This window comes from Streptomyces sp. A012304, assembly GCF_026008495.1.
Taxonomy (GTDB): Bacteria; Actinomycetota; Actinomycetes; order Streptomycetales; family Streptomycetaceae; genus Streptomyces.
Genome location: NZ_BQUN01000015.1, coordinates 1 through 53129 on the forward strand (window position 1 = coordinate 1; position 53129 = coordinate 53129).

Here is a 53129-nt window from a genome sequence, read left to right on the forward strand (position 1 = left end):
GTCTCCCCCCGCCCCCCGCCGGAGGCCACCGCCCCCTGGATCCCCATCGGAGCCGACCCGGTCCGGAACTCCACCATCCAGTCCGCCGTCTCCACCCGCACCAGCTCCGTCACGTCCTCCGAGAACCGCCGCAGCACCCCGAGACACCGCTCCGCGGCCTCGCTCGCCGTGCCCTCCGCCGGACCCAGCACCTCCCGCACACTCTCCGACGCCCAGTCGAACTGGAGCACCTGCAACCGCCGCTGCACCGCCTGCGCGGTCGCCACGTCCCTTATCCAGCCGGACGTCACCCCGAAGAACCGGTCCACCGCCACACACGCCACCGCCAGCAGCAGCGCCAGATACCCCCATGGGGCGACCCCGCCCACCACACCGGTCAGGTCCAGCAGCGGCAGCGAGGCCCCGGCCGCCGCCCCCGCCGCCGCCCCGCCCCGCAGCACCCGCGCGCCGCGCCGCTTCCACACCCGGTCGGCGAGGTACCAGGCCGCCGTCTCCAGCGCCCCGCGCTCCACCCACCGGTACAGCTCGTCCAGCCGTTCCGCCGGTTCGCCCCAGTCCCCGAGCGGGAACGCCCGCCCGGTCAGATCGCCCGGCCGCAGCCCGGCCGCGCCCTCGCCCCGCCCGTCCTGGGGCGGACCCTCGGGCTGCATCTCCGGCTGCTGACCCACCCGGCACTCCCTACTGGTCCCGACAGAACCGATCCCGACGCGTGACGTCGCCGCGGGTGCTGACGCGCCGGACCTTTCCTACCTCCCAATGGGTGGCGAAGAGGAAGGTTTCGTCTCTTTTACGCCCGGAAGTGGGCCTTGATCAGGTATAGGCCTCACGCCAGACTCACTCGAAAGAGTGCCGGGGCGACACCCGCACAGACCACGTAGGCTCGTGCCGAGCGGGAAAATCCCGTACGGACGTCAGGCCCGGAAGGCCCTGCGAGGCCCGAGGGCCCAGAAGAGGAGCTGATCGTGATTCCCGGTGGTGGCCAGCCCAACATGCAGCAGCTGCTCCAGCAGGCCCAGAAGATGCAGCAGGACCTGGCCCGCGCCCAGGAGGAGCTGGCGAACACGGAGGTCGACGGGCAGGCGGGCGGCGGTCTGGTGAAGGCCACCGTCACCGGCTCCGGCGAGCTGCGCGCGCTGCGGATCGACCCGAAGGCGGTGGACCCGGAGGACACCGAGACCCTCGCCGACCTGATCGTCGCGGCCGTCCACGCGGCCAACGAGAACGCGCAGGGCCTCCAGCAGCAGAAGCTCGGCCCGCTGGCGCAGGGTCTGGGCGGTGGCAGCGGCATCCCCGGCCTGCCCTTCTAGGACCGCCCTTCCCGGACCGCCCTTCTAGGACGGAGCGCGGCCCACTACCGTACGTACCAAGGAACCTCAGGAAGGACGGCAGTCCGTTGTACGAAGGCGTGGTCCAGGACCTCATCGACGAGCTCGGGCGGCTGCCCGGCGTCGGTCCCAAGAGCGCGCAGCGGATCGCCTTCCACATCCTGCAGGCGGAGCCGACGGACGTACGGCGTCTCGCGCAGGCCCTGATGGAGGTCAAGGCGAAGGTCCGCTTCTGCGCGATCTGCGGGAACGTCGCGCAGGAGGAGCACTGCGGCATCTGCCGCGACGCCCGCCGCGACCCCTCCGTCATCTGTGTGGTGGAGGAACCCAAGGACGTCGTCGCCATCGAGCGCACCCGCGAGTTCCGCGGCCGTTACCACGTCCTCGGCGGCGCCATCAGCCCCATCGAGGGCGTCGGTCCCGACGACCTGCGTATACGAGAACTTCTCGCGCGGTTGGCCGACGGGACGGTCACGGAACTGATCCTGGCCACGGATCCGAACCTGGAAGGCGAGGCCACGGCGACGTACCTCGCCCGCATGATCAAGCCCATGGGCCTGAAGGTCACCCGCCTGGCCAGCGGCCTCCCGGTGGGTGGTGACCTGGAATACGCGGACGAGGTGACCCTCGGCCGCGCCTTCGAGGGGAGACGACTCCTAGATGTCTGACGCCACGCTGCACGCGAGCGACCAGAACCCTGACGACTTCGCGGTCCAGATCGCGGACCAGATCGAGAGTTTCCTGGTCGCCGTCACCGAGGTCGCCAAGGGGGACGAGCCGGACTCGGCGGTGCCCTTCCTGCTGCTGGAGGTCTCCCAGCTGATGCTGGCCGGCGGCCGTCTCGGCGCCCATGAGGACATCGTCCCCGACGAGCGCTACGAGCCCGACACGGGTCCGGACGCGGACGTCGACGAGCTGCGGGAGAACCTCGCCCGCCTGCTCGACCCGGTGGACGTCTACTCGGAGGTCTTCGACCCCTACGAGCCCCGCAAGGCGCCCGTCCCGGCCCGGATCTCCGACGACCTCACCGACGTCATCACCGACCTGCGCCACGGCATGGCCCACTACCGGGCCGGCCGCACCTCGGAGGCCCTGTGGTGGTGGCAGTTCTCCTACTTCTCCAACTGGGGTTCCACCGCCTCCGCCACCCTGCGCGCCCTCCACTCGATCCTCGCCCACGTCCGCCTCAACCAGCCCCTGGAAGAGCTCGACGGCCTGGACACCGACCAGGGCATGGGCGACGACACCCTGGAGTTCGAGGCGGGCCGCGTCATGGCGGAGGAGATGAGCGACACACTCCGCCTGGGCTCCGCCCAGCAGTAGCGCGCGGGACCCGATCGAGACGGCACGGCTCCGGCCGCGCGCCTTCCGGTCCGACGACACCGACGACACCGACGAGCGCGGCGCCCCGCTCTGCCTGTCCATGCCCGCCTGATCACCACCCCCTTCCCCGCCCCGGCGGCGCGTTCGCGCCCGCGGCGGCGGGGAATTGGACGGATCTTGGACGTGCGCTGTACGGCGGTTGCACGGGGGCTAACCGGGCGAAGGCGAATCTTGAGTCATCCAACAGGCACCGCCCGCACAGGAGTTGCGATGACCCGCAAGACCCGCATACGCGCCGCTCTCGTCACCGCCACCGCCCTCGCCACCGCCGTCACGGTCACGGCAGGGGTCAGTGCGGCCGGCCCCGAGAAGACCTCGAAGCCCACCAAGAAGCAGATCACGTCCCTCTTCGACACCTGGAACGCCGCGCTCCAGACGGGCGACCCGGAGAAGGTCGCCGACCTGTACGCCAAGGACGCGGTGCTGCTGCCGACCGTCTCCAACAAGGTCCGCACCGACCGCGCCGGCATCGTCGACTACTTCCACCACTTCCTGGAGAACAAGCCGGTCGGCAAGAAGATCCAGACGACCGTCAACGTCCTCGACGGCAACTCCGCGCTCGACAGCGGCGTCTACGAGTTCACCCTCACCGACCCCAAGACCGGCCAGAAGCGCGTCGTCGAGGCCCGCTACACCTACGAGTACGAGAAGCGCGGCGGCGAGTGGAAGATCGTCAACCACCACTCGTCCGCGATGCCCGAGGGCTGAGCCTCAGCCGGTCCCGCGCTGTGCGGCACGCAGCGCGATCCGCACGCACAGCCCGCCCCGGGGAGCGTCCGCCAGCGTCACCGTCCCGCCGTCGTCCGTCACCAGCTGCTTGACGACGGCGAGACCGAGACCGGAACCGGAGCGCCCGGTGAGGCCCTGACCGCGCCAGAAGCGGTCGAAGGCGCGGGACTTCTCCGCGTCCGACATGCCCGGACCCTCGTCGAGGACCTCCAGCACCACCTGGCCGGCACGGCTCTCGACCCGGACGGTGATCGTCGCGCCGTCCGGTGACACCTCCAGGGCATTGGAGAGCACGTTGTCCAGCACCTGGTCCAGATGACCGGGGCTGGCCAGCACAAGCGGCCGGTCGCCGACTTCCCCACGCAGCGCGATGGTGACTCCGCGCTCGTCGGCGGCCGGTCTCCACACCCCGAGGCGTTCGACGACGATGTCCGGCAGGGACAGCGGCTCCGCCGCCGTCACCTTCGCCTCGGCCCGGGCCAGCACCAGCAGCCCGTTGACCAGCCGGCTCATCCGCACCACCTCGGCGGTCGCCTGCTCCACGTCCTCCCGCACGAAGTCGTCGTCGACGCCGTCCGCGATGTTGTCCAGCGACAGTCGCAGCGCCGTCAGCGGCGTACGCAGCTGGTGGGAGGCGTCCGCGACGAAGATGCGCTGCGAGGCGATCAGTGTGTCGAGGCGTTCGCCGGCCTGGTTCAGGGTGCGGGCGAGGGTCTGCGTCTCCTGGGGGCCGGTGACGGGTGCGCGGGCCGTCAGGTCGCCGTCGCTGAGCTTGCTCGCCATGTCGTTGAGCTGGCGCAGCGGCGCGGTGAGCCGCCGGGCCACCGCCGCGCCGATCACCGCGGCCACGCCGAGCACGGCCACCGCGAGGCCCGCCCGGAAGCCCCAGATCGTCCACAGCCGTTGGGTGAGGCCCGACGTCGAGTACACGATCCGCACGGCGCCCACGACCTGGCCGTCGTCGCGCGCCGGGACGGTGATGACCAGGTCGCGGCCCCAGATGAAGTCCGAGCCCCAGTCGGTCGTCGCCTTCCCCTGGTCGAGGGCCTTGGCCAGGGCCGCGTCCCGCCGCGGCCGGGGCAGGTCCGTCGCGCACTGCTCGGTGGCCGTGACCTGCACCTCGTCCTCGGTCTCCCGCGCGTAGGCGTCGGCCATCTGCTCCAGGGCCTGGCAGGACGCGGTGTCGCCGTTGCCGAGCAGCAGCGCCATGGTGGTGGCCTCCCGCTCGATGGACACCTCGGTGTCGCCGCGGAGCTGGGCGGTGAGCGTGAACGCCACCGGCACGGTGAACAGACCGATGGCCACCGCGACCAGTACCACGTAACTGCGGATGAGCTGGCGGATCACGACGGGTCGCCGCCCGCGCCGCCCACGATCTCCAGGCGGAAGCCGACGCCCCGCACCGCCTCGATGGTGATCACCCCGGCGAACTTGCGCCGCAGCGCCGCCACGTGCACGTCGAGCGTCTTGGTCGGGCCGAACCAGTTCGCGTCCCAGACGGCTTCCATGATCTGCTCGCGCGACATCAGCGCGCCCGGCTCCTCGGTGAGGAACGCCAGCAGGTCGTACTCCTTCGGCGCGAGGGCGACCTCCTCGCCGTCCACGTGCACCCGGGCCGCCTTGCGGTCGATGGTCAGGCGGGCGCCGTACCGGTCGGGGCCGACCGGGCCGCCCTCCCCGGGCGTACGGGGCTGGGCGCGGCGCATGACGGCCCGGATACGGGCGATCACCTCGCGGACGCCGAACGGCTTGGACACGTAGTCGTCGGCACCCAGCTCCAGGCCCACGACCCGGTCCGTCTCGTCGCTGCGGGCGCTGATCACGATGATCGGGACGTCGCCGCGTTCGCGCAGCGCCTTGCAGACGTCCAGACCGTCGGTGTCGGGCAGGCCGAGGTCGAGCAGGACGACCTCGTAGGGGTCGGTGTGGGCGAGGGCCGCGGCGCCCGTGGTCACCCAGTCGACCTCGAAGCCGTAGCGTTTCAGTCCGCGCCGCAGCGACTCGGCGACCGGTTCGTCGTCTTCCACCAGGAGTACGTGCACAGCCGCACGATAGTGCTTGAAACTTAATTCACAGCTATCACTTCGGCGTGAGTGGGCAGGGAAGTGCTGGGACGGGTGTCCGGGACATCTCACCATGCGATATCGCAGGGGTGGATTTCGGGCGCTCGTTACACTGAGCCGACCCGCAGTACAAGGGCGTATGTGCGGAAAGAGACAAACTGAGCGAGGAGCGCACGTGGGCCTTGTCGTGCAGAAGTACGGAGGCTCCTCCGTAGCCGATGCCGAGGGCATCAAGCGCGTCGCCAAGCGGATCGTGGAAGCCAAGAAGAACGGCCATCAGGTGGTGGCCGTGGTTTCCGCGATGGGCGACACGACGGACGAGCTGATCGATCTCGCCGAGCAGGTTTCCCCGATTCCTGCCGGGCGCGAGCTCGACATGCTGCTGACCGCCGGAGAGCGGATCTCCATGGCTTTGCTGGCGATGGCGATCAAAAACCTGGGCCACAGCGCCCAGTCGTTCACCGGCAGCCAGGCAGGTGTCATCACCGACTCGGTCCACAACAAAGCCCGGATCATCGACGTGACGCCGGGCCGGATCCGTGACTCGCTCGACGAGGGCAACATCGCCATCGTCGCCGGGTTCCAGGGCGTCAGCCAGGACACCAAGGACATCACCACGCTCGGCCGCGGCGGCTCCGACACCACCGCCGTCGCGCTGGCGGCCGCGCTCGACGCCGAGGTGTGCGAGATCTACACCGACGTCGACGGCGTGTTCACCGCCGACCCGCGGGTGGTGAAGAAGGCCCGGAAGATCGACTGGATCTCCTTCGAGGACATGCTGGAGCTGGCCTCGTCCGGGTCGAAGGTGCTGCTCCACCGGTGTGTGGAGTACGCCCGTCGCTACAACATCCCGATCCACGTCCGGTCCAGCTTCAGCGGACTGCGGGGCACGTGGGTCAGCAGCGAGCCGATTCAGCAAGGGGACAAGCAGGTGGAGCAGGCCATCATCTCCGGTGTCGCGCACGACACCTCCGAGGCCAAGGTCACGGTCGTCGGTGTGCCGGACAAGCCGGGCGAGGCCGCCGCGATCTTCCGCACGATCTCCGACGCCGAGATCAACATCGACATGATCGTGCAGAACGTGTCCGCCGCCTCCACCGGCCTGACGGACATCTCCTTCACGCTGCCCAAGGCCGAGGGCCGCAAGGCCATCGACGCCCTGGAGAAGAACAAGGGCGGCATCGGCTTCGACTCGCTGCGCTACGACGACCAGATCGGCAAGATCTCCCTGGTCGGCGCCGGTATGAAGACCAACCCGGGCGTCACGGCCGACTTCTTCAAGGCCCTGTCCGACGCGGGTGTCAACATCGAGCTGATCTCGACCTCCGAGATCCGCATCTCGGTCGTCACCCGCGCCGACGACGTGCCGGAGGCCGTGCGCGCCGTGCACACCGCCTTCGGTCTCGACTCCGACAGCGACGAGGCCGTCGTCTACGGAGGCACCGGGCGTTGATCTCGGGTACTCGCCGACCGACGCTCGCGGTCGTGGGGGCGACCGGAGCCGTCGGCACGGTGATGCTCCGGATCCTGTCCCAGCGTGCCGACATCTGGGGCGAGATCCGGCTGGTCGCCTCGCCGCGCTCGGCCGGCCGCAGGCTGACCGTGCGCGGTGAGGAGGTCGAGGTGGTGGCCCTGTCGGAGGACGCCTTCGACGGGGTCGACATCGCGATGTTCGACGTGCCGGACGAGATCGCCGCGAAGTGGGCGCCCGTCGCCGCCGCCCGGGGCGTGGTGGTCGTGGACAACTCCGGGGCCTTCCGGATGGACCCGGACGTGCCGCTGGTCGTGCCGGAGGTCAACGCGCACGCGGTGCGCAGGCGTCCGCGCGGGATCGTCGCCAACCCGAACTGCACGACCCTGTCGATGATCGTCGCGCTGGGCGCGCTGCACGCCGAGTTCGGGCTGCGCGAGCTGGTGGTGTCGTCGTACCAGGCCGTCAGCGGGGCCGGGCGGGCCGGGGTGGAGACGCTGCGGCAGCAGTTGTCGCTGGTCGCCGGTACGGAGCTGGGGACCGCCCCCGGTGACGTACGGCGGGCCGTGGGCGACAGCACCGGGCCGTTCCCCGAGCCGGTCGCGCTGAACGTCGTGCCGTGGGCCGGATCGCTGCGCGAGGACGGCTGGTCGTCGGAGGAGATGAAGGTGCGGGACGAGTCCCGCAAGATCCTCGGGCTGCCGAAGCTGCCGGTGGCGGTGACCTGTGTGCGGGTGCCGGTGATCACCGTGCACTCCCTCACCGTCCACGCCCGCTTCCAGGACGAGGTCACCGTGGGCAAGGCCCGCGAGATCCTCGCCACCGCCCCGGGCGTCGTGCTGTACGACGACCCGGCCGCGGGCGAGTTCCCCACGCCCGCCGACGTCGTCGGCACCGATCCGACCTGGGTCGGCCGGGTGCGACGGGCGCTGGACGACCCCACGGCGCTCGAACTCTTCGTGTGCGGGGACAATCTGCGCAAGGGTGCCGCGCTGAACACCGCGCAGATCGCGGAGCTGGTGGCTGCGGAGTTCGTGTGACAGGCGGGTCACCGCCGGAAAATCGCTGGCCAGAGCTTGGCGGCTAAGTAGGATCTGTGGAAAAAGATGTGAGCCGGTCGACGGTCCGAACCACTTGTATCGGACACCTTTGACATTCGAAGATGCATCCGAAGATTCCTCCCCGCCCTCCGCAACCGTGCGGAGAGCGGGGAGCGTCTTTGCGGTCACCCTTCGGGGTGCGCAGCGTGTGACGATCCCGGCGCACAGGGGACGCCGTGATCCGGGCGCGGGGACGCCCGTTCATATGGGATATAAGGGAAGAGCGGGACGCATGAGGGCATGTGAGGCGCCGTCCGTGCTGCTGCCGACCGGCGCGAGACGGGCGCCCGGGGCAGCGACGGACGCGCGTGTTTCGACGTCCGACACACATGTGAAGGCCGACACGTACAACCCCGACGGGGTCAGGCGTGTCCAACAGGCGTGGCAGAGGTACTCGACTTCCCGGTGGCGGCCCGCGCCGCGGCCCTACGGCCGCCCCGCGTCGCCCTACGACCGCGCATGCCCGGTACGCCCGGCGGCATGCCGGTGATCGCGCCCGTGCCCGCAGCGCGGCCCGCCCGCATCCCCAGTCAGCGCGACGGCGCCGAGTTCGCCGAGGAGACCGTCGCGGCCGGCACCACCGTCGACCACCTCACCGAGACCTACCGAGCGCACTACCGCTCGCTGCTCGGTCTCGCCGCCCTCCTCCTCGACGACACCGCCTCCTGCGAGGACGTCGTCCAGGAGGCCTTCATCCGGGTCCACTCCGCGCGCAAGCGCGTCCGCGACCCCGAGAAGACCCTCGCCTACCTGCGGCAGACGGTCGTCAACCTCTCCCGCTCCGCGCTGCGCCGCCGCATCCTCGGCCTGAAGCTGCTGTCCAAGCCGATGCCGGACATGGCCAGCGCGGAGGAGGGCGCCTACGACCAGCTGGAGCGCGACTCCCTCATCAAGGCGATGAAGGGCCTCCAGCGCCGCCAGCGCGAGGTCCTCGTGCTGCGCTACTTCGCCGACATGACCGAGGCCCAGGTCGCCGAGACCCTCGGCATCTCCCTCGGCTCGGTCAAGGCGTACGGCTCGCGCGGCATCGCCGCCCTGCGCGTCGCGATGGAGGCGCGGGCGTGAGCGCGAAGGGCGGGGGCGGGGACTCCGGGGAGCGGGAGCGGCGCGAGCCGTTCACTCCGCCGCACGAGCAAGAGCTGAAGCAATCGCACGCTGGGAACGGAACCGTGAACCACCACCTCGACGACCAGGGCCCCGACGGGCTCGACTCGGACGAGCTGGCACTGCGCCGAATGCTCCACCAGGCCGTCCACGACATGGAGCCGCGCGACGGCACGCTGGACCACCTCCGGCGGGCCGTGCCCGCCCGGCGGGCCCGCAAGCGGCAGGCCGCCGTCGGCATGGCGGCCGCGGCGCTCTTCGTCGGCACCGCCGTCCCGGCCCTGCTGCACGTCTCCGGCTCCGGCGGATCCGGCACCGGCCCCTCCGCCATGGCCGGCCAGGCCTCGCAGGCACAGGGCGGCGCCGGGGAGGGCAAGGTCCCCGACGGCGGCTCCTCCGGCAAGGTCGGCTCCTCCGGCGGACAGAGCGGCCAACCCGGCACCAGCACCCCCAAGGGCCCCGCCCAGGGCAACGGGACCGGCGGCAGCACCGGCGCGTCCGTCGGCGCCGACCCGTCCGCCTCGCTCGCGGCGGACACCTCCGCCTGCACCGCGGACCAGCTCGGCGAGTCCACCGCGAACGTCGAGGTGGCCGACGCGGGCGGCATCGTCTACGGCACCTTCCGCGTCGTCAACGTCTCCTCCGGCACCTGCACCGTCGGCGGGAGCGTCTCCGTGTCGCCCACCGCCCAGGGCGCCGCCGACCCCACGAAGATCACCGTGGTGGAGCACACCTCCGGGGACGAGGCGGCCGGCCTGCCCGACCCCTCCCTCTACGTCTCCCGGCTCTCCCTCGCCCCGGGCTCCGCGTACGACGTGAAGTTCGCCTGGGTGCCCTCCGAGACCTGCCCCACGACCGGCGGCGGGGACAGCACCGACGGAGGCGGCGACGGCGGCGGCACGGCGTCCCCGGACCCGTCGCCGTCCGAGCAGTCCGGCACCACGGGCGGCACGACCACCGGCACGGACGGCGCCACCACGCAGCTGTTCACCGAGGACGGCACGGCCGACGGCAGCGTCGTCGTGACGTACACCGCGGAGGCGGGTGCCCCGAGCGTGTCGGCGACCGTGGCCAACGCCTGCGCCGGGAAGATCTACCGGACCGGCGTGCTCGCGTCCTCCTGAACGACGGCGTCCGACGCGGGGCCGGCGGTCGCCGGCTCCCCGGTCGCCGGGTTCCCGTCCGTCGGCTCCCCGTCCGGGGCGATGCCGAGGGCGGCGTCGCGGGCGAACTCCAATTCGCGGCGCAGCAGCCGGAACCACATGAACACCACGAACCCGGCGAAGACGAACCACTCACCGGTGTAGCCGAGGTTCTGGAACGCCTTCAGGTCCAGGCCCGTGCCGGTCGGAGCGCTCGCGGGCACCGCCGTCATCCCCGAGTCGGCGGTGTCGAGCGTGATCCAGGCGTCGTACAGGTCGTAGGACACCAGGTTCACCAGCGAGGCCGCGCTGATCGCGGCCGTCTGCCCGGCCGGCAGGCCGCCCTGCGCGCTCACGCCGTTGTCGCCGGGCGTCTCGGACGCCTGGAGGGCACCGATGACGGTGACCTCGCCGGCGGGCGGGGCCGGGGCCTTCGCGGCGTCGGCCGTACCCGGCAGCCAGCCGCGGACCACGGGCAGGGCCTTGCCGCCGTCCGTCCTGAGCAGGGTCAGGACGTAGAAGCCCCGCTTGCCGTCGAGCTTGCGGTCCGGGACCAGCAACTGCTCGTCGTAGCGCCCGGTGGCGGTGACCCGCTCGCCGGAGGTCGCCTTGTCCACCGGCAGCAGCTCGGCCAGCGGCCGCGCCGGCTCCGTCCGCTCCCGCGAGACCTGCTCCTGCGCGGTGCGGTGGTCGTCCACCCGCGCCTCGAACCGGCTCAGCTGCCAGGACCCCATGAAGACGCAGAAGGGGATGGCCAGCAGCACGAAGACGTTGATCCCCCACCATCGGGGCGTCAGCAGAAACCGGTACACGCCCTCAACGGTACGGGGCGTATCCGGCGGACCGGGCCTCGGGGTCGGCGGCGGGGCCGGGTGGTGCCGGGCGGTGGCGGGCCGGTGAGGGGGCGGAATCGGTGGCGGTCCGGTGTCGGTGGCGGCTGAAACGTAAGGAATTCGGAAGCGGACCGGAAAGGGCTTGCTCGAAGTTATCCACAGGCTGGGGGCCGTGGCAGCGAAGTGTCTCCCCGTACGGGCACTATGGGGGCCATGACTGAGAGCAACGGGTCCGCCGCACCGGAGCGGAACAAGGAGATGCCGGACTGGGAGAAGCGCTTCCGGGCGCCCCGCGTGTCGCTGCCCGACTGGGCGCTGGACGCGCCGGACCGCTCCCTGTTCGTGTCCAACGCGACGGGGACGTACGAGCTGTACGCCTGGGACCGGTCCACCGGTGAGCAGCGCCAGGTGACCAACCGGGCGAACGGCACGACGGACGGCGTGCTCTCCCCCGACGGCGCCCACATCTGGTGGTTCGACGACAAGGACGGCGACGAGTTCGGCGTCTGGCGCCGCCAGCCCTTCGAGGGCGGCGAGGACGAACTGGCCACCCCGGGACTGGACCCCTCCTACCCCGCCGGCCTGGCCCTGGGCCGCGACGGCCGTACGGCGGTGGTGGGCCGCTCCACGGACGAGGACGGCACCACCATCCACGTCGCCCGGCTCGGCGAACCCCCGTCCGAGCTGTACCGCCACCGTGAGTCGGCGGGTGTCGGCGACCTCTCCCACGACGGCTCGCTGATCGCCATCGAGCACACCGAGCACGGCGACGCGATGCACTCCGCGCTGCGCGTCCTGCGCCCCGACGGCACGACGGTCGCGGATCTCGACGACACCAAGGGCGGCACCGAGGAACTCGGCCTGGAGGTGCTGGGCTTCGCCCCGGTCGACGGCGACACCCGGCTGCTCATCGGCCACCAGCGCCGCGGCCGCTGGGAACCCCTGGTGTGGGACGTGGTGACCGGCGCGCAGACGGACCTGGCGCTGGACCTGCCGGGCGACGTCAGCGCCGAGTGGTATCCCGACGGCTCCGCCCTGCTCATCGCCCACAGCTTCGAGGCCCGCAGCGAACTCCTGCGCTACGACCTCACCACCGGCGCGCTGGAGCGCATCCCCACCCCGCCGGGCACGGTGTCGGGGGCGACGGCCCGCCCCGACGGCACCGTGGAGTACCTGTGGTCCTCCGCGGCCGAGCCGCCGACGGTCCGCTCGACCAGCGGCCGGGTGGTGCTGGACCCGCCCGGCATGAGGTCGCCGGGCTCGGTCCCGGTGGAGGACGTGTGGGTGGAGGGCCCCGGCGGCCGTATCCACGCCCTGGTGCAGAAGCCGGCGGGCGCCACCGGCCCCCTCCCCACCGTGTTCGACATCCACGGCGGGCCCACCTGGCACGACAGCGACTCCTTCGCGGCGGGCCCGGCCGCCTGGGTCGACCACGGGTACGCGGTGATCCGGGTGAACTACCGAGGCTCCACCGGCTACGGCCGCGCGTGGACCGACGCCCTCAAGCACCGGGTGGGCCTGATCGAGCTGGAGGACATCGCGGCGGTCCGGGAGTGGGCGGTGACCTCGGGCCTGGCCGACCCCTCCCGGCTGGTCCTCACCGGCGGCTCCTGGGGCGGCTACCTGACCCTCCTCGGCCTCGGTACCCAGCCCGAGGCGTGGGCGGTGGGCATCGCGGCGGTGCCCGTCGCCGACTACGTCACGGCCTACGAGGACGAGATGGAGGCCCTGAAGGCCATGGACCGCACCCTCATGGGCGGCACACCCGAGGAGGTGCCGGACCGCTTCGAGGCGTCGTCCCCGCTGACCTACGTCGACCAGGTCAAGGCCCCGGTCTACATCTCGGCGGGCGTCAACGACCCGCGCTGTCCCATCCGCCAGGTGGAGAACTACGTCGAGCGCCTGGAGGCCAGAGGCGCGGTCCACGAGGTGTACCGCTACGACGCGGGGCACGGCTCGCTGGTCGTCGACGAGCGGATCAAGCAGGTGCGGCTGGAGCTGGAGTTCGCACAGCGGCACCTGGGCTAGGAGGCGCGGGGCCCGGGTTACCTCACCCCCCGGGCCCCTCCGCGTCCGGGCAGGAGGTCCTCAGATCTCCGGGCCCCTCCGGCTCTGGCAGGAGATCCTCACATCTCCGGGCCCTCCGGCTCTGGGCAGGAGGTCCTCACATCCCCGGGCCCCCTCTGCGTCTGCGTCCCAGCAGCTCCGCCAGTCCCCTGCGCGTCGCCGCCAGGATCACCCGGTCCTCGTCGCGCAGGACGTAGGTGTCGGGCAGGTCCCACACCAACCCCGAGCCGCCTGCCTCGTCCGCCGGCGCCTCGGCGCCGCGGTGGGCCGTGTCCAGCGCCAGCACCCGCCGGCAGCCGGGCTCGAAGGCCTCGCCGACCGTCTTGCCGGCCAGCTGCGGATGACCGCGCACCTCCAGCGCGGCGAACAGCAGCACCCGCCGCTCGACCGGGATCGCCCCCAGGATCTGCCGGCCCATCATCGCCCCGGCGAAGGAGGGCGCCGACAGATGCGACACGCTGCGGCTGCGGGTGAGCGCCTGGGGGTGCGCGGCCCGCAGGGTGCGGTACACGGCGGTCGCGAAGTCGTCGTCGTACAGCCGCAGCACGACCCGCAGGTCGGGGCGGAGGGAGCGGGCGTAGAGGGCGGCCTCGAGGTTGGTGGTGTCGGAGCTGGTCACCGCGAGCAGCGCGTGCGCGCGGTGGATCTTGGCGGCCTCCAGGACGCCCTCCTGGGTGACGTCGCCGAGCACCACCGGCACCCGCAGCCGCCGCGCCACCGCGATCCCGCGCGCCTCGGGTCCCGCCTCGACGCACACCACGGGGATGTTCAGCTCGCGCAGCCTGGTCAGCACACGGGTGCCGATCTTCCCCAGCCCGAGCAGGACGACGTGCCCGCCCAGTCCGCGCGGCGGCTTCCGCAGGGATCCGGCGCCGCGGAAGGTGCCCAGCGCCTCCAGGACGGCCGCGAGCAGCACCGGCAGCAGCAGCAACCCGACCAGACCGGAGAGGAGTTGCAGGACCTGGCGTTCGGTGGACGCGCCGAGCGCCGGGTCGTTGATGGCGAACAGGTCCAGCAGCGTCAGATACAGCGCGCCGAGCGGGTGCACGCCGGTCACCAGCCACAGCGTCACCGCCAGCGCGATCACGCAGCCCACCAGGCCGGCCAGCGACCAGCGCAGCCGCCGCGAGAACAGCGAGGCGAACGGCGCGACGACCCCGACGCCCCGGCCGGCCGGCAGCCCGGGCCCGGCCGCGTACGACACCTGCTCCAGGCAGACGCTGCCCCGGCCCGTAGCGGCCCGGACCGTCGCCGCGTCGGGCAGCAGCAGCGGTCCCTGCTCGCCGCTGGTCTCGGAACCGTCCGCGAACGCCGGGTCGTTGCCCGGCGCGGACAGCAGCGCGAGTGTGGCCAGGCCCGGGTCGGCGGTCCGTCCGGGGCCGGCCGGGGGCCGTTCCACGGCGCGCAGCAGCAGCCCGTCCGTGTGGACGACCTTGGTGGTGCCGGCGACGGCGGTCGCGGCGAGCGCGGGCGCGGCCGTGTCGGCGTCGGAGAGCACGGTCGTGGAGGCGTCCCCCACCGAGGGCCGGGCATCCCCGACGGCCAACACGGCGGCCTGGTCGAGGAGTTCCTCTATGTGCTGGCCCAGCCGGCGGTTGTACAGCCGCAGCACCAGCCGCAGCCGGGGGTTGAGCCGGCGGGCGGTGAGGGCGGCGCGGATGTTCGTCTCGTCGTCGTCGTACACGAGCGCCAGCGCGGCGGCCCGCTCCACGCCGGCCTCGGCGAGCACGGCCTCGGTGGGGTCGGCGGCCTCCAACACCCGCCCGCCGCCGTTCTGTTCGCCGCCGCCACCGCTGCCGCCGCTCGTGGCGCTGCCGCTTCCGCCGGCGGCCCGGCTGACGGCCGCGCTCACCACCCGGTCCAGCAGCGCCGCCGACACCGCGCGGGCCCGCCCCACGACCGGCGGCCGCACGGCGCGTTCGGCCGGCGGGACGACGAGCGTGACCTGCTCCTCGTACACCCCGCGCAGTTCGGCGGCCAGCCGGTGCGCGAGTCCGTCGTCGCCGCACACCACCATGTGCTCGCCGGCGCCGCCCGGCGGCGGACCCTGATTCGGAACGCTCCCCACGAGGGAGAAGACTGCCCCAGTGAGACGGGTGGTTCCAGCGGTGGGCTGAACACCGGCCGTCGTCCGGCCGTATGGGAGGGGAGGGAGGGGGAGCCGATGGACTCAACAGGTGTCGTGCCCGTGGCCGTCGCCGAAGCGGACCGGCACGAGGGGGGAGCACCGGGCCGGGAGAGCGGGCCCGCGCGGCCCCCCGAACCCCGCCGTCTCACCTCGCCCCTCGTCCTGACCCTCGTCCTGGTCCTCATGGTGCTGGCGCAGGGGCTGCTGCGCCGCGCCCTGTCCGCGCCGGTGATGCAGAGCTGGACGACGGTGTTCGTGGCGGTGGTCGTGCAGGCGCTGCCGTTCCTGGTGCTGGGTGTCCTGCTGTCGGCGGCGATCGCCGTCTACGTCCCCCCGTCGTTCTTCGCCCGCGCCCTGCCCGCCCGGCCCGCGCTGGCCGTGCCGGTGGCGGGGGCGGCGGGCGCGGTGCTGCCGGGCTGCGAGTGCGCGTCCGTGCCGGTGGCCGGCGCGCTGGTCCGCCGGGGCGTCACCCCCGCCGCCGCGCTCGCCTTCCTGCTCTCCGCCCCGGCGATCAACCCGATCGTGCTGACGGCGACGGCGGTCGCCTTCCCCGGCGACCCCGAGATGGTGCTGGCCCGGTTCGTCGCGAGCCTGCTGGTGGCCTGTGCGATGGGCTGGCTCTGGCAACGCCTGGGCCGCACGGACTGGCTGCGCCTTCCCGCGCACACACCGCACGAGGGGCGCGGCAAGGGCGCGGCGTTCTGGAACTCGGTGCGGCACGACGTGATGCACGCGGGCGGCTTCCTGGTGGTGGGCGCGATGGCCGCGGCGACCCTGAAGGCCGTCGCCCCGGAGAGCTGGCTGCGCACGGCGGCCGACAACCCGGTGCTGGCGGTCCTGGCGCTGGCCGTCCTGGCCGTGGTGCTGTCGATCTGCTCGGAGGCGGACGCGTTCGTCGCGGCCTCGCTGACCCAGTTCTCGCTGACGGCCCGGCTCACCTTCCTGGTGGTCGGCCCGATGATCGACCTGAAGCTGTTCGCGATGCAGGCCGGCACCTTCGGCCGTGCCTTCGCGCTGCGCTTCGCCCCCGCCACCTTCGTCCTCGCCGTCACGGTGTCGGTGCTGACCGGGGCGGTGCTGCTGTGAACCGCCAGGCACAGGCGGCGGTCCTGTTCCTGCTCGGCGCGGCCCTCCTGCACGCCGGCGCCACCGACCTCTACCTGCGCTACGTCAAGTCCGGCCTGCAACCGCTGGTACTGGCGGCGGGCGCGGTACTGATCGTGACAGCGGCGGCAACGGCCTGGTACGAGCGCGGCACGACGTCCTCGAGCGGGCGGGAGGAGCGCGGCGCGGCGGGCCCGAGCGGGCGGCACGAGCACGGCGCCGACGCCCGGGCCGAGCGGGACGAGCCCGACGCCCTCGCTCCGGCCGGGGGAGACGAGCCCGGTGTGAGCGCACCCGCCGGCCACTCCCACCGTGAGCCCCGCGTCGCCTGGCTGTTGCTGCTGCCCTTGCTCGCGCTGATCCTCGTCGCGCCGCCCGCGCTCGGTTCCTACAGCGCGACCCGTACCGGTACGGCGCTCCAGGAGCCGCCCGCCTTCGCGGCGCTGCCGCCCGCCGGCCCGCTGCGGCTGAGCGTGGCCGACTACGCGGGCCGCGCGGTCTACGACCAGGGACGCGGCCTCGCCGGCCGCCGGATCGAGCTCACCGGGTTCCTCGCCGTGGACCGGGAGGGCACCCCCTACCTGGTCCGCATGGCCCTCAGCTGCTGCGCGGCCGACGCCCAGCCGGTCAAGGTCGGCCTGACCGGCCGAGTCCCCCCGGTGCTCCAGCCGGACACCTGGCTGCGGATCACCGGCACCTACACGGCCCGGCGCGCCGGTGACCCGGTCAACGGCGGTCCGATCCCGTTCATCGAGGTCGGCACGGCGACCCCGGTGGAGGCGCCCAGGGATCCGTACGACGAGACGTGGAACTCCTGAGGGTCCCGGAAGGCTCCACAGCCCGCCGATCCGGGCCACTCTGCGGCCGGCCTCGAGGTGGACGCGGTCCGGGACGGCGGTGAGGCCCGCCGAGGCGAGGGCGCCGGTCACGGCCTCGTGCAGCGACCGGATGAGATCGGACTCCGCCAGGGTGGCCGTCCGCCGGCCCTCGTGACAGGTCGAGCCGCCGTCTCGCGCTGGTCCCGGCCGGCGGAGCCGCTACGGCCTTGTCCGAGGACCGGTCCTGACGGAGGATTTGGAGGGCGCGCGCCACGGACTCGCTGAGGCGTGTCATGGGGTTCCTGTGGTGATCGGGGCTCGCTCCGGTAACGGACGACGCTGTCCAGCGGGCGCTTCCCCGGCCTCCGATTTACCGTCGCCCACCGCCTCTGGCCAGGGAGAACGGCCCACCGGTCGGCGCGTGCCCGCCGTTCGGCGGGCCGGAGAAGAGGCACGCGGGAACCCCCGGGCCCCCATACGGTGTCGGTGTCCTTGGTGTCTATACGCTGAGCGGACACTCTCGGTATAGTACTTGTGTCTATACATGTGGCCTGGTGTCAGCGGAAGGGGGAGCCGTGGCAGTGCCGCCTCAGGGCGATGCTCCGCAGTATGGCGGAGCCGCCGGGCAGCAGCCCGGCGGGCAGCCGCAGGGCCGGCAGCAGGTGCCGGCGCTGACGGAGGAGATGCTGATCCGCAACGGCGGAGACAGCGGCGGGCGTTCCCGCAATCCGTTCCGCCGCAAGAAGCCCGCCGACCCGCCCGCCCCGCCCAACCCGTGGCTGGACGCGGCCGGTTCGGCGCCGGGTGGTGCCGCAGCCTCGGCCAACGGGCACGGGGCCCCTCGGCAACAGGTCTCCGGCCAAGCAGTTCTGACGGGGCAGCGACTCGACGAGCAGCGCTCCCCGGAGCCCGCCGAGCCCACCGGCAAGAAGGGCAAGAAGGGCAAGCAGACCGAGGCCCCGACGGGCAACGGCTGGTTCCACAACCCCTTCGCCAAGCCCAAGACGTCCTCGTCGGCCGGCGACCGCTCGAACGTCTCCTCGGCGCAGATGTGGGCCGGCCCGCGCCGCGGCATCCTGGTGCGCCGCCTGCTGGGCCTGTTCGCCGTCTTCCTGCTGCTGTTCCTGTTCGCCAAGATCAACGGCAAGGCGAGCAAGGCGCAGGTGGACGCGGCCGTGGACGCCCGGGTGAAGGCCTCCGCGCAGAACTTCCCCCACGGGGCCGCCGTCATGTGGTCGGCGCCGCTGGTGAAGATCTTCGCCACGTACGACACCGAGCACGCCGACGAACGTTCCCGCGCGCTGGAGCCGTACGCCATCAACGGGCTGGACCAGCAGCTCGGTTGGAACGGGCAGGGCAAGCAGACCGTCATCGACCTGGTGATGAGCGACGAGGTCGAGGTCACCGACGCCAACCGGGGCGTCGTACGGGGCACCGTGCAGGTGCAGGACGGCTCCTGGCGGTGTGTCGCCGTGCCGCTGTTCATGGTCAAGCGTGGTGGGGCGACCGCCTTCGGACTGACGGCCGCGCCCGTCTACGTGCCGTGCGCGGGACTGACGTCGCCGCCGCAGAGCACCTCGAGCGGCAAGTCCAACGACGCCGCGCTGTCCGAGACCCTCCGCACCGACCTGCTGCCGCCGTTCCTCGCCGCCTGGGTGCAGAGCGACACCGTGAACCTGAACCGCTACCTGCTGCCCGGCACCGTCTCCTTCGGCCTCGGCGGCGCCTACACCGGCTCCGGAGAGGGCGGACGCCCGACGGTGGAGACCGTGTACGTCCCGGTCGCGGACAAGGGACAGGACCCCAACCGCCGTACGGTCACCTTCACCACGACGCTGCTGGGCACCGACGGCAAGGCGGCCCAGCTGTCGACGTACCAGGTGGCCATCGTGAAGAAGAACGGCCAGTGGTACTTCGCCTCCGACCCCACGCCGGCCGTCGGCACCGTGGGCGGTGACCAGCTGCCCAACGTCCAGCCGTCACAGGGGACGGGCGGAATGTACTCGCAGAGTCCCGCTCCTTACCCCAGTGCAACAACATCGACAGACGTGCAACAGCCGTCGCCCAGCGCATCCGCTACTCCATGAGAACCGTCTATACATAGTGAGAGATCGCGGGACGGGCGGCCCCAACGGGGGGAACTCGGATGCCGCATCCAGGTTGTGTATATACGATCAGCTCGCGCGAGTACGTAGCTCCATGCGCGTCACGCAGAAGAGGAACAGGAAACCCATCATGCTGAGCCAGCAGCTCCTGGCCAACGCGGCCGACATGCACGTCTACCTCGCGGACTCCAACCAGATCACCACGAAGACCAGCAGCATCGGCAAGGCCATCCTGGCCGCCACGGTGGTGTTCGCCGTCGTCGCCGCGTTCTTCACGCAGGCGCAGCGCAAGTGGATGGTCGTCGTCACCATCCTGCTGATCGGCAGCTTCACCTTCATGATCGTCGACGACCCGAAGACGCTGCTCGACGAGGGCGGCGACTTCATCAAGACCAACCTCTGGGACCCGATCCTGAGTTCCTGATCCGACAACCCGGCCGGGCGGTCCTCGCGACCGCCCGGCACCGGTCGTTTGCGCCGTGACCACTGGGAGGGGTGAGGTGCGATGAGCGACGAGTCCGTGACCCTGCGGGACTACACCGAGGCGTTCAAGGTCAAGAAGGCGCTGCGCAAGGTCGGCAAGGCGAACATTCCGCTCAAGGAAGGCCTGTTCGTCGACGACATCAAGATCTTCGCCCTCACCTTCTTCGTGTGGGTCCTGGCGTACAACATGATCTTCGCGCCGCCGATCAAGGTCGTGGCGCATCTGTTCGGCATGAGCGCTCCGAAGGGCGTCCCCTATCTCTTCGTGCTCTTCGTGCCGCCCGTCTTCGCGGTGGCCGCCTCCCGCCGTCCGATCCGCCACAACCTCGGCATCTTCGGGCTGGTGCGGGCGCAGTTCCGCGACTGGATGGACGACCCCGTGCACCGCAAGGGCGTGCCGGTGCGCAAGGGTCACGGCCCCCGGGCCTACCGGATCACGCTGTGGCGGGCCAAGCCCGACCTGCTGCCGGGCCTCGCCCCCCGCACGCCCCTGCCCAACGGGTGGCACTCCGTCACCCCGTCCCCGGAAGCGCTGGAACAGCGGCAGCCGACCAGCACACGGAAGGCCTGACAGGTGAAGAACGTCGTCTCCCGTCTCATCCCGGACGGTTACCAGGCGCCGTCCCGCATCGGCTACCGGTACCTGGACGATTCGATCCTGCTGGACGCCGACGGGGCGTACACCCTGGTCAGCGTCCCCACCCGCAGCTGGGAGCTGATGAGCCCGCTGGACAAGCGGGCCGGCCTCGCCCAGGTGTACGCGGGTCTGTCCGGCCTGCCCCGCGGGGCGGCCCACCAGACGCGTCTGATCACCACCGAGTTCCCGTTCAACGCCGACATGTGGGCGCAGCGGCTGGACGAGCGCACCCAGCGCCAGGGCATCCCGGCCCCGGGCTGGCCCGGCCTGCTCGCCGACACCCGCGACCGCATCAACGACGCGGTCTGGCCCATCAAGCGGGTCTATCTCGTCGTACGGCTCGGCGACCGCGCCTCCTACAACGGCGCCTGGGGACGGCTCCAGCGCGCCTTCGAGCAGATGCGCAAGCCGCTGGAGCTGGACGACGAGATGCCGCCCCTCGACGAGATCGAGGTGTGGCACGACCAGGCCGGCGACGTCCGCAACACCCTGGCCGGCTCCCCGCTGCGCTGCCAGCCCGTGGGCCGGCAGGAGGCGGAGATGCTGCTGCTGCACCTCACGCATCCCGGGCTGCACGCCCCCGACCCCTCGGCGGTGGCCCCGCAGCGCTACGGGCCGGGCGAGCTCCAGGCCCTGTGCGGCGGCGAGGTGACCCGCGAGCCCCTCGGGCGGATCGGCAAGTACGACTACAAGTGCCTGCGCCACGAGACGGTCACCGGCACCTCGTACCAGATCTGGTTCGCCTTCTCGCTGGGCCCGGAGGAGATCAGCTTCCCCGGCACGCTGTGGCTGCACCGCACCGACGCGCTGCCGTTCCCGATCGTGCAGTCGATCGGCTTCGAGATCCAGGAGCTGAACGACACCCGCAAGGACGCCGACAAGGCGCTGCGCAACGTCGAGGAGCAGTTCTTCAACGACAAGGAGGCGGGCGTCTCCACCGACCTGACGTACCACCAGAAGCGTGAGCTGGCCACGCAGATGAAGTACATGGTCGACCACCACCGCACGCCGTTCATCCGGATGCGCGCCCTGTTCGGCGTCTCCGACACCGACAAGGACCGGCTGCGGGAGAACGCCCGTGACTTCGTGCGCGCGATGCGCGAGGCCGGCTACACGGTGGACGCGCCGCCCACGCACCAGAAGTTCTTCTTCTACGAGTCGCTGCCCGGCGGCCGCCCCCTGGACACCGACTACATCCGGCGCGTCCCGCTGGACTACCTCGCCTCCGGCATGCCGCACATCTCGCCCTCGGTGGGCGACGGCGAGGGCCTCTACCAGGGCTACACCATCGGCGCCGGCGGCCAGCCCGCCGAGCCGGTCTTCGTCGACCACATGCTGTACGCGACGCAGTCGCAGCTCGCCCCGACCGAGGGCGTGCCCGGCGACCCCGGCGGCGGCAAGACCGTCAGCCGCGGCCTGAAGCCGGTCTGGGAGGACGCGCTGCGCGGCATCACCCAGGTGGTGTGGGACCCCAAGGGCGACTACCTGGTGCTGAAGAAGTACGCCGCCGACCTGGGCCTCAACCCCGACAAGATCATCTGTGTCAACGTCTACGACGCCGAGGCGGGCATGCTCGACCCGGCCGCCCAGGCGGAGACCCCGGAGGACGCGGCGCAGCTGATGCGCGAGACGCTGCTGCGGCTCGTGCCCGACCTGCTGGCCGGCCAGAACGGCAGCGACTTCGGCGACGTGATCCGCCAGGCCGTCGGCGCGGCCATCAACGAGGGCGACGGCTCCACCTACCTGATGCGGGTCGTGGAGATCCTGGAGGCCTGGGAGAAGCTGCCGCCCTCGCCGACCAACATCAACCAGGAGCGCTGCCGGCAGTTCTCCGGTCCGCCCGCGCGCCGCTACCGCGAGGTGTCCCGCACCAAGCTGGGCCAGCTGGTCTTCGGCCGCTCCCCGCGGCCGTTCCGCATCCCCGTCGGCTACACCGTGATCTTCTGCACGCTCGGCCTCCAGATGCCGGACCCGGGCAAGCCGCCGGAGATGATGTCGGAGCGCGAGCTGTTGTCCGACGTGATCTCGGGTCTGATGGCGGACAACACCTGGAACATCATGGCCACCCTCGACCCGGCGATCCCCAAGGCGATCACCTGGGACGAGTGGCACACCAGCAAGGACAACCCGCGCGCCCGGACCCTGGTGGACCGCATCAAGCGTCTGGGCCGTTCCCGCAACACCTTCCTGCGGCTGATCTCGCAGTCCGCGGGCGACTTCGACTCCAGCTTCGTCACCGGTGTGTGGGCCTTCGGCACGACGTCGAAGGAGGAGGCGATCAAGACCTGCGAGTTCCTCGGCGCCGAGGTCAACGACGCCAACGTGGGCACGATCCTGTCGCTGAGCTCCAGCGGCAAGGGTGTCTGCGTCTTCAAGGACCGCACGGGCAAACTCGCCCGGGTCAAGGTCGAGTTCATCCACGACTTCGTGCTGGACATCTTCGACACGAACCCGGAGAAGGACCCGGACAAGATGGCCCGCATCATCGCCGAGATCTTCGGCGAGGAGGCGGCCGGCGCGCGCCGGGAGATGGAGGCGAAGAAGGGCGGACCGGGCGGCAACGGTTCGAACGAGGACGACGATCCCGTGCCGCCGGAGGCGCTGCTCGGGGTGTGAGCGGGGCGGCTCCGCCCCCACCGCGAGCGGGTCCGCCCGCCCGCACCGGGAGCGGGCCCGTCCGCCCACCCTGGGCGGATCCGTCCCCGCCGGGTCGCCGGCGGGGACGGACCGGGGACTACGACTGGTTCAGGTCGTAGCTGAGGCGGGTGATGTGTCCGTTGTCCGCCGAGGTGCCCGGGCTGCCGATGGCCATGCCCGTGAGCCACTTGCCGTCACTGGTTTTGACCTTGAAGGTGAACTTGAATTGGTTGTCGCCCGCGACCGTCTCGTCCCCCGCGTCGACGACCGTCAGGGTGGATGCCTCGACCGTGTTGTTGCGGGTGATCGCGCTGAAGAAGGCCTTCTTCTCGGCGGGGTCCATCTTCGCCGGGTAGACGACCGAGGCCCCGTCGTTGCTGCGGTTGGACCAGCCGGGGTCGCCCTCCTCGCGGGGCGTGTAGGTGAAGTAGTCGGTCCACTGCTTGGGATCGTCCGACATCCACGAGCGGTACTTGCCGTCCTGCGGGGTGCGCAGCGCGGTCAGGAGGTTGACGACCTGGAGGCGCCAGGGCGCCTTCTGGAACGGGTCGGCCTGCGCGGTCGCGGAGGCCGACGGCGTGTCCTTGCCGTCGCCGCCCCCTCCGCCACTGTCGCCGCCTCCGCAGCCGGCCAGTGCCAGTGCCGTCACGGCGACGAGCACCGCACCCTTGGTTCGCCTTGCCTTCAGCACGCTGTCTCCGTTTCGCGTCCGGGGAGTTGTCTTCGGGGCCGGGGGTCAGCCCTGGGGGTCGGTCTGATTCTTCGGGTAGACCAGGCGGATGATCACCGGTGCCCCGGACGGCGTGGTGTAGCCCTCCGCCTCGCCGGTGAGCGGGGCGCCGGTGGCTGCGCGCACCCTGACGGTGAAGCGGACCGTCCAGCCCTGCTCGGTGTCGGTGGACGCGGTGACCGTGAGACCGGCGGGGTCCACGGCGCCGCCGCGGGACACCGCGGTGAGCACCTTGTCCGTGTCGGCCGTCGGCAGGCCGTGGTACGGGACCCGGGCCAGTCCGTCGGGCCGGTCCGCCCCGGGATCGCCGGGCGACAGCGGGGTGTAGGTGAGGCCGTCGGTCTCGGCGGAGGCGCCGGGGAACCAGCGCGTGCCGTTCTTCCGTACGGCGTCGGTCAGGAAGGCGACGAGCACGGCCCGCCGGGCCTGGACGGCCGCGGAGGCCGTCGGCTGGGGGCCGGCGGACGCGGTTCCCGCGCCGGCTCCGGCCGTGGCGCCCGCGCCGGCTCCGGCCGCGGATCCCGAGTCGGCGGGCGGCGCGGGCATGGTCTGCTGCGTGATGATCAGGCCCCCGCCCACGAAGAGCGCCATCAGGCCGAACACCGCGCCGAGGAAGACGAGTACGGGTTTGGTGCCGCGGCGCAGGTTCTCGAGCGCGCTCTGGTGGATCGACGGCACGTCGCCCCGTCCGCGGGGGTCGTACCCCATCGTCTGCCCCCTGTCACTACGTCGACCTCATACGACCCTGAAAGCACGACAGCTCTGTCGGAGCCGCGTGCTAACGTCTTTAGCGTATATACACATCGGGTGAAAGTCCTAGGAGCCACGGGGGATCCGCATGGCCATCGCCTCGACCGCTGAGGCCCGTACCCGGTTGACGTCCTTCCGTGACGTCCCGGCCTCGAAGAGTCCCCGGCCGAGCAAGCGTGAGCGTCGCGCGCGGATACGCGTGCTCAGGCGCCGTGTGTCGGGAGTGCTGCTGACCCTGCTGGCGGCGTTCACCCTGTGGTTCACCATGGCGACACCGTCGTTCGCGATCGCCGACGACCTCGCCGCCATCTGCGGCCCGATGGACGTGCCGACCCCGCAGAGCCGTACGTCCGGCCTGGAGTCCTTCCTCGGCACCGACCAGATCGACCGGAGCGTTCCCGCGTCCGAGCTGGCGACCTACATCCCGAAGCCCGACGAGCCCTACGACGGACCGAAGCCGTCGTTCCACCGGTACGGCATGTCGGGCCTGACGTGGGAGGCGTTCGGCTGGACGCCCAGCTGCTTCTCCGTGAACCGCTGGGGCCTGTTCCTGCCGAACGGCATCTTCAACATGTCGAAGCTGTTCGCCCTGTTCACCATGGCGCTGATCAGCTGGTCCTTCGGCAAGGACCCGTTCAGCTTCCTCCAGACGCCCATCGCCAACGTCGCCGGTGCCATGTCCGACGTGGCCGCGCCCTTCCTCGGGCTGGTCGGCGCGCTCGGCGGCATCTATCTGGGCATGAAGAACCTGGGGCCGAACGGGCGGGTCACCGCGGTGCTCAAAGGCTTCGGCTGGATGCTGCTGATCACCGGTCTGTTCTTCTGGTTCGACGCGAATCCGACCGCCGCGGGCTCGAAGATCAACAGCGTCGTCGGCGAAGTGACGGCGACGGGATACCAGTCGCTGACGGAACTCCCGGCCACCGGCGGCGCCGACAACACAACCCTGTGCAACCAGAAGAAGGAGGCCAGCGCCGCCTCCTGCATCCAGGACGCGCTATGGGTGCCCCTGGTGTACACACCATGGCTCTACGGCCAGGTGGGCAACGACGCCGAGGCCGCCACCAAGTGGGGCCCGTCGATGCTCAACGCCCAGTTCGTCGGGACGACCGCGGAAGGCAAGATCGACGAGGACGGCGTGAAGGTCCTCAACGCCGTCGTCGCCTGGAACGGCAACAGCGACCAGGTCGGCGGCGGCTCCAAGAGCGGCAGCATGGCCTGGGACAAGGACTACGTCGACAGGGTGCCGTTCCTCAAGCTGTGGGCCAACGACCTCTGCCGCGAGAACGAGCAGCAAAACTTCCGTATGTGCTACGGCGGTGAGGACAGCTCCAACTGGTCCTGGATCGCCGGTGAGGACAAGCGGCAGGTCGACCCCAAGGACCTGAACGTCATCAACATCGCCAGCGGCAACGACTTCACCGCCCGGCTCTCCGCCGCCGCGATGAGCGTCATGGGCGGCATCATCATCAACTCGTCCGTCTACTTCATCTGCGCGATGCTGCTGGCCGCCAAGCTCGGTGTGTTCACACTGATGATCTTCGCGCCGTTCTACCTGCTGCTGGGCATCTTCCCCGGTCCCTCCCGGGTCGCGGCGATCAAGCTGGGCGAGCTGTTCCTGACCAACGTCTTCCGCCAGTGCGGCTGGGGCCTCGGCCTGGTGATCGTCACCTACATGGACACCCTGATCCTCGCCCCCGGCGGCGACCAGGGCTGGCTGCTGAAGATCCTCACCTGCGCCCTGATGACCGTCCTGCTCGGCGTCTACGCCAAACCCGCGATGCGCGCCCTGTCCGGCATGGCGATGGGCGACAAGAACGCCGGCGACGCCATCGTCGGCGTCGGCTCCAACCTCGCCAAGCAGACCGCGCAGCTCGCCGGCACCGCCGGCCTCGCGGTCGCCACCGGCGGCGCCAGTATGGTCGCGGGCGCCAAGGGCGCCGCCGCCGCGGCCGCCATGAACGGCACCAAGCTCACCGCGGGCGAACGCTTCAAGGCGGCCGGCCAGGGCCTGATGAAGAACGCGCCCAACCTCGGCCGGCGCACCCGTTCCGCCATGGACAAGCTCGGTGGCGCCAAGGAAGCCGGCAAGTCCGGCTACGAGGCCGACCAGCAGCGCGCGGAGGAGCGCGGCAGGGACAGCGTCGTCCGCAACAGCGAGGCGGCCCAGGCGGGCCTGCGGATGCAGCGCCACCGGGCCGTCCACGACCCCGTCCACAAGGCGGCGACGGACGCCATCGCCTGGCGCCGCAACAACGGCGACGCGGCGGGCGCGGCGGCCATGGAACGCGAGTACTTCGACCAGCTGCACGACCCGCGCACCGGCTACCGTCACCCCGACGACCCGCTGCACGCCAACAACCTGCGTCAGAGCCCCAACGGCGGCGTCGACGCCGAGCGCCGGGTCCGCCCGGTGTCCAGCGGCACCGACCTGATGCGGGAGAGCGGCATGAACCACCAGACCGCGGCGGCCAACCTGGACCGCGTCCTGGACCTGTACCACGGTGCGCAGAACATCGACCAGCACCACGCGGCCGGTGTCGCCCTGCGCGCCCTCCAGGTGCAGATCGACTCGGGCGGACCGCACACCGAGGCGGCCCGGATGACGGCGGCGAACCTGGTCCAGCAGCACGGCCTGCCGGACCGTATCGACGCCGTCGGCCTGCCCGCCAACGCGCCGATCCGGGTCGAGGTCGTCTCGCGGGTGGCCAGTGAGATCGGCACCGTCTCGCAGGACCTGAGCGCGCCGCGCGACCGCATGGACTTCCTCCAGCGCGTCGAGTCGCTGGCCCAGGAGATCCCGGTCGCCACCACGATGTCCACGGCGCTCAACGAGCTGCGGGGCGTGCTGGCCAACATGCAGGCGCCCGCCTCGCAGGTCGAACAGGCCCTGCAGAACGTGCGGCTGGCGGCCGGCATCGACACCGGCACCCCGAACAACAGCGGTAGCGGCGGAGGTTCCTCATGAGTCACCGGGGCAGGAAGCTCGCCGCGCTCTTCATCACGCTGTTCGTCCTCGGACTCGTGCTGAACAACATCGCCGGCCGGACCCGCGCGAGCGAGGAAGCGGCCGCCGAGGCGGCCAAGGCCGCCGCCCCGGCGGCCCGCCCGCTGGCCCCGCTCTACGTGCCGCGGCCCGCCTCGATGATCGGCGGGTACGGCGGAGCGCTCACCCCCCAGTCCTCGCCGCAGGAGGTGGCGCAGGCCTTCGCGGGGGTGTACATCAAGTACGACCCCGACTCGAACTCGCCCGACTCCTTCGTCCCCGGGCTGCCGCGGCTCGCCTCCGACGCCTCGGACAAGGTGAGCGCGCAGCTGTCCGCTGACTGGGACAAGCACCTGTCGAAGATCGGTGACAGCGTCACCGTGACGTCGGTCAGCGACCCCGGCGCGGCGGACGTGGAGGCGGGCAAGGTCAAGGTGTCCGTGGTGATGAACACCGGCGAGGACAGCGAGGCCCTGCGGCTCGACCTGGAGCTGGAGCAGGAAGAGGTCGGCTGGGTCGTCACGTCGGTGACCCTGGACGGGGCGTGAGAGGGCGGTGACCGTGGCGGCGAGGACGAGACCCAAGGGCACGGGCAAGGGCGGCGACAAGCGCGGGAGCCGGGGAACGGGCCAGGGCAAGGGCACGGGCCAAGGCAAGAAGAAGGCTCAGGCGGCGTCGGCCGGTTCCCGGTGGAGCCGGCTGCTGCCCTCCGGCTCGTCCCGGGTCATGGAGCACGTCAAGGTCGTCTTCGCGCTCCTGATCTGGGTGACGCTCCTGCGCCAGCAGGCGTCGCTGATCGTCGCCTGGCAGCTGTACTACGCGCAGGCCCTGGTGGCCACCTGCGCGCTCGCGCTCGGCAGCGTGGTGGCCGTCTACACCTACCCGCCGCGCACGGCCCGCTGGCGCACCGTCGCCTGGACCTTCCTCGCCTCCTCGGCCGGCGGCGCCCTCGCCTACGCCGCCCTGGGCGGCCGGGCCGGCCTGCTCGGCGCCCTGCTCAGCGGGGCGCTGGTGCTGTGGGCACGGGGTGAGGAGCGCGGCCGGCGCGCCGTCCGCCGGATACGGCAGGCGCGCCGGTCCTGACGCCCTGAACCTCCGTCAGGAGGGGTAGCGGGCGGCGATGTCCTTGCCCCGGGGGGTGTCCGGGTCGGGCAGCTGCTGGGCCAGGTCGATCAGCTGGTCGAGGTTGAGCACCAGCCCCCGCTCGTCGACCCGCACCCGCTCACGCAGCGAGAGCAGGCACGAGGTGCGGTACTCCTTCGGCCACGAGCGGTCGATGTTCCGCCAGACCTTGACCGAGCCCTCCTCCCAGGTGACCGCCCCCGCCTGCGGCGGGGCGGGCGCCTCGGCCACGATCTCGGGGGCCGGCTCGGGCGCCGGGGCCGGCGCGACCGGCTGCGCGACGGGCCGCTGATGCTCCGCCGAGGCCCCCACGCCCCGCCCCGCCTCGACGACGGGCTCACGGACCACGGGCTCATGCGCCTGGTGCGCGGCCGGTTCGTGAACGGAAGGCTGGTGCGCGGCCGGTTCGGGTGCGGAGGGCTGGTGCACGGCGGGCTGTGGGGCCGCCGTCGCCCCCTCCGGCCGGGCCGGCCGCGCGGGGGAGGCCCCACCGCCCTGCTCGCCCCAGACCCCGCCGCCGCGCTCGCGCTCACCCGTGTCGCTGACGTGCAGCACGCGCTGCTCGCCGGAGCCGCCCGTGGACAGCAGCAGACGCACGCCCTTGCCGATGAGCGCCTGCGCTCGCTCCAGCACCTCGCGCGCCCTGCGGTGGGCCAGCTCCTCGGTGAAGAAGGTGTGCTCCCGGCTGTCGCCGCCCTCCCCGTCGGGCACCCGCAGCACGAGCCGGGCCCGCGCCTGTCCGCCGTCCACGTGCGCCTGCGTCAGGACCCCCGCGACCGGCAGACAGGAGGACAGCGCCTCCGCCTGGAGCGCGGTCGAGCCACCCGGAGCCGACATCAGCCAGAGGTCGACGGCGGTCCGCTCGACCTCCGCCAGCCAGTCGTCGTACGGGCGGTCACCCGTCGGGCCGACGGCCTGGACGGCCAGCCCCACCCACGCGGTCATCCCCGCGGCGCTTGCGTTGCTCATCTGTCCCCCTCGCCAGTGTCAATACACAGTGTACTGTCGCGAGGTCGCTCTACCATGGCGGGAACCGTCTTTCACGAACCGATTCCCACCGCCCATGCCGGTACACCTTGCCTGGCGGGACGAGTCACGAGAGGGGCTCTCGATGAGCGACCCGGCCGTGCGGCCCGGCGCCGCCGATCCGGCACCGCCACAGCTGGCGATCGTGGTGTACGCGGACGGCCGGGCGAGCGTCGGCGGGGTGCCCGTGGTGGTGCCCGACGCCGCCGGTGACCTCGCCGCCGTACGGGCCGCCGTGATGCGGACCGCCATCGGCATGGCGGCCCGACAGGGCCGGCCGCTGCGCGCCCTGGCGTTCGAACCGGACGGCGAGACCTGGCCGTTGGTCATCCACCCGGACGGGACGGTCGAGGAGGACGCCGAGGCGGAGGCGTCGGCCGGGGGCGCCGACGGGACGTCGTCGACGGCGCCGTCCACCCTCTCCCTGCTGGCCAGCCCCGCCCCGCCGCGCGGCCCGCGCACCGAGACCATCGTGCTCAACCCGCAGTGGTCGGACGTCGTGCAGACCCCGCAGCCGCCCGAGCGGTTCCGGGAACGGCTGGCGCGGATCTCCGAGGCGGGGGAGAGCGGGCGGATCGAGGCCGCCATGACGCTCGCCGCCGACCTGGAGCGCGAGGCCGGCCTGCTGTTCGGCGCCACGCACCCGCACGTCCTCCAGGCCCGCGCGGTCCGCGCGCACATCAGCACCCTCGCCCACGACTGGGGCCGCGCGGCCGAGCTGTACCTGGACATCACGGCGGCCTGGCTGGAGGTCTCCGGCGACCGCAGCGCCCAGGTCCGCGAGAACGCCGGCAACGCGCACTACTGCTGGGCCCGGGTCGCTGATCCCCAGGAGGGGGAGCGGATCGGCGAAGCGGTGGTGCGGACCTGGCTGAAGGTGCCCGGCGCGCGGCGCGAACTGGAGGCGGCGCGGCGCCGCCGGGACGATCTGGGACGGCGTTCCTCGCTCGGTCTGTGAACTCCGCGGAGGCCTTTTCTTGTTGATGCACAGTCAGGATCGGGCTGTGTCGGAACGGTGACTCAGTGAGTCCGTCCGGCTGACATGATGGCTGCTGGAGACGAGAGTTGCAGCTGTAACCGCTGCGCCACTGAGAGCGTTGTTCGGGGGAGCAGGCCGTGAAGCGAGAGAATGCCGTACGCGGAAAGACCCGGGGATCCCTGACCTTGGATGTCAGGAAGTGCGAATGGTCCGCGCGAATAACGGACGCATTCGATCCGGCCGGGGCGTCGCTGTTGCTGTCCCTGCCCCGGGGTCTGTTCGTGGCCCACGACCGGGAGATGTGCCGGGCGGGCGCGAGTGGCGGACCGGCGATGCGGAGCGACCTGGACTACCTGTCGGGCGTGTGGGGATTCACCCGCCCGCACGGCGACGAGATGACCGAGATATCGGAGGTGCCGCTCCTCAGCGTGCGGGTACGCGAACAGGGGCTGGCCGTGGACCTGGCCGGGTACCCCTGGCTGTTCGGCGACCTGCCCGGTGCGGTGCCGCCGGAATGGTTCCTACCGGGCGTCGGGAGTTCGTGTCTGCTGGGTATCTGCTTCGACGTGAACCTCGCGGCGCCGGACGCCGACGATCAGTTCTGGACGGAACTCGGGGACGGAAAGGCGGTTTTGGGTCAGGTGAATGTCGTGGGGGACCTGTGAGGAAGCCATGGCATGACTGTGCTGAATGCCATGGGGTAGTGTCTGTACACAGTGATATGACGCTCGAGTAAGCAGAGCGTCCGCCCCGAGTCGTCGATCATTTGCTGGAGAGGCGATGAGCACTTCGGATATTCCGCGGCGGTCCCATCGTCGGCGGATGGTGACGTCGAAGGCCGCACTGACCCGCCGCCCCGAAGGGGTGGACGAAGAGGTCGCGCTGCCCGGGGAGCTCGAGCCCCTCGAATGGACCCCGAACCGGGGCCCGATCACCGAGGAGGAAGCGCTCGGCGTCCTGCGCCGACGCCGGCGCAACGAACTGAGCCAGGCACCCAAGCGGCAGGGCGCCAAACGGCCGGAGGTCCCCACGGAGCTCCCGCCGGAGAACGCCCGCAAGGTGCCGGTCGTCAACCGCTTCCCGGCGCGCTACCTGGCCATGGCCCACGCGCGCGCCGAGGTCGAGGGGACGAACCTCACGGCGATCCTGGAAGAGATGCTGGTCAAGTACGCGACGGGTAAGCCCACCCGGCCGCAGACCGTCAGCCGCCGACTGTTGTCCTTGTACACTCCGAAGGACTAGTCCGGTGGACCTGCTGACGGTTCGGGGGCCGGGCGGGCACTGAACGGTGGGGGAGAACAGCGTGTCCGAGAACAGCGCCTTCGGCGCGTCGTCGGCCGCCGACCATGACGAGGACGAGCTGCCCCCGACCCACGCCCGCATGCTCCCACCGCTGCCGGCCCCGGTCCCGGCGGAACACGGCCCCGCGCCATCGGCTCCGACCGCACCGGACCCCATGACGCACGCCCCCGCGACGCGTGCCCAGGTGACTCCGGCTCAGACGACGCCGGCTCCCGTGGCCCCGGCCCCTGTCACGCCGCCGGCCGGGCCGCCCGTCGCCGCACCCCACATTCCGCCCGTCGCGCCGCACACGCCGCCCGCGCCCGGTCCCGCACCGGTGCCGCTGCCGGACGGCTCCACCGCCCCCGCGCCCACCCCCGCCCCGCTGCCCGACGGCACAGCGCCGCCGTACGCGACGGCCCAGCCGTACGCGACTCCGGACGGGTACGCGACTCCGGAGGGGTACGCGACTCCGGAGGGGTACGCGACTCCGGACGGGTACGCGACTCCCGACGGTTACGCGACCGCCCAGCCGTACGGGGCGACCGCTCCCGCGCCCGCTCCGCTGCCCGACGGGACGGTGCTGCCCGCGTCGGGTGCGCAGGGCCCGCCGCACTCCGCGCCCGCCAACCCCTACGTCACCGGCGGCGATGCCCGCCGCGGGTTCCTGCGGCGCAAGGGCGGCCGGGTCTCCGGGCCCGAGCAGCAGCGGCTCGCCCGGTTGCAGACGCCCGTCGTGCGGCCGTACCGGATCAGTGTCTCCAGCATCAAGGGCGGCGTCGGCAAGACGACGACCTCCGCCATGCTGGGCCTCACCTTCGCCCGCTACCGGGCCGACCGCACGGTCGCGATCGACGCCAACCCGCACGCCGGCACGCTCGCCGACCGGCTGCTGGGCGAGCGGATCATGCCGACCGTGCGGGACCTGGTCAATGCCGACCGCCTGCGGCGCGAGGCGGGCGGGCCGGGACTGACCGACCCGCTCCAGATCCACCAGTACCTCGGCCAGGCCGACCGGCTGATGGTGGCGGCCAGCGAACAGAACCCGGACATCAGCGAGCTGTTCGACGAGGAGCAGTACCGCACCGCGCAGGACATCCTCACCCGGGCCTTCGACATCGTCATCACCGACAGCGGCACCGGCATGAAGCACTCCGCCATGAAGGGCACGCTGGCCCACACCGACCGGCTGGTCGTCGTGGCCGCGCCGCGCTTCGACGCCGCCCGGCGTGCCGCCAAGACGCTGGACGAGGTGTACGCGCAGGGCTATCCGCACCTGGTGCGGGACGCCGTCGTGGTGATCACCATGGACGCGCCGAAGGCCGTCGGGATCAACATGAACACGCTGGTGGACTACTTCCGGCAGCTGTGCACCCACGTGATCCGGATCCCCTACGACCAGCAGCTCTACATGGGCGGCACGATCCACTACGACCAGGTGTCGTCGGCGACCCGCGGCGCGTACATGGACCTCGCGGCGCTGCTCGCGGACGGCTTCCAGACGGTGGCGCCGGGCCGCTGACGCCGCCCGCGCCGCCCGGCGAGGCCCTCTGGGCTCACTCGCCGGTCCGCGCGTCCACCAGCCACTTGCCGCCCGTCTTGACCACCTTGAGGTTCATGGCCTCGTTGGCGCCGTCCCCGCCGCCGCCCCAGGTGGTCCGCTCCACGTAGGTGACCTGCACCCACACCGCGGTCGGAGTGCGCGGCGCCTCGCCCGGGATCACCGTCGCGACATTGGACGCGCTGACCGTCACTCCCCTCTTCTGCGCCGCCTCACAGGTGACACCGCAGCGGTCGCCGCTGCTGCCGCGCAGCTTCGCCAGGTAGGCGGTGGTGGTGTACGGCGCGATCCGGTCCAGATAGGCGCGCGGGCCGTCGACCTTCCAGTTCTGCTTGGTGTAGGCGGTGACGAAGGCGGCCGCCACCATCTCCGGGTCGCTGTGGTCCACCGCGCTGGGACTCGCGCTCGGGCCGGTCGGGTTCCCGGCCGGCGGAGGCGTCGACTGCCCGGCGCCGGGCGCGGCGCTCACCGAGGGCCCGGAGGACGAGGGCGCGGGGTCCGGCTCCTCGTCCCTCGTGCAGCCGCCGAGCAGGGCGGTGGCGGCCAGGGCCGCCAGGCAGCACAGGGCCGCCGCGCGGCGGGGCATTGCGATCACAGGGTCCTCCTGGCGAAGCGTCGTCCGGGCGCGGCCTAGTCGGTTCCGTCGTCGACCGGCTTCTCGGCCTTGCCGCCGCCGTCCTTGAGCAGCCGCGAGCCGCCGATCCACTGGTCCATCCAGTAGCTGTTCTTGCTGACGTTGGGGACGATCTCCACGGTCTTGCCGGTGCGCGGCGCGTGGATCATCTGGTCGTTGCCCAGATACATGCTCACATGGTGGATGCCGCCGACCGTGCCGGTGTCCGACCAGAACATCAGATCCCCCGGCTTGAGCGAACTGTACGAGCTCACCCTGATGCCGGCGTTCCACTGGTCGCCGGTGTAGTGGCCGAGAGTGATGCCGACCTGCGCGTACGCGTAGAGCGTGAGCCCCGAGCAGTCGAAGCCGGTCTTGACGCCCGAGGGGCAGTCCCTGGTGTACGTCGGCCCGTTGGCGTCGCCGCCGCCCCAGCAGTAGTCGATGCCGAGCTGGTTCTTGGCGGCCTGGATCACCTTGCCGACGTCACCGCTGAGGCCGACGTCGTTGCACTTGATGTTCTTGGCGCGGCCGACGATCAGGCCCGAGACGCCCTCCCACTTGGAGTAGGCGTCGGGGAAGGCCGAGACCTGAACGGCCTGAGCGGCCGCGCCCTTGTCCATCTGCTCCCAATTGGGGACGCCGAGCAGACCGCGGGGGTTGGGCGGGCTCGGGTGGTTGGGGCCGCCGTAGAACGCCTTCGCGGAGTAGTTGGGGTCCATGATCTCTTTGACGGAGCCCCAGCCGGCCGACGGGCGCTGCTGGAAGAGGCCGACGCTGTCCCGGTCGCCGTAGTCGATGTTGCGGAGCTGACTCTCCTGAAGGGCCGTCATGATGGCGATGACCAGACCGGCGTCGGGGACCTTGGTCTTCTGACCGACACGCACGATGATCGCCGCGTTGCCCATCTGCTCCTCGTTGACCGTGTACGGGCCGACACCGGGGACGTTGGTTTGGATCTTCTCGCCGCCCGGGTCGCACACGGTCCCACCGGGCAGACCGCCGCCGCCGTCGCCGTCGCCACCGCCCTCGCTGCCGAAGACACCGGAGAAGATGCTGGCGGCGCCTATGACCGCGCCCCCGCTGACGAACATCATGCCGCCACAGCCGCTGAACAGGAACGCGCAGACGGCAAGGATCGCTATGAGGGTCTTCTTGTCCACTGTTCGGTGTGCCCCCCGTTGGCCGCACCCGGGTCAGGATGCTCGTGTGTCTATACCCTACGAGCAAGTGTCTATACTTCCAATCTCCTTGGGTACCGACGGCCTTGAATGGGAAGGGACAACCCCGTGACCGAACAGCCGCCTCCCGCTCCCTCCGCCCACGCCCTGGCGGTCGTCATGCGCGACTACCTCTCCTACGGCGAGAGCGGCATGGCGGACCTCAAGGAAGCGGTGCACGCTGTCCGTCGCAAGCCCGTCATCGGCGCGTTCTGCCAGCACCTGCGGCAGATTCTCGCCGGTGAGGCGCCCGTGCCGACCGACGTCATCAACAAGGAGTTCCAGCGCCGCGCCGAGGAGGAGACGGCCCTCGGCGACGGCACCGTCGTCGAACCCGTCCACTACGACGACCAGCAGGCGTACGAGGCCCTGGCCGACCTGTGGGAGTACCTGGACCTCACCCCGGACGGCGAGCCCGAGGGCGCGGTCACCGCCGTCAAGTCGGCCGTCACCACCCGCCGTTCACAACTGTTGTGGGTCGACGGCGACCCCGTCGAGGCGCTGAAGACCTGGATGTCCTGGCGCTCCCTCGCCCTGTTCGGCGCCGGCACCGTCCTGTGCATCGCCAGCTGGGCCGGCTACGAACGCGTCGACGCCACCCCGCTGCGCAGCTTCCTGCTCCTGCTCACGCTCGCCGGCTTCGTCATGGCCAGCATCGGCGGCGGCGCCCTGTGGCTGCGCCGCGTGCGGTACGTCAACCCGGACGCCTTCCTGCCCAGCGAGCGGAAGCCCAAGGACGAGCGACGCTGACGCACGCCCGTCAGACGGGCGGCAGACCCCCCGTTCCCCGCTCCACCTCCAGCACGGTCACCGGGAGTTCCTGGTTGGTGAAGGCCCGCTGGAGCCGCGTGTCGTGGGTGATGGCCACTTCCGCCCACACCGTCTTGCCCAGCGGGTGACGCGGCGCCGATCCCCAGCGCACGGCCAGGGCATCCACAAGAAGCAGTCCTCGGCCCGACTCGCCCTCAGGAGCCGACGAAGGCGGGGTCGTGGGGGGCCGTTTCCCGCCGGCCGCGTCCGCGACCTCGACGCGAACCAGGCCCGCCGCCGTGTCGAGAGCGAGTCGGAGGCAGAAGTCCCGTCCCGCTACGCGGCCGTGCCGCACGGCGTTCGCCGCGAGTTCGGCGACGACGAGGGCGACCGCGCACGACGCGTCCGATGCCGGCGGATATCCCCACTCCTCCATGCGCCGTACGGCGAGCCGCCGGGCGAGTCGCGCGCCCCGGGGAGAGGAGACGAACTGGGCAACAAGAGGCAGTTCGTTCCGTACGGCCGTGAGGGCATCCACCTCCGACGCGAGTGGCGCGGCACCACGCTCCGGTTGGTCCGCCGGGGCGGTCGTTTCTGTCAGCACGGTCTGTTCCGTCCTTCTCCGTCGAGCAGGGAGGCGTCGCACGATGTGCGCGACCCGTCACGTTCCGCTCTCAAGAGTCGTCCTGCCGCCCTACGCTCAACAGATGACGCAGCCTTACTTTTCGACCTGTAAGGAACGGAAGTGACGCTTTGGCCAACGGAATCGACCCCAGTACCTCGATGGCCGCACTGTTCGGTGCGCGGGTGCGCAGGCTCCGCCTGGCGGCCGGACTGACCCAGACCGAACTCGGCGACAAGGTCCACGTGGTGGGTACGCGGATCACACAGATCGAGCGGGCGTCCGGGGCGAAACCGACACTGGAGCTGGCGCGGGCGCTGGATGTGACGCTCGGTGCGGACGACTTGCTGGTGGAGCTGTGGCCGTACGTGTACCGGGAGGCGTTTCCGGACTGGTCGCGGAAGTTCATGGAGTACTCGGAGCGGGCGGTGGTCATTCGGCAGTACGCGGCACATGTGGTGCCGGGTCTGTTGCAGACGGAGGACTACGCGCGAGCGGTTCTCGCTCTGGACGCAATGCTCGACGGCGAAGATCAGTTGGAGGAGCGGGCCGCAGCCCGTATGGGACGGCAGGAACGACTGAGTTCGCCCGACCGGCCGGAGTTGGTGGTGATCCTGGACGAGGCGGTGTTGAGGCGTCCCATCGGCGGTCATGGCGTGATGCGGCAGCAGTTGACCCGTCTGCTCGATGCGGCAGCGGAACGTCACATCAGCATTCAGGTGCTGCCGTTCGACCAAGGCGGACACGAGGCAATGGGCGGGTCGCTGACGATCCTGACACTCCCGGATGGCTCGGAAGTGGCCTACACAGAAGGCTCGGACTACGGCCAACTCATCGAAGAACCAGTCAATGTCAGTCGCTACAAGGTGATTTACGATCGGCTGCGGGCGGCAGCGCTGCCCCCGCTCATGTCGCTCGACATGATCCGGTCCACCATGGAGGGCAACTACCGTGGCGCGAATCTCCCGACCCGATCTGAACGGCGTCGCCTGGCGCAAGAGCAGCTACAGCAATCAGGCGGGGGGCGACTGCGTGGAGGTGGCCGACGGACTCCACGAGACCGTCGTCCCCGTCCGTGACAGCAAGGTCCCGCACGGCCCTGCACTGTGTTTCGAGGCCGCCTCATGGACCGCCTTCATAGGCGAGTTGAAGGCCGGCGGCCACCGTCACTGAGCCCGCCGGGCTCCGGTCACCGTCCACGCCCCGGGCCCACCGGACCCCTGTCCGCGAGGGCCCGGCAGGCCGCTGACCTCCCCAAAGAACCGGGGGAAAGAACTACCCGCCCACCCACCCTCCCCGGCCGCGAAGCCCGCGTCACCCGTCCGAGTGACCGGCTTGCAGGCGCGGGATCAGGGCGGTTACGTTCGCCGCGACAACCGCACACAGACATCGGCCCCCGGCCGGGACGGCAATCCCGAACGAGGGCCTGACCGATCAGGAAGAGACAGACTTCCCGATGGCTGACCCGCAGTCTAACGCGCCCCTGCGCGCCTCCGCCGGACCTCCGACCTCCGGCGTGATCCACGTCCGCACCCGGCTGACGGCCGACTTCACGGTGATCTCCAACGCCCTCGCGCAACGGCGCGGCAGCGCGGTCACGGTCGGTGTCGCGGCGTACATCCTCTCCCTGCCCGACGGCACCCCCGTGACCATCACCGCCCTGTGCGAGCACTTCAGCGAGGGCGAGATCCTCATCTCGCGAGCGCTCAGGGAGCTGGAGGAGGCCGGATACCTGGAGCGTCGCCGCGAGCGGACGCCCACCGGGCAGGTCCGTACCCGCACGTACTTCTACGACGTCCCCGGCGGTGCTCCCGAGCCCGATCCGGACGGCCCGCCCGAGCCTCCCCGACCGCGCCGCCCCAGGAAGCGACCCGACGCCGCGTCGGTCCCGCCCCCGTCACCGGCCGTACCGGAAACAGCGCAGGCGTCCACGCCACCCGAGGCGGAGACACCGGCCCCGGTCCCGCTCGCGGACGCCGACCCCAAGGCCATCGCCGTACTCGCCGCACTGCACCGGGTCGACCCCCGCCTCGTCCTCACCGAGCAGGAAGCCGCCCGCCTCGCCCCGGCCGTCACCCGGTGGCTCGCGGCGGGCCTTCTGCCCACACAGATCACGGACCACCTCACCGCACGGCTCCCGGACCACTTCCTGACCCGCCCGGCCGGCATCCTCGCCTACCGGCTCAAGGAGACTCCCCTGTCCGCACCGGCGAGAGGCGCAGAACCCCCAGCAGGTCCGGCCGTCGTGCCCATGCGGAACTGCGACGGCTGCGACCGGGGATTCCGTGCGGCGCAACCCGGCCGTTGCCGGGACTGCCGACGGGCTGAGGAACACCTGCCAGCCACCGCCTGAGTCGTTGATTCAGAGCGCTTGACCAGCCGGGACACGAGGATGACACTGGCTGTACGACATTTGTCATACACGATGGGAGGGGAGGTAGGAATGGCTTCGAAGACCGACCCGAAGAACCGCGCCTCGGGTACCGCGGCCAGGAGGCGCACCGCGGCCGCGGCCCGTCCGAAGCAGGTCGGGGGCGGCGCGACGAGCGTGGCCCAGGTGCGACTGCGACCGGACGAGCTTGAGGACCTGCAACAGGTGATGCAGACCCTCAAGCTGCACTCGCTCTCCGACGCCCTGCGCGAGGGACTTCGACTCCTCTCCCGCGAGGCGGCCGAGGTTGCCGCTTCCCGAGAGATCCGCGAGTTCTACCAGGGCTCCCAGGCTCCGACCCCCGCGGGCGTTCTGCCCGCGACCGAGGACGAACTGGCGGCAGCGGACGAGACCGAATGGTGAACATCGGCTCCGCCCTGCGGGGCGAGGTATGGGGTTGCGCCCTCCCCAGCCCCCTCGGCCCGCATCCGGTTCTCGTCCTCACGGTGAACCGCGTCGCGGAACCACTGTCGGCGGTCACCGTCGCCGTGATCACCGGGACACCGGGCCCCGTCTCCACCCACGTCCCGATCGGTCCGGACTGCGGGGTGACCAAGTACGACGAGTCATACGTGAACTGCACCGACCTGCACACCGTCGACAAACCCAGGCTTCGGCGGCGTCTCGGCCTGCTGGCTCCGAGCGAGATACGGCGAGTTGAAGAGTGCGTCCGCGTGATCCTGGGACTGGCGTAGTCCTCACCCGCCCCAGGAAACCCCGCCTCCGTCGCCGTACCTCTGTGTGTGTTACCGCTCCAAGGACCTGGGCGAGATCCCGTGGAATAACAACGGCTTCGGCAATAGGGATCCCGGTTCGCCGTGGGCACCGACGAGCCGACCCACCTTGGGGAACTCGTCGGAGCCCTGGCAGGCCAGGTGGAGGAGCGGACCGTCCAGGAGTACCGGAAGCTCCTCCGCGACTGCTCGCGTGATCACTCCGCTTGAAGCTCCTCGATGACCTGCTCGGCCGTGCGCTGTGCAGGCTCCAACCGAGGATCCTCAGGGTGCGCGTACGGCCCAAGGATCTTCGCGCAGACGAACAGCGTCATCAGCTTGCCGTCCCGGCTCTCGAAGTCCCACCGACGCTCCTGCCGTACACGATCGGCCAGAGAAGGGACGGCAAGCGAGCTCGCCCACAGTGAGGCCGAGTCCAGTCCCTGTGGGGCGTTCCCCCAGTCCTCCCAGTCGAAGAGGCTGAACACCGGCGCCGTGACGTTGGCCCAGTTCAGGTCGGCGTGGGCAGGCACCCAACGCTGGACGGTCGTATCGAAGTCGCCGGGAAAGACAGCTCGGATGGTCTCGGTGACCGACGCCTGGGTGATGGTCTCGGTGTCGGGTGTGGCGACCCGCCTCGTCTGGTGCGTTGCCAGCGCGTCCAGAGAGGCGTTCAACCGATCCCACCACTCGTCCGGGAGTTCGGGGGCCCCACTCAGAATGGCGTTTCCGACCGGAGCGGCGGGCAGGAGGTCAGTTTCGTCGGCCCGCCACATCACCGGTTCGTTCGCGTCCCGCCAGACCACGCATCCCTGCCATGCCGGCTGGGCGACGCCATTCAAGCGGGCGGCGCACTCCGCGCCGTTCCATCCCTGATCGCTGATCCTGGCGAGCGGGCGTCGCTCGATGCGGACCCAGGTCTCGCGGTTTGTCCGTGCTCCTACGGACCGGCGCTTGCGCACCACCGTATCCGGTAGGAAACGCACCTGCAGAGACCGCGCTACGCGACCCAGAATCTCGTCAACCGGCTGTACGCGTAGGTCAACAGCCTGACTCATGGCGACCGAGAGCGTCATACACGCGACCGTAGCAGCGGGGCAGTGAGAGGTAGTCCGACACGAGAAACCAGCGGCTACGTTCGGTGCTTAGGGTGGGGTTCATGACCGCAGGGGAGCGCGTTGTCGTTGCCGGGGCTGGGGTGGCTGGGCTTACCACGGCCGTTGTTCTCGCCGAGTCCGGGGCTTCGGTGCACGTGGTCGCCGAGCAGGTGCCGGGGGCACGTCGCTGGCGGCTGCGGCGATGTGGGGGCCTTACCTGGTCGAGCGGAAGGACAAGGTCGACCAGTGGGGACAACGGTCCTTGGAGATCTTCCGGGAGCTGGCCCAGGACCCGGCAACGGGCGGCCGGCTCACCAGTCTCGGGTCACGCGACCTGGTTCCGGCCCCTGACCTTCGGCCCATCCGCGGCCAGCACGTCGTCGTCACCAACCTGGGTTGACCGAGTTCTTCTCCGAGGACACCGGCCTCTCCCCGGACCCTCTGTGCTTCTACCCCCACGGGGAAGAGGCGCGGGAGGACGGCACTGCGGTCGTGCACAACTACGGGCACGGAGGCGCCGGCGTCACGCTGTCGTGGGGGTGCGCCGAGGAGACTCGGGCGTTGCTTTCCGTCAAGTGATCTGAACCTGGAGGAACGGACGTTGCGGGAGACTGCGGAGGACCACGACTATGCCGTGCCGCCGCCCGCTGAGCCCGGCGATGGGGGTAGCCGACCGTCGGGCGGCGTGTGCCGACCAGCTCCCTGATCTCGAAGAGTGGCCGCCAGGGGAGCCGAATTCCGAAGTCGGCTCGCAAATGGCTCCCAAAACGGCCCCAGGAACCACTCAGGGGCCGACCCGCTAAGCGGATCAGGCCCCTGACCTGGTGTTTCACTGTGCGGGGTGGCGGGATTTGAACCCACGACCTCTTCGTCCCGAATGAGGATCGGTCAATATTATTACCTGCGGATCTCGCAAGCCTGCTCCGTGACCAGACGCTGCGATCCTGGAGTGATCACGACGTGCTCCGGGTCGACGAAAGCGTGAAAACCACCTCCCAGAGACCCCGCTACACCTTGGATCCGGAGTTCGTGAAACTCCTCGACCCGGCACTGGTAGGAGAGGATCTGAGCGAGGCCATCAAGGCGTGGCAAGACAAGGCTTTTGATCCGGTAGCACTCTCGCGAGTCGATGAGTTGCGCAGAAAGGCCAAGGGTGAGGTAGGGGTATCAGCCCGCCTTCCGGACGGAACGGAAAGACAGCTTTCGACAGGCGAGAGCAGCTGGATACTGAAGGACGTGATCGAGAAATTTTGCCCCCGCGTAATGCTGGAACCAAGGGTTCTCTTCATCTCTCAGTCCCAAGAAAAGGTACGGTCCGAGGATATTGCTTTCTTGAAGAAGATCAAGATGCCGCTTGATGTAGCTAAATTGCTCCCCGATTGCCTCATCGTGGATCTGGCCGAAGAGTGCGGGCATTTCTGGTTCGTTGAAGCCGTGGCGACTGGCGGTCCTATCACAGAATCGCGCAAGAAAGACTTTACCGAATGGGCGTCTAAGGGTGGCCTATCGGCCGATAAATGCCGGTTTCTCACGGCGTTCGAGGGCAGAGGGCACGGGCCAGCCAGGTCGCGCTACCGAAACTCGCCAGCCACTCTTACTCGTGGTACCTCGACGAGCCCGACATGGTCCTCACGTGTGACGGTCTGCCTGACGATCCCGGGTCGACTTCTGAGTGACCGCGCGGCTGGCACCGTGCAGGAGCCATGTGCCGCGCAGCGCGCAGCAGGAAAGGGCGCTCGACCCAGCCCCAGCCCCGAGCGGACCGTCGCTCCTTAGCTAACCTGCCGAGCATGATTCGTGCGGTGGTATTCGACGTGGGCGAGTGTCTTGTTGACGAGACCCGGGAGTACGGAACGTGGGCGGACTGGCTGGGGGTGCCACGGCACACCTTCGCGGCGATGTTCGGGGCCGTCATCGCGCAGGGGCGCGACTACCGGGAGACGTTCCAGGAGTTCCGGCCCGGGTTCGACCTGACTGAGGAGCGGGAGAAGCGCGCGGCTGCCGGGAAGCCGGAGTGGTTTGGCGAGGATGATCTCTACCCTGACGTCCGGCCCACCCTGGCAGCCCTGCGTGAAGCGGGGCTGTGGGTTGGCATCGCCGGGAACCAGACCGTGCGGGCCGGCGGTCTGCTGCGTGGGCTGGATCTTCCTTCCGACATGATTGCCACCAGCGACGACTGGGGAGCGTCAAAGCCGGACGCCAGCTTCTTCGAGCATGTCATCGAGGCGACGCCTGCTGAGCCTGGCGAGATCCTTTACGTCGGTGACCGGCTCGACAACGACATCCGCCCTGCCGTACAGGCGGGGCTCCTGACGGCCCTCATCCGACGCGGCCCCTGGGGCACGATCCAGCAGCGCGATCCGGACGCGGACGCCATCACGACGATGCGCATCGATTCGCTGGCGGAACTGCCGGAGAAGATTGCCAAGTTCAACGCTGGAGGGCGCTGACCGTCGTGCCCCAGTCGTAGAGACGGTCATCGAGGTTCCGGACGCACTGCTCGTGCTGCCAGGGGGCGAGCGTGCGCCGGACCTCGCGGATGCGATCCATGCCGGTGGCGTACCAGGTGATAGCCAACTGGTCGAGGGCCATGATGGCGTATCGGCATGCCTCCTCCGGTTTGCCGTCTGCGGCTTCGACTGCGGCGAGGTCGCCAAGGACGACGGTGCGCTGTTTGTCCGACTCGGGTGGCAGGCCGTCGAGTACGTCGAGGAGTGTCTGGCGAGCCTGCGGCAAGTGGCCGGCCTTCAACTGCGTGTTGCCTTTGAACGCGGACAGGCGGACAGGGCTGAACCAGTCCACCCAGTCAGGCGTGGCGTGTTCGGAGCCCTCGGCGAGTGTGTCCTCGGCGCGGCGGATCAAGCGCAGGGCTGCGTGAGGATCTCCGCAGCGGGTCTCGCATTCCGCCTCTACGGCATCCAGCCACGCCCAGAACTCCGCCGATGCGTGCCCGCGGCGGGCGTAGGTACGGGCGGCCAGCATGCGCTCGGCTGCGGCTTCCCGGTCGTCCGCCCAGCCCGGGATGAAGGCCATGTGCGCGAGGATGGCCGCTCCGAGCAAAGGGTCATCCGCTTCGCCTGCTGCCTGTAGAGCCCGTAGGAGGGTCTCTGAAGCCTGTCCTGGCTGTTGCAGGTCGAAGAACTCGATACGGCCGGCCAGCAGGTAGGACTCGGCCAGTGCGGCCGCGACGGTCTGACGGGCTGGGTTCGCCGTTTCTGGGAGGAGAGCGCACCCCAGACGGGCATGCTCCAGGATCGCCGGATGCAGCACGGCAGGGGCGACGGACCAGTACAGGTGCCGATGCGCGCGGGTGACAGCCTCGAAATGCCTGCCGACACTCGCTGGCTGTGTCGTGGCCCCGCCTTGAGCGGGCACGGAAGCCAACCTGGCTCCGGCCAGCGGGGCGCGGGGGGTGCCGCCGGTCACGGTGCTGGGCTGGGTCCGTGCGCTTCCCCACGGAGGTGTGAATCCGAGGTCTTCCATGGTCTGCCCCAAGAGGTGGGTCAGGACCCGGTGCACATCGGGCTGCGGCCAGGGCGGTGAGGCGGACTCCCAGCGCCGGATCTGCCGGACGCCGACAGCCAGACCCCTGATGCCGAGGCTTGGTGCCACCTTGGTGATGGCGTCGGCCAAGGCTTGCTGGGAGTTGTATCCGGCAGCCAGACGGGCGGCCTTGAGTTTGATGTTGCCTGCGGGACGCGCCATGGATCTCCTCCGGGACGAGCTCTCGTCAGAGAGCGGCATGCGATGTCCTCATCGTGGCGCAAACACGCCCACCAAAGAGTAACTAGGTCCCGCACAAGTCCTTTTGATGGCCTGTCCGAGTCCTCGAATAGGACCTCGCGGGTCAGCATGATGTCACCACGTCACTGCGAAGCCACGTCTCACCACGCTGCTGTGCACCGCGGAGCGGCGGGGCTGGAGACCCGGGGGCCTGCACAACCCCGTGCCCGGTTGTCGCAGTGCTGCCAAGCGCCGCTCCGCCCGCGCCCCCTGAGCGGGGCGGTACCCGGCCGGTCTGCGGGGGTTGTTCGAGTACATCCAGCGCACGAGGAAGGATCAGCCATGCCTCAAGCCAGGCGAGAGAAGAAAGACCACCTGATCTACGCGGACGTCGTGGACTCCAAGTCCAAGGCGGGCGTGTGGATGGGTGAGCGCGCCTCCTTCCAGGAGAAGCAGGGCCGCATCATCGAGGCGCTCAAGGAGCGCACCGACTGGGTCGAACTGAAGGACGCGATCATGGTCATCGGTACCGACCCGGCCGGCATCACGGTCATCGTGCCGAACCCGACGCTGCCCGGTGTGATCGTCCTCGCCGACGGTGGCTCGCCGGCCACCTCCGCGAAGCTCCAGGCCGCCGCCGAGGAGAAGGTCCGCGAGATCATGGGCGAACTCGGGATCGCCGAAGAGGAAACGGCGGCCTGACCACCATGGCCGTCCCCCGGATGCTGTGGGGGAAGTACTTCCAGTACGAGCGGGACGGGGAAGCGGTTCTCCTCGACCCGGTCGCGCTGGACAGTGTGTTCATCGACTCCGGCGAGGTTAACGACCTCGCCGGGGTCCCCCCGACCGCGACCCATGAAGCCCTTGCAGGGCTCGGCTTCACTCCCGGCGGCCCCGTGGCCGACCGGCGCGAAGCACTCCGTGACCGTCTTCGATTCCTCGGCCTGGACGCCAGCCCCTCTCGCATCAGCGGTCTGCGCGTGGTCCTCACCGACCGCTGCAACATGGCGTGCACCTACTGCTTCGTCGACACCAATACCGGCAAGCCGGACATGACGAAGGAAGAGCTCTCGGAAGGGCTGGAGTTCCTGTTCGAGCAGAACGCTGGACAGGAAGAGGTGTCCATCCAATGGTTCGGCGGCGAGCCGACCATCCGCTTCGACCTCATTCAGTACGGCGACCAGCTTGCCGACACCCTCGCCGACCGCTACGGCGTGGCGAGGGTGCGGCGCACGGTCGTCACCAACGGTGCCCGCCTGACCGACGCTGCCCTCGACCACTTCGTGGCGTACGAGTACGGAGTCGGTATCTCCATCGACGGTCCGCCGGGAATCAACTCCGCGCACCGCCTTCTGCTCGGCGGTCAGCCCGCGGACGACCGGATTCGCCGCAACGTCGCCCGGTTCGTCGAGGCTGATGGGCTGCACGTGGGCTGCAACCTCACCCCGACGGCCGCGAACATCGGACGCCTCGCCGAGACTGTCCGGTGGATCATCGATGACCTCGGGCTGAAGTTCATCTACGTCAACACGCCCATCCCGACCGCGGGCCGCTGGCAGGTCAACGGCACCGACCTGGCGCGCGAGTTGTACGAGGCCCGGCTGACCGCCCTGGCAAGGGGCGGAATGCTGTTCTCCGTCCTGGACCGCGCCTTCCAGGCCCTGGACACCCGCCGGCCGATGCTGTTCGACCACATGCAGGGCGACCGCAGCCTGAACGCCGCCCTGCTGCCCGGCAACCGGGTCAGCCTGTGCGACATCAACTTCACCGAGCCGTCGTTCCTGCGCACCCTCGATGAGGTGCGAGCCGATCCGGACAGCCTGACCGGCGTGGCGAAGAGGGTCGCTCCCATCCCCGAATGCGGGAACTGCCCGGCACTCGCGATCTGTGGCGGCCCGTCCCGCAACGAGCAGGCCCTCATCGGCGGCGATACCCCGGACCCCGAGATGTGCGCGTTCTATACGAGCACCGTGGAGATCGCCGTGTGGGACAACACGGGGGTGCAATGAGCGCCCACGTTCGCACGGCGCTGATCTCCACGGCGGGGCACTGCAAGGTGGCCTGCGGGTTCTGTTTCCGCGCCGACCGCGCTCACGGCTTCCTCGACACCGCGACCTACACCCGCACCCTGTCGCGGCTGAAGGAGATGGGCGTGGACGGGGTATGCCTGACCGGTGGCGAACCGACCCACCACCCGCAGCTCAGGCAGCTCGCGCGGCTGGCCCGCCAGTTCGGTATGTCTGTGTCGATGGTGACCTCAGCCCGTGCCGTGGCCGAGGTCGTCACCCTCTCCACGGTGGCGCATCTGCTGGCCAACGTGACCGTCTCCGCCGACTCACAAGGCGCGATGCTGCTGGGACGCACCACCCGCACAGCGGCTTCGGGCATCGACACGCTGCGCGCGATCAGCACCGGGACGAAGATCCTGCACGTGACCTGCTGGGGCTTGAGCGACAGCGAGTGTCGGGAGTTGGCCGGCCTCGTATCTGCCGCAGGAGTGGAGGTCCAGTTCAGCCCGGTGGTCCTCGACGAGCGTGCCCTGCGCCGCGACGGCAAGTCGGTGCAGGACTATCTGGTCCAGCAACATCTCGACGCCGACGTGCTGGGCCGCTACTTCAATCTGTCCGACCGGTACCGGGAGTACCTCGACGAGCTGCGGGATCTTCAGCTGCCCGCCACAGGGGGCGATCGCTGGTCGTGCCGCTCGGCGACCGCTTACGTGTCCGCTGACGGCCACATGCGGCGCTGTCCCTACGGCCAGGCGTCGGTCAGCGTCCACGCGCCCCGTGCCGAGATCAGACAGTTCCTGACCGCTCCGGCGCAGGACCGGGTAACCCCGGACTGCGCTGCCATCTGCCGCCCTTCCGCCGCGTCCGACGAACGCAGTGCGTCGTGTGCCACGCAGGCATGAGGGCGGGCTGCCCGCACACGACTCCATGGACTGTCCTATGACGATCACGACTCCTGATGACTTCACCGGCCGGTGGCGGCAGCCGCCGAACTTTCCGCTGGACGCTCGCTTCGGCTACACGTTCCTGCCCGCCGTCGACGTCCTGGACCACATCCGCCAGGACGAGGAGGCCCGGTTCACGATCCTTGGGGACGACGACTGGCAGGTGCGCATGGACCGTACCGCCACTTTCCGCACCGCCCCGCTCGAAGAGGTCGTCACTTGGCCATTCCGGCTGGTGCACTTCAACCTCAGTCGCTTCTACGACGACCTCCTGAGCGGCTTCCAGGATGAGGTCATGATCCCCTGGCGCACCCACCTGTCCGCCCGGGGCTTCACCTGGCAGCGCCTGGCACCCATCCTGTTCCTGTCCACCGAGGGTGCGTCCTCGACGTACCACAATGACAACTCGCACGGACTGGTTTGGCAGGTCCACGGCACCAAAACGTTCCACAGCTACCTCGCCCCCGACAAGCATCTGTCAGCCGATGCGGCGGTCATCGGTGAGACGACCGGCGAGGAACCGCCCGAGCACGACGTGGCCGATCGACACTCCGTCACCATGCGACCCGGAGACCAGCTGTGGAGCCACGCTCTGACACCCCACTGGGTCACCACCGAGTCGGCGCTCGCCATGAGCGTCACCCTCTCCCACGGTGGCCTCTGCTACCAGGGCCTCTTCTCTGAGCGTGAACTGGCGCTGCGGGCGTACTGGGACAAGAACCCCAGCGAGGCATGGATGCATGACCTGCGCAATGTCCGCTACTGATGCCGCGGCCCACGACACGAGGCGCTCGCCCGTGTCGTGGGTCGCAAACCACGACCGGCTACGGCGTGAGCCGGTTCGGCCCGCGGAAGAGGAAGGTGGCCTCACGGATGGAGTCCAGGCCGAGCATCACCATCAGCACCCGTCCGAGGCCCATGCCGAGGCCCCCGTGCGGCGGGCACCCGTACCGGAACGCGTTCAGGTAGTCCTGCATCGGCTCGGTGCTCATGCCCTTCTCGGCGGCCTGCTTCAGCAGCATGTCGTACCGGTGCTCGCGCTGCGCACCGGTGGTGACCTCCAGGCCCTTCCACAGCAGGTCGAAGCTCAAGGTCACGCTCGAGTCATCGGCCGGCCGCATGTGGTAGAAGGGCCGGATACCGACCGGGTAGTGCGTGATGAACACGAACTCATGCCCGGTGGCCTCCTTGATGTGGGCCGAGATACCCCGCTCGCCCTCCGGGTCCAGGTCCTCCTTGATTCCTGCCGGGTCCCAGCCGACCTTGCGCAGGATTTCCTGCGCCTCGGCCATGGTGATGCGGGGAAAGGGCGTCGTGGGCACGGTGACCTCGACACCGAAGTGCTCAGCGATCGCCTCACCGTGCGCGTCAGCGACCTTGGCGATCGCGTGGGCGAGCATCTGCTCCTCGAACGCCATCACGTCCTCGACCCCGTCGATCCAGGCCAGCTCGACGTCCACGCCTGTGAACTCGGTGGAGTGGCGGGAGGTGAACGACGGCTCGGCGCGGAAGACCGGCCCGATCTCGAAGACCTTGTCGACGCCGGCCGCAATCGCCATCTGCTTGAAGAACTGCGGCGACTGCGCCAGATAGGCGTTGCGGCCGAAGTAGCCGAGCTTGAAGACCTCCGCGCCGGACTCCGAGGCGGTGCCCATGAGCTTGGGGGTGTGCATCTCGGTGGCGCCCTGCGCGTACGCGTACTCGCGCATGCCCTGCTCCAGGGTGGTCTGCACGGCGAACATCAACTGGGCGGCGGGACGGCGGCGCACGTCCAGGAAGCGCCAGTCCATGCGCTGCTCCAGGCCGGTGTGCTCGTCGATCGGCAGCGGCGTGGCGGCCGGGTTCAAAACCTCGACCGCTTCGGGGACGATCTCCAGGCCGCCGAGTTTGACCTGGGCGGCGTCGACGACGCGGCCGGTGATCCTCACGGCGGATTCGGGGGTGAGTGCTTCGAGCTGGGCCTCCAGCGGCCCGTCGTCGCGCTTGTGGGTCACCTGGACCATGCCGGTGTTGTCCCGCACGATGAGGAACTGCATCTTGCGCTGCAGGCGGAGCGTGTTCACCCACCCGCAGACGGTGACGGTACGGCCGACGTGTTCTCGCAGGTCGGAGACGTGTACGCGGCTGTGGATCATTTCGGTCCTCCGAAGGACGTCGTCATGATCCCTTGGGAGTGCGGGCGAGAAGGGCAACTCGCGGTGCCACCGCACTTTCGCCGCCACATAGTGGCGGCCTCATTCGGGCCCGGTGACGGGGGCCGGCCGGCGGGGCATTAGGCCACCAGGGTGGCCGTTCCTCCCCGCGCTCGGGAGGGTCTTCACCTCGGGGCGCGAGACCGCCTTCCCAGCTATCGGCGGCTCTCTCTGCTCGCGTGATCCGTGGCTACTCGTCTCCGTCAACGCGTTGCTCAGCAGGATACGGAGCGTGTGGCGGCGGTGGCAAGCAAGAACTCACTCGTGGAGGGGCGCTTCTAATCCCATACTGACCAGGCCAGTTGTCCGACCCAGGAGCGTATAGGCGCCATGAGCCGTTTGAGTGAGTCCGTCGCCCGTCGGGACGGTCTTCGGGTCGTCTGGTGTTCAGCCGGATTGCCGAGACGAATCAACAGCACGACTCCGGAGCGCATGCCGCCCAGTTCACGATCGCGCACCTGGACAGCGGCCGCCGCCTCGCGACAGCCTTGACCTGGCGCATCCAACGTCTCAGCTCCACATGAGCGGGATGCGGTGACGCGGTGATCAGGTGGGTGCGGCTGCTGCCCGCTGGGAGATTCCGACCGAGATCTTCTCCCAGATTTCTCCCAAAATATCTCCAGGAACCACTCAGGGGCCCGACCCGCTAAGCGGATCAGGCCCCTGACCTGGTACTTCACTGTCGGGGTGGCGGGATTTGAACCCACGACCTCTTCGTCCCGAACGAAGCGCGCTGCCAAGCTGCGCTACACCCCGATGTCGCTGCTTCTCGCGGCGACGTCGTTTACTTTAGCCCACCGGTGGCTGTAGACGAAATCCGGTTTTGGCGCGGTGGCGGATCGGGTTCGGGCGGGTGTGGTCGAGGGCGACCAGGAGGAGTGCCAGGGCGTAGAAGGACAGGCCCAGGAGGAGGGCGTTGGCGAGGATGTGCTTGTAGCCGTGGGCGCCGGCGTCGAGGAAGGGGTAGAGGGAGCGGCCGGGGCTGCCGGGAGTGATCAGCTCGGCGCGTATCAGGAGGAACGCCAGGTAGGCCAGCGGGTAGAGCATCCAGGGCGCGGCCTGTCGCAGGCGCAGGTGGCCGGGGGCGGTCAGCAGCAGCCAGTCGAGGACGGCGGCCGCCGGGGTCACCGTGTGCAGGAGGTGGTGGGCGACCGTGTGCCAGCCGCCGGGGGCGCCGGTGGCGGCCGTCACGGAGAACGGGCTCGCCGCGTCCGCGAGGAGCAGGTGGTACACCAGGCCGCTGATCGTCACGTACAGCAGTGCCGCGCCGGTCAGGGCGGCGGGCAGGGGGCGGCGGGCCGTCCAGGCGCGGCGGGCCGACAGCAGTGTGACCAGGGCGAGCAGGATGCTGCTCTGGACCGCGAAGTGGCTCAGGACCAGCGGGGCGCTGCCGAGCAGCACGGCGAGCGTGACGCCCGCTGCCGCGGTGAGGGCGACCAGCAGGCGCAGGACGCCGACCAGGGGACGGCGTACCGGGGGCACCACCGCCGTGGCGGGGACGGAGGACGGCAGGAGCGCGTGGGTGCGCGGGATCGGCGGCAGGTCCGGGATGTCCCTGGGTATCGGGGCGGTCATGCCCTCACGCTAGGGAGAGGGGATGAAAGGGGCGATCCGGGTGGGCCGAGTGGGGGACGGTCGCACCCACGGCGGCACCCCCTCCGGCGCTCCGACCTCCCCCACCATGACCCGCCGCCCCCGCGTGCCGCTCTCTACTCCCGGCCCACCAAGGTCAGCAGCGTCGCCTCGGGTGGGCAGGCGAACCTCACCGGGGTGTACCGGTTGGTGCCGCACCCGGCCGACACGTGGAGGTAGGCCGTACGCCCCTGCGACGTGTGCGTGGACAGGCCCTTCACGCGGTCGGTGTCCAGGTCGCAGTTGGTGACGAGGGCGCCGTAGAAGGGAATGCACAGCTGGCCGCCGTGGGTGTGGCCGGCGAGGATCAGGGGGTAGTCGTCCGCCGTGAACGCGTCCAGCGTGCGCAGGTACGGCGCGTGCACCACGCCCATCGAGAAGTCGGCCGAGCCGGACGGACCGCCGGCCACCTCGGTGTACCGGTCCCGCTTGATGTGCGGGTCGTCCAGGCCCGTGAGCTCCACGGAGACGCCCTCGACCTTGAGGGTGCCGCGCGTGTTCGTCAGGTTGAGCCAGCCCGCGCCGTCGAAGCCGTCGCGCAGGTCCTCCCACGGGTTGTGGACGACGCCGACGGCGGGCGGGTTGCCGTTCAGGCCGTGCCGGCCCTGGGTCTTCTCCAGCAGGTAGCGGGCCGGGTTGCGCAGCTTGGGGCCGTAGTAGTCGTTGGAGCCGAAGACGTACGCGCCCGGGAACTCCATCAGCGGGCCGAGCGCGTCCAGGACCTCCGGGACGCCCTCCGGGTCGGAGAGGTTGTCGCCCGTGTTGATCACGAAGTCGGGGCGCAGGCCGGCCAGCGAGCGCAGCCAGCGCTGCTTCTTGCGCTGACCGCTGACCATGTGGATGTCGGAGACCTGCAACACGCGCAGGGGACGCATCCCGGCGGGCAGGACGGGGACCGTCACCCGCCGCAGGCGGAAGGAGCGGGCTTCGAAGCCCGCCGAGTAGAGCAGTCCGGCGGCGCCAACCGCCGCGATTCCAAGGGGAACTCCGTATCGCGCGCGCATGTGTCCATCGTGTCAGACCCACCGGCCCTTAAATGAACGGGCGTCGGCCCGACCGCACCTGCGACAATCACACGCATGACCACGCTCAAGTCGAAGCTGCAGGAAGACCTGAATGCCGCGATCAAGGAGCGCGACGAGCTCCGCTCCTCGACGCTCCGGCTGACGCTCACCGCGATCACCAAGGAGGAGGTCGCGGGCAAGGAGAAGCGCGAGCTCTCCGACGACGAGGTGCAGAAGGTGATCACCCGGGAGGCGAAGAAGCGGCGGGAGGCGGCCGACGCCTTCGCGCAGGGTGGCCGCACCGAGCAGGCCGAGCGGGAGAAGGCGGAGGGCGAGGTCCTGGCCGCGTACCTGCCCAAGCAGCTCAGCGACGAGGAGCTGAACGACATCGTCGCCCAGGCCGTCGAGGAGGCGAAGGCGGCCGGTGCCGAGGGGCCGCGGGCCATGGGCGCCGTCATGAAGATCGTCAACCCGAAGGTGGCCGGGCTGGCCGAGGGCGGCCGCGTCGCCGCCGTGGTGAAGAAGCTCCTCGCCGGCTGAGGCGGGAGCAGCTCCTGGAACAGCGGACGGCCCCCGCCATCTCGTACGCGTGATTCCGTACGGGTGTGGCGGGGG

At 70.5% G+C, this 53129-nt stretch carries 53 protein-coding genes, 1 tRNA gene and 1 pseudogene; 38 read left to right on the top strand and 17 right to left on the bottom strand.

The genetic code is table 11. The features are described from left to right. The coding region (locus tag ALMP_RS04775) for an SLATT domain-containing protein (protein WP_375803435.1) at nucleotides 1-650 on the bottom strand (650 nt) is incomplete at its 3' end. A 312-nt stretch (nucleotides 651-962) separates the two neighbouring features. On the opposite strand from ALMP_RS04775, the gene ALMP_RS04780 reads away from it, so the two are divergent. From ALMP_RS04780 to ALMP_RS04795, 4 genes are all read left to right on the top strand, one after another. Continuing rightward, entirely contained in the window at nucleotides 963-1307 is a 345-nt protein-coding gene (locus ALMP_RS04780) for a YbaB/EbfC family nucleoid-associated protein (RefSeq protein WP_264924928.1), read from the top strand. Nucleotides 1308-1393: 86 nt separating this feature from the next. Continuing rightward, complete coding sequence (recR, locus tag ALMP_RS04785) at nucleotides 1394-1993, top strand: recombination mediator RecR (protein WP_264924929.1); 600 nt, start codon at nucleotides 1394-1396, stop codon at nucleotides 1991-1993. Continuing rightward, nucleotides 1986-2648 carry a DUF5063 domain-containing protein gene (locus ALMP_RS04790; RefSeq protein WP_264924930.1) on the top strand — a complete coding sequence of 221 codons (663 nt, stop codon included), beginning with the start codon at nucleotides 1986-1988 and terminating at the stop codon, nucleotides 2646-2648. Before recR ends, ALMP_RS04790 begins: the two co-directional genes overlap by 8 nt. 270 nt (nucleotides 2649-2918) lie before the next feature. After that, nucleotides 2919-3416, top strand: coding sequence for an SgcJ/EcaC family oxidoreductase (locus ALMP_RS04795; RefSeq protein ID WP_264924931.1), 498 nt, complete (start codon nucleotides 2919-2921; stop codon nucleotides 3414-3416). A gap of 3 nt (nucleotides 3417-3419) precedes the next feature. Here the strand turns inward: ALMP_RS04795 and ALMP_RS04800 are convergent, their stop codons facing one another. Both ALMP_RS04800 and ALMP_RS04805 read right to left on the bottom strand, forming a co-directional pair. Further along, nucleotides 3420-4784 (bottom strand): HAMP domain-containing sensor histidine kinase, encoded by a 1365-nt coding sequence (locus ALMP_RS04800; RefSeq protein WP_264924932.1) that lies wholly within the window; start codon nucleotides 4782-4784, stop codon nucleotides 3420-3422. After that, complete coding sequence (locus ALMP_RS04805; RefSeq protein WP_264924933.1) at nucleotides 4781-5479, bottom strand: response regulator transcription factor; 699 nt, start codon at nucleotides 5477-5479, stop codon at nucleotides 4781-4783. The genes ALMP_RS04800 and ALMP_RS04805 overlap by 4 nt, the downstream gene beginning before the upstream one ends. 196 nt (nucleotides 5480-5675) lie before the next feature. Here ALMP_RS04805 and ALMP_RS04810 point away from each other — a divergent pair, with 196 nt between their 5' ends. From ALMP_RS04810 to ALMP_RS04825, 4 genes are all read left to right on the top strand, one after another. Then, nucleotides 5676-6953, top strand: coding sequence for an aspartate kinase (locus ALMP_RS04810; RefSeq protein ID WP_264924934.1), 1278 nt, complete (start codon nucleotides 5676-5678; stop codon nucleotides 6951-6953). Then, nucleotides 6953-8011: an aspartate-semialdehyde dehydrogenase gene (locus ALMP_RS04815; protein ID WP_264924997.1), complete on the top strand. Its 1059-nt coding sequence runs from the start codon at nucleotides 6953-6955 to the stop codon at nucleotides 8009-8011. Before ALMP_RS04810 ends, ALMP_RS04815 begins: the two co-directional genes overlap by 1 nt. Before the next feature lie 441 nt (nucleotides 8012-8452). After that, entirely contained in the window at nucleotides 8453-9136 is a 684-nt protein-coding gene (locus ALMP_RS04820; protein ID WP_375803433.1) for a SigE family RNA polymerase sigma factor, read from the top strand. After that, on the top strand, nucleotides 9133-10299 hold the full coding sequence (locus ALMP_RS04825; RefSeq protein WP_309299432.1) for a hypothetical protein: 1167 nt from the start codon (nucleotides 9133-9135) through the stop codon (nucleotides 10297-10299). Before ALMP_RS04820 ends, ALMP_RS04825 begins: the two co-directional genes overlap by 4 nt. On the opposite strand, the gene ALMP_RS04830 is transcribed toward ALMP_RS04825, so the two are convergent. Beyond that, a complete protein-coding gene (locus ALMP_RS04830) occupies nucleotides 10269-11129 on the bottom strand; it encodes an SURF1 family protein (protein ID WP_264924935.1) in 861 nt (286 codons plus the stop codon). The genes ALMP_RS04825 and ALMP_RS04830 overlap by 31 nt on opposite strands. Nucleotides 11130-11363: 234 nt before the next feature. Here ALMP_RS04830 and ALMP_RS04835 point away from each other — a divergent pair, with 234 nt between their 5' ends. Continuing rightward, nucleotides 11364-13178, top strand: a complete 1815-nt coding sequence (locus tag ALMP_RS04835; protein ID WP_264924936.1) for a prolyl oligopeptidase family serine peptidase — start codon at nucleotides 11364-11366, stop codon at nucleotides 13176-13178. A gap of 136 nt (nucleotides 13179-13314) precedes the next feature. Here ALMP_RS04835 and ALMP_RS04840 read toward each other — a convergent pair whose 3' ends face one another. Next, a complete protein-coding gene (locus ALMP_RS04840; protein WP_264925000.1) occupies nucleotides 13315-15234 on the bottom strand; it encodes an NAD(P)-binding protein in 1920 nt (639 codons plus the stop codon). Between the two features lie 147 nt (nucleotides 15235-15381). Here ALMP_RS04840 and ALMP_RS04845 point away from each other — a divergent pair, with 147 nt between their 5' ends. The 6 genes from ALMP_RS04845 to ALMP_RS04870 all read left to right on the top strand — a co-directional run bounded on the left by ALMP_RS04845 (nucleotide 15382) and on the right by ALMP_RS04870 (nucleotide 23108). Beyond that, nucleotides 15382-16431 (top strand): permease, encoded by a 1050-nt coding sequence (locus tag ALMP_RS04845; RefSeq protein ID WP_264924937.1) that lies wholly within the window; start codon nucleotides 15382-15384, stop codon nucleotides 16429-16431. Then, on the top strand, nucleotides 16428-17267 hold the full coding sequence (locus tag ALMP_RS04850) for a TIGR03943 family putative permease subunit (protein WP_264924938.1): 840 nt from the start codon (nucleotides 16428-16430) through the stop codon (nucleotides 17265-17267). Before ALMP_RS04845 ends, ALMP_RS04850 begins: the two co-directional genes overlap by 4 nt. A 575-nt stretch (nucleotides 17268-17842) precedes the next feature. Continuing rightward, the gene (locus ALMP_RS04855; protein WP_264924939.1) at nucleotides 17843-19354 is read left to right on the top strand and encodes a conjugal transfer protein; all 1512 of its coding nucleotides are present in this window, start codon (nucleotides 17843-17845) and stop codon (nucleotides 19352-19354) included. Nucleotides 19355-19502: 148 nt separating this feature from the next. Next, nucleotides 19503-19796 (top strand): TcpD family membrane protein, encoded by a 294-nt coding sequence (locus tag ALMP_RS04860; protein WP_264924940.1) that lies wholly within the window; start codon nucleotides 19503-19505, stop codon nucleotides 19794-19796. 81 nt (nucleotides 19797-19877) lie between these two features. Continuing rightward, the gene (locus ALMP_RS04865) at nucleotides 19878-20426 is read left to right on the top strand and encodes a hypothetical protein (protein WP_264924941.1); all 549 of its coding nucleotides are present in this window, start codon (nucleotides 19878-19880) and stop codon (nucleotides 20424-20426) included. Nucleotides 20427-20429: 3 nt separating this feature from the next. Continuing rightward, nucleotides 20430-23108 (top strand): ATP-binding protein, encoded by a 2679-nt coding sequence (locus ALMP_RS04870; protein WP_264924942.1) that lies wholly within the window; start codon nucleotides 20430-20432, stop codon nucleotides 23106-23108. A 118-nt stretch (nucleotides 23109-23226) separates the two neighbouring features. On the opposite strand, the gene ALMP_RS04875 is transcribed toward ALMP_RS04870, so the two are convergent. Together ALMP_RS04875 and ALMP_RS04880 are read right to left on the bottom strand one after the other, a co-directional pair. Then, nucleotides 23227-23820, bottom strand: coding sequence for a hypothetical protein (locus ALMP_RS04875; protein ID WP_264924943.1), 594 nt, complete (start codon nucleotides 23818-23820; stop codon nucleotides 23227-23229). A 45-nt stretch (nucleotides 23821-23865) separates the two neighbouring features. Then, nucleotides 23866-24567, bottom strand: a complete 702-nt coding sequence (locus tag ALMP_RS04880) for a hypothetical protein (protein ID WP_264924944.1) — start codon at nucleotides 24565-24567, stop codon at nucleotides 23866-23868. 241 nt (nucleotides 24568-24808) lie between these two features. Here ALMP_RS04880 and ALMP_RS04885 point away from each other — a divergent pair, with 241 nt between their 5' ends. From ALMP_RS04885 to ALMP_RS04895, 3 genes are read left to right on the top strand one after another with little or no spacing between them, the layout of a single operon-like run. Next, a complete protein-coding gene (locus ALMP_RS04885; protein ID WP_264924945.1) occupies nucleotides 24809-27577 on the top strand; it encodes a hypothetical protein in 2769 nt (922 codons plus the stop codon). Next, nucleotides 27574-28143, top strand: coding sequence for a hypothetical protein (locus ALMP_RS04890; protein WP_264924946.1), 570 nt, complete (start codon nucleotides 27574-27576; stop codon nucleotides 28141-28143). The genes ALMP_RS04885 and ALMP_RS04890 overlap by 4 nt, the downstream gene beginning before the upstream one ends. A gap of 13 nt (nucleotides 28144-28156) precedes the next feature. Then, nucleotides 28157-28678, top strand: a complete 522-nt coding sequence (locus tag ALMP_RS04895; protein WP_264924947.1) for a hypothetical protein — start codon at nucleotides 28157-28159, stop codon at nucleotides 28676-28678. Nucleotides 28679-28693: 15 nt separating this feature from the next. On the opposite strand, the gene ALMP_RS04900 is transcribed toward ALMP_RS04895, so the two are convergent. Next, nucleotides 28694-29686 (bottom strand): hypothetical protein, encoded by a 993-nt coding sequence (locus ALMP_RS04900; protein WP_264924948.1) that lies wholly within the window; start codon nucleotides 29684-29686, stop codon nucleotides 28694-28696. A gap of 142 nt (nucleotides 29687-29828) precedes the next feature. Between ALMP_RS04900 and ALMP_RS04905 the strand changes: the two genes are divergently transcribed. The 4 genes from ALMP_RS04905 to ALMP_RS04920 all read left to right on the top strand — a co-directional run bounded on the left by ALMP_RS04905 (nucleotide 29829) and on the right by ALMP_RS04920 (nucleotide 33525). Further along, nucleotides 29829-30701, top strand: coding sequence for a hypothetical protein (locus tag ALMP_RS04905; protein WP_264924949.1), 873 nt, complete (start codon nucleotides 29829-29831; stop codon nucleotides 30699-30701). 158 nt (nucleotides 30702-30859) lie between these two features. After that, nucleotides 30860-31387 carry a hypothetical protein gene (locus ALMP_RS04910; protein WP_264924950.1) on the top strand — a complete coding sequence of 176 codons (528 nt, stop codon included), beginning with the start codon at nucleotides 30860-30862 and terminating at the stop codon, nucleotides 31385-31387. A 157-nt stretch (nucleotides 31388-31544) separates the two neighbouring features. Continuing rightward, nucleotides 31545-31964 carry a hypothetical protein gene (locus ALMP_RS04915; protein WP_264924951.1) on the top strand — a complete coding sequence of 140 codons (420 nt, stop codon included), beginning with the start codon at nucleotides 31545-31547 and terminating at the stop codon, nucleotides 31962-31964. Between the two features lie 61 nt (nucleotides 31965-32025). Further along, nucleotides 32026-33525, top strand: coding sequence for a MinD/ParA family protein (locus ALMP_RS04920; RefSeq protein WP_264924952.1), 1500 nt, complete (start codon nucleotides 32026-32028; stop codon nucleotides 33523-33525). Between the two features lie 34 nt (nucleotides 33526-33559). Here the strand turns inward: ALMP_RS04920 and ALMP_RS04925 are convergent, their stop codons facing one another. Then, the gene (locus ALMP_RS04925; RefSeq protein ID WP_264924953.1) at nucleotides 33560-34159 is read right to left on the bottom strand and encodes a hypothetical protein; all 600 of its coding nucleotides are present in this window, start codon (nucleotides 34157-34159) and stop codon (nucleotides 33560-33562) included. A gap of 35 nt (nucleotides 34160-34194) precedes the next feature. Continuing rightward, nucleotides 34195-35340 carry a C40 family peptidase gene (locus tag ALMP_RS04930; RefSeq protein ID WP_264924954.1) on the bottom strand — a complete coding sequence of 382 codons (1146 nt, stop codon included), beginning with the start codon at nucleotides 35338-35340 and terminating at the stop codon, nucleotides 34195-34197. Between the two features lie 126 nt (nucleotides 35341-35466). Here ALMP_RS04930 and ALMP_RS04935 point away from each other — a divergent pair, with 126 nt between their 5' ends. Continuing rightward, the gene (locus tag ALMP_RS04935) at nucleotides 35467-36147 is read left to right on the top strand and encodes a hypothetical protein (protein ID WP_264924955.1); all 681 of its coding nucleotides are present in this window, start codon (nucleotides 35467-35469) and stop codon (nucleotides 36145-36147) included. 10 nt (nucleotides 36148-36157) lie between these two features. On the opposite strand, the gene ALMP_RS04940 is transcribed toward ALMP_RS04935, so the two are convergent. Beyond that, on the bottom strand, nucleotides 36158-36751 hold the full coding sequence (locus ALMP_RS04940; RefSeq protein ID WP_375803434.1) for an ATP-binding protein: 594 nt from the start codon (nucleotides 36749-36751) through the stop codon (nucleotides 36158-36160). A gap of 179 nt (nucleotides 36752-36930) precedes the next feature. On the opposite strand from ALMP_RS04940, the gene ALMP_RS04945 reads away from it, so the two are divergent. The 5 genes from ALMP_RS04945 to ALMP_RS04965 all read left to right on the top strand — a co-directional run bounded on the left by ALMP_RS04945 (nucleotide 36931) and on the right by ALMP_RS04965 (nucleotide 39895). Beyond that, nucleotides 36931-37848: a helix-turn-helix transcriptional regulator gene (locus tag ALMP_RS04945; protein WP_264924956.1), complete on the top strand. Its 918-nt coding sequence runs from the start codon at nucleotides 36931-36933 to the stop codon at nucleotides 37846-37848. Then, entirely contained in the window at nucleotides 37808-37942 is a 135-nt protein-coding gene (locus ALMP_RS04950; protein WP_264924957.1) for a DUF397 domain-containing protein, read from the top strand. The genes ALMP_RS04945 and ALMP_RS04950 overlap by 41 nt, the downstream gene beginning before the upstream one ends. A gap of 283 nt (nucleotides 37943-38225) precedes the next feature. Then, nucleotides 38226-39122 carry a hypothetical protein gene (locus tag ALMP_RS04955; protein WP_264924958.1) on the top strand — a complete coding sequence of 299 codons (897 nt, stop codon included), beginning with the start codon at nucleotides 38226-38228 and terminating at the stop codon, nucleotides 39120-39122. Between the two features lie 90 nt (nucleotides 39123-39212). Beyond that, on the top strand, nucleotides 39213-39563 hold the full coding sequence (locus ALMP_RS04960; RefSeq protein WP_264924959.1) for a hypothetical protein: 351 nt from the start codon (nucleotides 39213-39215) through the stop codon (nucleotides 39561-39563). Beyond that, on the top strand, nucleotides 39557-39895 hold the full coding sequence (locus tag ALMP_RS04965) for a type II toxin-antitoxin system PemK/MazF family toxin (protein WP_264924960.1): 339 nt from the start codon (nucleotides 39557-39559) through the stop codon (nucleotides 39893-39895). Before ALMP_RS04960 ends, ALMP_RS04965 begins: the two co-directional genes overlap by 7 nt. Nucleotides 39896-40131: 236 nt before the next feature. On the opposite strand, the gene ALMP_RS04975 is transcribed toward ALMP_RS04965, so the two are convergent. Next, nucleotides 40132-40989, bottom strand: coding sequence for a hypothetical protein (locus tag ALMP_RS04975; protein WP_264924961.1), 858 nt, complete (start codon nucleotides 40987-40989; stop codon nucleotides 40132-40134). A gap of 83 nt (nucleotides 40990-41072) precedes the next feature. On the opposite strand from ALMP_RS04975, the pseudogene ALMP_RS44310 reads away from it, so the two are divergent. From ALMP_RS44310 to ALMP_RS04990, 5 genes and pseudogenes are all read left to right on the top strand, one after another. Beyond that, a pseudogene (locus ALMP_RS44310) lies at nucleotides 41073-41192 on the top strand (FAD-binding protein); the annotation flags it as partial. 20 nt (nucleotides 41193-41212) lie between these two features. After that, nucleotides 41213-41410, top strand: a complete 198-nt coding sequence (locus ALMP_RS44315) for a hypothetical protein (RefSeq protein WP_375803437.1) — start codon at nucleotides 41213-41215, stop codon at nucleotides 41408-41410. Next, on the top strand, nucleotides 41407-41589 hold the full coding sequence (locus ALMP_RS44320) for an FAD-dependent oxidoreductase (protein WP_375803438.1): 183 nt from the start codon (nucleotides 41407-41409) through the stop codon (nucleotides 41587-41589). The genes ALMP_RS44315 and ALMP_RS44320 overlap by 4 nt, the downstream gene beginning before the upstream one ends. Before the next feature lie 381 nt (nucleotides 41590-41970). Continuing rightward, nucleotides 41971-42786, top strand: a complete 816-nt coding sequence (locus tag ALMP_RS04985; RefSeq protein ID WP_264924962.1) for a BsuBI/PstI family type II restriction endonuclease — start codon at nucleotides 41971-41973, stop codon at nucleotides 42784-42786. Nucleotides 42787-42800: 14 nt separating this feature from the next. Further along, nucleotides 42801-43460: an HAD family hydrolase gene (locus ALMP_RS04990; RefSeq protein WP_264924963.1), complete on the top strand. Its 660-nt coding sequence runs from the start codon at nucleotides 42801-42803 to the stop codon at nucleotides 43458-43460. Here ALMP_RS04990 and ALMP_RS04995 read toward each other — a convergent pair. After that, a complete protein-coding gene (locus ALMP_RS04995) occupies nucleotides 43441-44715 on the bottom strand; it encodes a transcriptional regulator (protein WP_264924964.1) in 1275 nt (424 codons plus the stop codon). The genes ALMP_RS04990 and ALMP_RS04995 overlap by 20 nt on opposite strands. Nucleotides 44716-45075: 360 nt before the next feature. Between ALMP_RS04995 and ALMP_RS05000 the strand changes: the two genes are divergently transcribed. The 4 genes from ALMP_RS05000 to ALMP_RS05015 are packed head-to-tail and all read left to right on the top strand — an operon-like array spanning nucleotide 45076 to nucleotide 48452. After that, on the top strand, nucleotides 45076-45435 hold the full coding sequence (locus tag ALMP_RS05000; protein ID WP_264924965.1) for a hypothetical protein: 360 nt from the start codon (nucleotides 45076-45078) through the stop codon (nucleotides 45433-45435). Between the two features lie 5 nt (nucleotides 45436-45440). Further along, a complete protein-coding gene (locus tag ALMP_RS05005; RefSeq protein ID WP_264924966.1) occupies nucleotides 45441-46742 on the top strand; it encodes a radical SAM protein in 1302 nt (433 codons plus the stop codon). Continuing rightward, nucleotides 46739-47644 (top strand): radical SAM protein, encoded by a 906-nt coding sequence (locus ALMP_RS05010; protein ID WP_264924967.1) that lies wholly within the window; start codon nucleotides 46739-46741, stop codon nucleotides 47642-47644. Before ALMP_RS05005 ends, ALMP_RS05010 begins: the two co-directional genes overlap by 4 nt. A gap of 37 nt (nucleotides 47645-47681) precedes the next feature. Then, a complete protein-coding gene (locus tag ALMP_RS05015) occupies nucleotides 47682-48452 on the top strand; it encodes a cupin-like domain-containing protein (protein WP_264924968.1) in 771 nt (256 codons plus the stop codon). Between the two features lie 58 nt (nucleotides 48453-48510). Here the strand turns inward: ALMP_RS05015 and aspS are convergent, their stop codons facing one another. From aspS to ALMP_RS05035, 4 genes are all read right to left on the bottom strand, one after another. Next, nucleotides 48511-49821, bottom strand: a complete 1311-nt coding sequence (gene aspS, locus ALMP_RS05020; RefSeq protein ID WP_264924969.1) for an aspartate--tRNA(Asn) ligase — start codon at nucleotides 49819-49821, stop codon at nucleotides 48511-48513. A 739-nt stretch (nucleotides 49822-50560) separates the two neighbouring features. After that, a tRNA-Pro gene (locus ALMP_RS05025) sits at nucleotides 50561-50634 on the bottom strand. A gap of 33 nt (nucleotides 50635-50667) precedes the next feature. Then, complete coding sequence (locus ALMP_RS05030) at nucleotides 50668-51453, bottom strand: Pr6Pr family membrane protein (RefSeq protein WP_264924970.1); 786 nt, start codon at nucleotides 51451-51453, stop codon at nucleotides 50668-50670. 134 nt (nucleotides 51454-51587) lie between these two features. Beyond that, complete coding sequence (locus ALMP_RS05035) at nucleotides 51588-52514, bottom strand: metallophosphoesterase (RefSeq protein ID WP_264924971.1); 927 nt, start codon at nucleotides 52512-52514, stop codon at nucleotides 51588-51590. Nucleotides 52515-52589: 75 nt separating this feature from the next. On the opposite strand from ALMP_RS05035, the gene ALMP_RS05040 reads away from it, so the two are divergent. Further along, entirely contained in the window at nucleotides 52590-53054 is a 465-nt protein-coding gene (locus ALMP_RS05040; protein ID WP_264924972.1) for a GatB/YqeY domain-containing protein, read from the top strand. The last annotated feature ends 75 nt before the right edge of the window (nucleotides 53055-53129 follow it).

Excerpts from the sequence above, each read along its gene's own strand:
- ALMP_RS04905 (WP_264924949.1), top strand. The coding sequence starts at position 29,829 with ATGAGCGACCCGGCCGTGCGGCCCGGCGCCGCCGATCCGGCACCGCCA.
- ALMP_RS05005 (WP_264924966.1), top strand. The coding sequence starts at position 45,441 with ATGGCCGTCCCCCGGATGCTGTGGGGGAAGTACTTCCAGTACGAGCGG.
- ALMP_RS04845 (WP_264924937.1), top strand. The coding sequence starts at position 15,382 with ATGGACTCAACAGGTGTCGTGCCCGTGGCCGTCGCCGAAGCGGACCGG.
- ALMP_RS05030 (WP_264924970.1), bottom strand. The coding sequence starts at position 51,453 with ATGACCGCCCCGATACCCAGGGACATCCCGGACCTGCCGCCGATCCCG.
- ALMP_RS44315 (WP_375803437.1), top strand. The coding sequence starts at position 41,213 with ATGTGGGGGCCTTACCTGGTCGAGCGGAAGGACAAGGTCGACCAGTGG.
- ALMP_RS04990 (WP_264924963.1), top strand. The coding sequence starts at position 42,801 with ATGATTCGTGCGGTGGTATTCGACGTGGGCGAGTGTCTTGTTGACGAG.
- ALMP_RS04865 (WP_264924941.1), top strand. The coding sequence starts at position 19,878 with ATGAGCGACGAGTCCGTGACCCTGCGGGACTACACCGAGGCGTTCAAG.
- ALMP_RS05040 (WP_264924972.1), top strand. The coding sequence starts at position 52,590 with ATGACCACGCTCAAGTCGAAGCTGCAGGAAGACCTGAATGCCGCGATC.
- ALMP_RS04945 (WP_264924956.1), top strand. The coding sequence starts at position 36,931 with ATGGCCGCACTGTTCGGTGCGCGGGTGCGCAGGCTCCGCCTGGCGGCC.
- ALMP_RS04975 (WP_264924961.1), bottom strand. The coding sequence starts at position 40,989 with ATGACGCTCTCGGTCGCCATGAGTCAGGCTGTTGACCTACGCGTACAG.
- ALMP_RS04995 (WP_264924964.1), bottom strand. The coding sequence starts at position 44,715 with ATGGCGCGTCCCGCAGGCAACATCAAACTCAAGGCCGCCCGTCTGGCT.
- aspS (WP_264924969.1), bottom strand. The coding sequence starts at position 49,821 with ATGATCCACAGCCGCGTACACGTCTCCGACCTGCGAGAACACGTCGGC.
- ALMP_RS04880 (WP_264924944.1), bottom strand. The coding sequence starts at position 24,567 with ATGGGGTACGACCCCCGCGGACGGGGCGACGTGCCGTCGATCCACCAG.
- ALMP_RS05010 (WP_264924967.1), top strand. The coding sequence starts at position 46,739 with ATGAGCGCCCACGTTCGCACGGCGCTGATCTCCACGGCGGGGCACTGC.
- ALMP_RS04795 (WP_264924931.1), top strand. The coding sequence starts at position 2,919 with ATGACCCGCAAGACCCGCATACGCGCCGCTCTCGTCACCGCCACCGCC.
- ALMP_RS05000 (WP_264924965.1), top strand. The coding sequence starts at position 45,076 with ATGCCTCAAGCCAGGCGAGAGAAGAAAGACCACCTGATCTACGCGGAC.
- ALMP_RS05035 (WP_264924971.1), bottom strand. The coding sequence starts at position 52,514 with ATGCGCGCGCGATACGGAGTTCCCCTTGGAATCGCGGCGGTTGGCGCC.
- ALMP_RS04835 (WP_264924936.1), top strand. The coding sequence starts at position 11,364 with ATGACTGAGAGCAACGGGTCCGCCGCACCGGAGCGGAACAAGGAGATG.
- ALMP_RS04840 (WP_264925000.1), bottom strand. The coding sequence starts at position 15,234 with ATGGTGGTGTGCGGCGACGACGGACTCGCGCACCGGCTGGCCGCCGAA.
- ALMP_RS05015 (WP_264924968.1), top strand. The coding sequence starts at position 47,682 with ATGACGATCACGACTCCTGATGACTTCACCGGCCGGTGGCGGCAGCCG.
- ALMP_RS04915 (WP_264924951.1), top strand. The coding sequence starts at position 31,545 with ATGGTGACGTCGAAGGCCGCACTGACCCGCCGCCCCGAAGGGGTGGAC.
- ALMP_RS04900 (WP_264924948.1), bottom strand. The coding sequence starts at position 29,686 with ATGAGCAACGCAAGCGCCGCGGGGATGACCGCGTGGGTGGGGCTGGCC.
- ALMP_RS04790 (WP_264924930.1), top strand. The coding sequence starts at position 1,986 with ATGTCTGACGCCACGCTGCACGCGAGCGACCAGAACCCTGACGACTTC.
- ALMP_RS04890 (WP_264924946.1), top strand. The coding sequence starts at position 27,574 with ATGAGTCACCGGGGCAGGAAGCTCGCCGCGCTCTTCATCACGCTGTTC.
- ALMP_RS04955 (WP_264924958.1), top strand. The coding sequence starts at position 38,226 with ATGGCTGACCCGCAGTCTAACGCGCCCCTGCGCGCCTCCGCCGGACCT.
- ALMP_RS04960 (WP_264924959.1), top strand. The coding sequence starts at position 39,213 with ATGGCTTCGAAGACCGACCCGAAGAACCGCGCCTCGGGTACCGCGGCC.
- ALMP_RS04860 (WP_264924940.1), top strand. The coding sequence starts at position 19,503 with ATGCTGAGCCAGCAGCTCCTGGCCAACGCGGCCGACATGCACGTCTAC.
- ALMP_RS04965 (WP_264924960.1), top strand. The coding sequence starts at position 39,557 with ATGGTGAACATCGGCTCCGCCCTGCGGGGCGAGGTATGGGGTTGCGCC.